The organism is Pantoea osteomyelitidis, from assembly GCF_044342975.1.
Classification (GTDB): domain Bacteria; phylum Pseudomonadota; class Gammaproteobacteria; order Enterobacterales; family Enterobacteriaceae; genus Pantoea; species Pantoea osteomyelitidis.
Map to the genome: position 1 here is coordinate 1 of NZ_JBGFSN010000001.1, position 57,671 is coordinate 57,671.

A 57,671-nucleotide genomic window follows, 5' to 3' on the forward strand; every position below is an offset into this window, starting at 1 on the left:
CTGACCCCCAGAGGGTCCTGAAGGGACGTTGAAGACGACGACGTTGATAGGCCGGATGTGTAAGTGCAGCGATGCATTGAGCTGACCGGTACTAATGACCCGTGAGGCTTAACCTTACAACGCCAGAGGCGTTTTTGAGAGAGTTTCAGCTTGTTCACCGGATAAGTCCGGCGTGGCCTGAAGGGGCGGCGCGGGAAAACAGAATTTGCCTGGCGGCTGTAGCGCGGTGGTCCCACCTGACCCCATGCCGAACTCAGAAGTGAAACGCCGTAGCGCCGATGGTAGTGTGGGGTCTCCCCATGCGAGAGTAGGGAACTGCCAGGCATCAAATCGCGACGAAGCCCCGTACTGACGTACGGGGCTTTTTCGTATCTGCTGTATCTTAAACAAAATCAACGTTTGCCAGATCAACAACCGCTACTTTTTTAGCCAGTTGCTGATAAAAGCCGCAATAATTTCAGGCTGATTAATATCCAGTAGAGGTAATGAGACGTTAAGCGCGCAATTGCTGGCTACCGCAATAACATTCCCGTCGAGCAATTCCTCAACACCACCTTTTGCTCCTGCACGCCATAGAACGATCTTCGGCACCGCTTCACCCTTAAATCCCTCTACCAGCACAATATCCAGCGTCGTTGCATCCATACGACTCGCCAGATAGTGCAGATCTACCGCATCGCATTCAGGCGTCTCGCTCATCAATGCCCAGCGCTGCTGACTGGCCACTAATACCTGATCGGCACCTGCTTTGCGTAATTCGTAACTGTCTTTCCCCGGCGTATCGACATCCATCTGATGATGGGTATGTTTAATCAGCCCCGGGCGTATTCCATACGCCTTCAGCAAGGGAATCAGCTGTTTTAACAGCGTCGTTTTACCGGTTCCGCTCCAGGCGACAAAGGCCAGCAAAGGTACTGTCATGATCGATCTCCCAGCCGCGCCAGATCGTCCGGCGTATTGATATTGCTGAATGCCAACTCATCATCCGTAAAATCCACAGCATATCCTCCTTCCTGCTGAAGAAAATGCATTAGCCGACGTTCGCCGCGCTGCAAATACGCTTCAAGCGCATCAGCCAGGCGACGATGCACCAGCGCCAGCGCCGGATGATCGCGCTGTGAAGAACGCACCCAGACGGCCGGAGCCTGCGCTTTGTGCTGCCACAGCCGCGCAACGTAATCTTCAGGAATAAAAGGCGTATCACAGGCGCAAAACGCAGCCCAGTCAGTCTCTGTGGCGCGTAGCGCGCTGAGCATACCCGCCAGCGGGCCGGGAAAATCGGGCAGCGTGTCGCCAATTACAGCGACGCCGCTCAGCTGGTACTGGCTAAGGTTACGATTGGCGCTGATCAGCAGATGATCTACCTGCGGCTTCAGACGCTGCAATACATGCTGATAAAGCGGTTGTCCGTGGAACTGTAGTAATCCCTTATCCTCTCCGCCCATTCTGCGGCTCTGTCCGCCAGCCAGAATCACGCCGGTAATTGCTGACATGAAAACAACTCCTCGCTTTTCATTGAAAAATAACCCTGCTAACGTAGCGGATAATTGCGATTAAAGGAGATGACAATGAAATGCCAACGCCTGAACGAACTCATTGAGTTGCTGCAACCCGCATGGCAAAAAGAGCCAGACCTCAATTTAGTGCAATTCTTGCAGAAACTGGCGCAGGAATCTGGTTTCAGTGGCCCGTTAAGTGAATTAACCGATGATGTATTGATTTATCATCTTAAAATGCGTGACGCGGATAAGCAGGCAGAAATTCCCGGATTGCAGAAAGATTATGAGGCGGATTTCAAAACCGCCCTGCTGCGGGCGCGCGGGGTAATTAAGGAGTAAGGCCAGGGTAACGAGTAATGCTATCCTTACCGCTCACAGTAAAAGCAACACACAGGCAAAATGATGAGCGAAGCAGCCTTTAACTTCCACACGCTAAATCCTGATGTCATTCTCGATGCGTTATGGGAATCAGGGCTACGCGTCGAATCAGGTTTAACCGCGCTGAACAGCTATGAGAATCGCGTATATCAGTTCAGCGACGAAGATAAACGTCGCTACGTAGTGAAGTTTTATCGTCCCCAGCGCTGGAGCGCCGACCAGATTGAAGAAGAGCATCAGTACGCGCTCGACTTGCTGGCAGATGAGGTTCCGGTCGCCGCGCCGCTCAGGCTTCAGGATAAGACGCTGAACGAACATGCCGGATTCTGGTTCGCTGTATTCCCCAGCTTAGGCGGCCGCCAGTATGAGACAGATAATGAAGAGCAGATGGAGTGGGTAGGACGCTTCCTCGGGCGTATTCATCAAACCGGCCGTAAAAGCCTGTTCCGACATCGTCCTGATATGGGCCTGGATGAATATGTTCATCAACCGCGTCAGCAACTTGAGCAAAGTTCGTTGGTGCCGTCAGCGCTGAAAGATCCCTTACTCAACGTACTGGATAAGCTGATTGCGACTTTGCAGCAGCGCTGGCACAACAACTGGCTGCCCTTACGTCTTCATGGCGATTGCCATCCGGGTAATATTCTCTGGCGCGAAGGCCCGTTTTTCGTCGATCTGGACGATGCGCGTAACGGACCGGCCGTGCAGGATCTTTGGATGTTAATTAATGGCGATCGTCAGGAGCGGCTTATCCAGTGGGATATTTTGCTCGAAGCCTACGGTGAATTCGGCGATTTCGATATTAATGAATTGTCACTGATTGAGCCTTTACGGGCGATGCGCATGGTTTATTATTTGGCCTGGGTTGTGCGTCGTTGGCAGGATCCCGCTTTTCCCCGCGCCTTTCCCTGGATGACCGACGAGGATTTCTGGCGCAGGCAGATTTCCCTTTTTACCGAGCAGGAGAAGTTGTTACAGGAACCTCCTTTACAGCTGACCCCGCAATTTTAATGAAGAAGTCAGGAGAATTTTTCCCAATGAAAAAGATTTGGTTTGCGCTGGTTGGTCTGATGCTGGCTTTCAGCGCCTCCGCTGCACAATTCACCGATGGCAAACAGTATGTAAGCCTGCCGAAACCTGTTGCAGGTGAACCTCAGGTCATGGAGTTCTTCTCTTTTTTCTGTCCGCACTGCTATCAGTTTGAACGTATTTATCATGTCAGCGACGCGGTCAGAAAAAATCTGCCGGACAACGTGAAGGTGACTAAATATCACGTTGATTTCCTCGGCGGCGATTTCGGTCCGGTTGTTACCCAGGCGTGGGCCGTGGCGATGGCGCTGGGCGTAGAAGATAAGGTCACTGCGCCTATTTTTGATGGTATTCAAAAAACGCAGACCATCACCGATGCAGCCAGTCTGAAAGAGACTTTTATTAAGGCAGCGGGTATTTCCTCCGGCGATTACGATGCCGCCTGGAATAGTTTTGCGGTCAAAGCGCTGGTCGCTCAACAGCAAAAAGCCGCCTCGGATGTTGACCTGCGCGGCGTACCGGCAATATTCGTGAATGGCAAATATATGGTAAACAACGGCGGCCTTGATACCAGTTCAATGGATAACTTTGTTGCTGATTATGCCAACGTAGTGAAGTTCCTTGTTGATCAAAAATAATCGCAGCGCATCGTTTTTTTCACGCCGGCAATGCCGGCGTTTTTTATTTTACTTACCAAATACAGGCGTATTCTTAGAGCAGGAAATAATGCCGGCCAGCCATAGACTTTTTAAGCATTAATTTAATATCCACATTGGACTTTATGTCATTAAAAAGCCATTTCACTTCACGGAAAATTCATAACCCTTTGTTTATAAAATATTTTTATGTGTAAATTAAAGAATAATAACGTAAATAACAAGACGTTATGATTTTTACGCACAAAGTTATCCACAGGTTGATCCTTGCGATCCGCGCCGTATAACCGCGAAAATTTCCCCTGAAAGCCAGCGCAAATTCAACATTCTCGCTAAGCTGTGGCATCCTTATAGTTCTGACTATGGCTAACGAAGAAAACAGAGACCTATGGCGCAAATTGCAGACAATCCCCTGATTCTGGTTGATGGCTCATCCTATCTTTACCGCGCATATCACGCTTTTCCGCCGCTGACGAATAGTGCAGGCGAGCCAACCGGCGCCATGTATGGTGTACTCAACATGCTGAAAAGCCTGCTGATGCAGTACAAACCGAGCCATGTTGCTGTGGTCTTCGATGCTAAAGGAAAAACTTTCAGGGATGCGTTATTTGAGAACTATAAATCCCACCGTCCCCCTATGCCGGATGATTTACGCGCCCAGACTGGCCCGCTGCATGAAATGGTGAAAGCGATGGGACTGCCGTTGCTGGCAGTCAGCGGCGTGGAAGCCGATGATGTAATCGGAACGCTGGCGCTCGAAGCAGAAAAAAAAGGCCGTTCAGTACTGATCAGCACCGGTGATAAAGATATGGCGCAGCTGGTCTCGCCAAATATCACCCTGATCAACACCATGAGCAATACGATCCTCGGCCCGGAAGAGGTTGAGCAGAAATATGGTGTTCCACCCGCGCTGATTATCGATTATCTGGCGCTGATGGGCGACTCCTCAGATAACATTCCCGGCGTGCCGGGCGTGGGGGAAAAGACGGCGCAGGCGCTGTTGCAGGGCCTGGGCGGCATGACATCGATCTATGACAATCTGAATAAAGTTGCCGATCTCAGCTTCCGTGGCGCAAAAACCATGGCAACCAAGCTGGAGCAGAATAAAGAAGTCGCTTTTCTCTCTTATCAGCTGGCCACAATTAAAACCGATGTGGCGCTGGAACAAACCTGCGAGCAGCTGACGGTAAACGAGCCGGATGTCGAAGCCTTACAGGTTTTGTTCAGCCGCTACGAGTTCCGCCGCTGGCTGACAGATTTGCAGGAAGGAAAATGGTTGCAGGGTAAAAAGAGCAATCCGCAGGCGCAAAAAGTCCTGGCGGAAGAGGAGGCTGAGCAGCCGGAAGCAACCAGCATTCTCTCTGCTGATGGCTATGTCACTATCCTTGATGACAAGACGCTCGATGCGTGGCTTGAAAAGATTAAACAGAGCGATGTTTTCGCCTTCGATCTGGAAACAGATTCACTGGATACCCTGAGCGCCAATATTGTCGGGATTGCCCTTGCGGTTGCGCCTGGCGAAGCGGCTTATCTGCCGGTTGCCCATGACTATCTGGATGCGCCGCCGCAGCTGGATCGCGATGCGGTATTGCAGCGCCTTAAACCGCTGCTGGAGGACAAGAGCCTGCTCAAAGTAGGGCAGAACCTCAAATACGATCGCGGCGTGCTGAAGAATTACGACATTGAGCTGGACGGTATTAAGTTCGATACCATGCTGGAGTCCTACATGCTTAACAGCGTGGTGGGCAAACACGACATGGATAGCCTCTCTATGCGCTGGTTGAAACATAAAACCGTTACCTTTGAAGACGTTGCCGGGAAAGGTAAAAACCAGCTGACGTTCAACCAGATCGATGTGGTTCAGGCTGCCCACTACGCGGCGGAAGATGCCGACGTCACGCTACAGCTTCACTTGAAAATGTGGCCGGAACTGGAAAAGGCCAACGGACCGAGGAGGGTCTTTGAAGAGATTGAAATGCCGCTGCTGACGGTAATTTCCCGTATAGAGCGCAACGGCGTCTTGATCGATCAGGCTATCCTCGCCAAACATTCTCAGGAACTGACCACGCGGCTGGCCGAGCTGGAAAAGAAAGCTCATGAGCTGGCGGGTGAGCCGTTTAATCTCTCCTCAACGAAACAGCTTCAAACCATTTTGTTTGAAAAGCAGGGAATCAAGCCGACGAAAAAAACGCCGGGCGGCGCGCCTTCCACCAGTGAAGAGGTGCTTGCCGAGCTGGCGTTGGATTATCCACTGCCGAAAGTGATTCTGGAGCATCGCGGTCTTTCAAAGCTAAAGTCGACTTACACCGATAAGCTACCGCAGATGATCAATCCGCTCACCGGTCGCGTACATACCTCTTATCATCAGGCTGTGACCGCAACGGGCCGTCTCTCCTCAACCGATCCGAACCTGCAAAATATCCCGGTGCGTAACGACGAAGGTCGACGTATTCGTCAGGCTTTTGTCGCGGCGAAAGGAAACCGCATCGTGGCGGCGGATTACTCGCAAATCGAATTGCGCATCATGGCGCATCTTTCTCAGGACAAAGGACTGCTGGAGGCGTTTGCTCAGGGTGAAGATATCCACCGCGCCACGGCGGCGGAAGTCTTCGGCATGGCGCTGAGTAAGGTGACCAGTGAACAGCGCCGTAGCGCCAAAGCGATTAATTTTGGTCTGATTTACGGTATGAGCGCCTTTGGCCTTTCCCGTCAGCTGAATATCGGAGCCGGAGAAGCGAAGAAATATATGGACCTTTATTTCGAGCGTTATCCCGGCGTTTTACGTTACATGGAAAACACGCGCCAGCTGGCGGCGGAAAAAGGCTACGTTGAGACGCTGGATGGCCGCCGTCTCTGGCTGCCTGATATCAAATCCAGCAACGCTATGCGCCGTAAAGCCGCAGAGCGCGCCGCGATCAACGCCCCGATGCAGGGCACCGCGGCGGATATCATCAAGCGCGCCATGATCGATGTGGATGCCTGGCTGCAGCAGCAGAAATCTGATGCGGTAAGGATGATCATGCAGGTGCACGATGAACTGGTTTTTGAAATCAACGCGGATGCGGTTGAAGAGGCCAGCAAACAGATTCGCCATCTGATGGAAAACAGCATGAAGCTGGACGTTCCGCTGCAGGTTGAAGTCGGTGTTGGCGACAACTGGGATCAGGCGCACTGAGTCGCTGGTACTGATTTTCAGGACGCGTTCTGAAAAACGTACCTGAGATCAGCTATAAGAAAACCGTTTGGTTAATCGGTTCAGCGTTTTCTGAAAAGGACCTTTTCAGAAGCGGTTTTCTAACTGGTTCACTGCTAAGCATTTTTTTCATCATTAGACTACAAGCGAAGAGTGTTTTTGTGACGGACCTGGTAAAAAAAACCTTATTCCATGAAAATTAACTACAAAAAATTCTTTGTGGCCCTGAGAAAATCAGGTAAAGTTTAACGCGTAGGGTACAGAGGTAAGATGTTCTATCTTTCAGACCTTTTACTTCACGTAATCGGATTTGGCTGAATATTAGCCGCCCCAGTCATCATATGACTGGGGCGTTTTTTATTGGTTTTTTCTGGAAAAAGGCCTTTGCAGAAGGTTACGCTTGCGGCTCTGCCTCTTCTTCGGCGGGGGCTATATCATTAAACCAGGCGTCGAGCTTGTTACGCAGCTTGTCTACGCCCATCTTCTTCAGCGAAGAGAAGATTTCCACCTGAACATCACCCATAAAGGCCAGCGAGGCCTCGCGCACCATAGTTAACTGAGCTTTACGCGCGCCTGATGCCAGCTTATCCGCTTTGGTCAGCAGCACTAACACCGGAATTTGGCTCTCCACGGCCCACAGAATCATCTGCTGATCGAGATCCTTCAGCGGATGGCGAATATCCATCAGCACCACTAAGCCCTTTAACGCGTTGCGCATCTGCAAATATTCGGCCAGCGCACGCTGCCATTTGCGTTTCATCTCTTCCGGCACTTCGGCATAGCCGTAGCCGGGTAGATCGACCAGTCGTTTTCCTTCCGTGACTTCAAACAGGTTGATGAGCTGAGTGCGGCCAGGGGTTTTACTGGTACGCGCCAGACTTTTCTGGTTGGTTAAGGTGTTCAGCGCACTGGATTTACCTGCATTGGAGCGCCCGGCAAAAGCCACTTCGATGCCGGTATCCGCAGGCAGATGACGGATATCAGGTGCGCTGGTGACAAAATGGGTAACGTGATAATTCAGAGAAGACAAGGTAAGACTCCGGAAGCTTTATTCAGGGCAATGGCGCTGATTATACCTGTTATGGTGCGAAAGTGCCCGAAGGCTTCATTCGAGAAATTTTTGTCAGAAATGTGCGATATGTGCTGCCAGCGATCTGCGCCATCCGGGGCTGCGTTTAATATTTAATAGTTATTTTTCAATGAATTATAAAAAAATTGCTGTGGTATTATCCTGATTTTTGAAAAAGTGCGACTTGTGCGTTTTGCCGGTTGGTCTACAGTTGTTGTCAGTGCACGGCAGCACCCATCAGGAGGATGCGCTCAGGAGCGTCAGGAAGATAAGGAGCGAAGGAGCAGGAACGGGTCAACGGAACGGCCAACAGGGACAGGGATACTCTCAGGACAAGAGCAGGCGCAGGATAAACCGGGACGTTGCGAGCCAGAATGGACTCAACGAGCGTTTCCTTCGTATGAAGGTGCGAAAAAAGGCGACAGCATGAGCTGTCGCCTTTTTTCTTGGTCGGCTTTCTGCTAGATTTCGCCGCAATTCTATACTGAATGAAAACCGCCGAGACTGGACACCATGAAGCAACCTGCACGAGCCGCGCGCGGCAAGCCCGCCGCTAAACGCAAATCGCGTGAAGATCTGAATATTGAGGCACGCGACCGCAAGCGCGAGAAAAAACATCGCGGTCATGCTTCTGGCAGCCGTGCTCATCCGGAAGCGCAAAGCCAGAACAAGCAGGGCGGCGCAAAAGCGAAAGATCCCCGTATCGGCAGTAAAAAACCGATTCCGCTGCTGGCGGAAGGGCAAACTGTGAAAAAACCAGCCGCTGAGCCTGTGGCAAAACCGAAAAAAGCGCGTATGACACCGGCAGAAGAGCTGGAAAAGCTGGAAAACGATCAGCGTCTGGATGCCTTATTGGATCGTCTGGAAAATGGCGAGACGCTGCCTGCGGAAGAGCAGGCCTGGCTGGATGAAACGCTGGATCGCATTGATGTGCTGATGGAAGAGTTGGGCATCGAACTGGACGACGATGCTGACGATGAGCAGGCTGAAGAGGACATGCTGCGTCTGCTGAAAGGAAACTGAGTCTGAATTGATCGGCATGCGCTGCGGTGCATGCCGTGCTAAACAGGTATTCACCTATGCTTTGGCCTGGATCAATTTTCGCGCTTCTGCTGACATGTTATCTGCTTTGGTTATTGATTAAACTACGTCGGCTGTCGCGTCTGAAGTCGCGTTTGCGGCGGGCTCAATTCCGTCGACCTGTTTCCTCTTCTGCTGCGCGGCCTTCTCTCAGAAGACGTCACCGCAAGGAGTAAACATGTCATCGCAGCAGATCGAGTGGGACCAGGCGCTAATCGAAAAATATAATTACGCCGGGCCTCGCTATACCTCCTATCCCACCGCACTGGAATTCAGCGAAAGCTTCAGCAATAACGACTTGCTGCACGCCATTGCGCGCTATCCTGAACGACCGTTATCGCTCTACATTCATATTCCTTTTTGTCACCGGCTCTGTTACTTCTGCGGCTGCAATAAAATCGTGACGCGGCAAAGCCAGAAAGCGGATCGCTATCTGGATGTGCTGGAGCAGGAGATTCGTCAGCGCGCGCCGCTATTCCGCCAGCGTCACGTCAAACAGCTGCACTGGGGCGGCGGCACGCCGACTTTCCTTAATAAAACGCAAATCACTCGGCTGGTGACTCTGCTGAAACAGCAGTTTCATGTTGAACCTGACGCTGAGATCTCCATTGAGATTGATCCACGTGAGATCGAACTGGATGTACTGGATCATTTACGCGCGTTGGGTTTCAACCGGCTCAGCATGGGCGTCCAGGATTTCGATAAAGAGGTGCAGCTGCGGGTTAACCGGGTACAGGACGAACAGTTTATCTTTGCGCTTATCCAGCACGCCCGTGAATTGGGTTTTGCTTCCACCAATATTGACCTTATCTACGGCCTGCCAAAGCAGACGGCGGATAGCTTTGCCTTTACGCTAAAGAAAGTGATTGAGCTGAATCCCGATCGTCTCAGTGTTTTCAACTATGCGCATCTTCCCGCCCTGTTCGCCGCGCAGCGTAAAATCAAAGAAGCGGATTTACCCGACGCGCAACAGAAGCTCTTGATTCTGCAGCAGACCATCGAGACGCTGACGCAGCAGGGTTATCAGTTTATCGGCATGGATCATTTTGCCCGACCGCAGGATGAACTGGCGGTGGCGCAGCGTAACGGTGAGCTGCACCGGAATTTCCAGGGCTATACCACGCAGGGCGACAGCGACCTGCTCGGTATGGGCGTATCGGCAATCAGCATGATCGGCGATTGCTATGCCCAGAACCAGAAAGAACTGAAAGCCTGGTATGCCAACACAGAAGAGCAGGGGCACGGGTTATGGCGCGGGCTGGCGCTGACGCCTGATGACTGCCTGAGACGTGAGGTGATCAAGGCGCTGATTTGTAACTTCGCGCTCGATTACCATTGCATAGAGAAGCAGTGGTCGATTCGTTTCGAAGAGTATTTTGCTGAGGATTTGGCGTTGCTGGCGCCGCTGGTGGCAGACGGGCTGGTGGAGCGCAGCGAGAAAGGCTTGCAGGTCACTGGCCGTGGAAGATTGCTGATCCGCAATATCTGCATGTGCTTTGATGTTTACCTGCGGCAAAAAGCGCGTATGCAGCAATTTTCGCGCGTGATATAAAGCAGGCAGCGGAGCAACAGCTGTTGCTCCGGCCGGCATTGTTGTGGTTACTCCATTCCTAACTCTTTCAGCTTACGGGTCAGGGTATTGCGTCCCCAGCCCAGTAACCTGGCGGCTTCCTGCTTGTGTCCCTGAGTGTGACGCAGCGCGGTGGTGAGCAAGGTGCGCTCCATTTCCGGTTGCGCTTCAGAGAGCAGGTTTTGATGACCGGAACGCAGCGCGCGGTCCGCCCATTGCGCCAGCAGAGTTGCCCAGCTATCCGGCAACGACTGAACCGGACTTTCCGGCGTGCCGGATTCAAACAGCTCTGTCGGAAGATCCTGAATCAGCACTTCCTGACCGGCCGCCATTACCGTCAGCCAGCGGCAGGTGTTTTCCAGCTGGCGCACGTTGCCGGACCAATGCAGTCGCGTCAGCGCCGCTTCGGTTTCGGGATGAAGAATCTTCGCTTCTACGCCCAGCTCGCGCGCAGCAACCTGTAAGAAGTAGCGCGCCAGACGCGGAATATCCTCACGACGTTCACGTAAGGGCGGCAGATGGACGCGGATAACGTTCAGACGATGGAACAGATCCTCACGAAACTTGCCTTCCTGTACGCGCATTTCCAGGTTCTGGTGCGTAGCGGCGATAATGCGCACATCTACTTTTACCGGCGCATAGCCACCAACGCGGTAGAACTGACCGTCAGCCAGCACGCGGAGCAGACGCGTCTGCACATCCAGCGGCATATCGCCGATCTCGTCAAGAAACAGCGTGCCGCCATCGGCCTGTTCAAAACGGCCCTGACGAATCTGATTGGCGCCGGTAAAGGCGCCTTTTTCATGACCGAACAGCTCAGACTCGATCAAATCCTTAGGAATGGCCGCCATATTCAGGGCGATAAAAGGCGCTTTCGCGCGCGGGCTGTGGCGATGCAAAGCATGCGCAACCAGCTCCTTCCCGGTCCCGGACTCACCGTTAATCAGCACGCTGATAGAGGATCGCGACAGACGACCAATGATGCGGAACACATCCTGCATCGCCGGCGCCTCGCCGATGATATCGGTGGTCGGACCGCTTACCGGCTGATTACGCGGCGGCTGCTGCTCCTGATAGTGGCTGATGGCGCGTTCTACCAGCGCTACCGCTTCATCGATATCAAACGGCTTCGGCAGATAATCAAACGCCCCTTGCTGGTAGGCGCTGACCGCCGCATCCAGATCGGAGTGCGCCGTCATGATGATCACCGGCAGCATAGGATGACGCTGTTTAATCTGCTTCAGCAGGGCCAGACCGTCCATGCCCGGCATACGAATATCCGACAATAATACGTCCGGGGTTTTAGTGGCGAGCGCGTCCAGCACTTCGTTACCGCTGTCAAAGGTTGCACAGCTCAAACCGGCTCCAGTGAGCGCACGTTCAAGCACCCAGCGGATGGAGCTATCGTCGTCGACGATCCAGACTATCCCTCGTTGCATAGAAACCTCACTGGCGAATGGGCAGGTAAACCGAGAATTCGGTATGACCGGGCCAACTGTTAAATTCTATTTTTCCTGAGTGCTGATCGATCAGGCTACGGGCAATCGACAGACCAAGACCGGTGCCGCCTTCGCGTCCGCTCACCATCGGATAGAACAGCGTATCCTGTAGCTGAGCCGGAATGCCGGGGCCATCATCTTCGATATCGATACGGGCCACCAGACGATAGCGTGTTCCGTGCAGCGTTAACTGAAACGCGGTGCGGGTGCGCAAAATTATGGTGCCGCCTTCTTCGCCCAGCGCCTGTAGCGCGTTACGCACGATGTTAAGCAACACCTGTTCAATCTGATCGGGATCGTGCGGCAGTTCCGGCAGGCTGGGATCGTAATCACGTACCAGCGACACGTTTTCCGGTAACTCCATCGACACCAGATTTACCACGCGCTCGGCCACCTGATGGATGCTCTGGGTCACATGCATACCCGGCTGCTGCGGTCCCAGTAGCCGGTCCACCAGATTTCGTAACCGGTCCGCCTGCTCAATAATGACTTTGGTATATTCGTTCAGCGACGGATCGGGCAACGCTCTGGAGAGCAATTGCGCCGCGCCGCGTAAACCGCCCAGCGGGTTCTTTATTTCATGCGCCAGACCGCGTACCAAATCGCGGGCCGCTACCTGCTGCGCGTGTTGAATTTGTTCCTGACTGAGGCGGCGCTGGTTATCCATCGGCGCCATTTCCAGCAGGAGTAAACCCTCGGGCAGGCGTTGCGCCGTCAGCGACATAATATGCGCGCGGCCATCCACCACTAAGGTCACCTCGCTGTCGGTAAAACCCTGGCCGGCTGCAAGACTCTCGCGCATCACATCGATATTCAGCGAAAAGTAGCCGATTAAATCAGGAAGCGGTGTGCCGAACAGTTTACGTGAGCTCTGTGCCAGTAGTTGCTGCGCAGCCGGATTGGCGTAGCGGATAACCAGGTCGTTATCAACCAGCAAAATACTGTTAATCAGGGAGTTGAGAATCTGCCCAGCATCGGGCAGCGTGCCAGTTGCCATACAGCGTTCCTCTGCACCAGTTTGGTGCATTATAGTCATTAAGCCAGCGGCTCGTTATATGAACGATGAATTCGTGGAGAAAAAAGCCCATCCGAAGATGGGCTGAAAGTTTCCACGGCAACAAAAAGCGTCAAACCAGATTAAACGCTGTAGTAAAGTTCGAACTCTACCGGGTGCGGCGTCATGCGAACGCGGTCGTTTTCAGACTTACGCAGTTCGATGTAGGCATCGATGGCGTCGTCAGTGAATACGCCGCCACGAGTCAGGAACTCACGGTCTTCGCCCAGCGCGATCAGCGCTTCTTCCAGAGAACCAGCCACTTTTGGAATCTCAGCTTCTTCTTCCGGCGGCAGGTCATACAGGTTTTTGTCCATGGCATCGCCAGGATGGATCTTGTTGATGATGCCGTCGAGGCCAGCCATCAGCAGCGCAGTGAACGCCAGGTACGGGTTAGCAGCCGGATCCGGGAAGCGAGCTTCGATACGACGCGCTTTCGGGCTGGCTACAACCGGAATACGGATTGATGCAGAACGGTTACGGGCAGAGTAAGCCAGCATAACCGGTGCTTCGTAACCCGGAACCAGACGCTTGTAGGAGTTGGTGGTCGGGTTCGCCAGGGCGTTGATCGCTTTAGCGTGCTTGATGATGCCGCCGATGTAGAACAGCGCGGTTTCAGACAGGCCGCCATATTTGTCGCCAGCGAACAGGTTAGTGCCACCTTTTGACAGTGACATGTGGCAGTGCATACCAGAACCGTTATCGCCAAACATCGGCTTCGGCATGAAGGTCGCGGTTTTGCCGTACGCGTGGGCAACGTTGTGCACCACATATTTGTAGATCTGAATTTCGTCCGCTTTTTTGGTCATGGTGTTGAAGCGGGTAGCCACTTCGTTCTGACCAGCGGTAGCCACTTCGTGGTGATGCGCTTCAACCACCAGGCCCATCTGCTCCATGGTCAGACACATGGCGGAACGGATGTCCTGAGCGGAGTCGACCGGCGGAACCGGGAAGTAACCGCCTTTGATGCCCGGACGGTGGCCTTTGTTGCCGCCTTCGTATTCTTTGCCGGTGTTCCAGGCCGCTTCAACGTCGTCGATAGCAACGTGCGAGCCGGAAGTGGAAGAACCGAAACGGATGTCGTCGAACAGGAAGAATTCCGGCTCAGGTCCAAACAGGACGGTATCAGCGATGCCAGATGAACGCAGGAAATCTTCCGCACGTTTGGCGATGGAACGCGGGTCGCGATCGTAGCCCTGCATGGTGCCCGGCTCAAGAATGTCGCAGCGGATGATCAGCGTCGGGTCTTCGAAGAACGGATCCATTACCGCAGTGGTTGCGTCCGGCATCAGCACCATGTCTGATTCGTTAATGCCTTTCCAACCGCCGATGGAGGAGCCATCGAACATTTTGCCTTCTTCGAAGAAGTCAGCGTTAACCTGGTGCGCAGGAATAGTAACGTGCTGTTCTTTACCTTTGGTATCGGTAAAACGCAGGTCAACAAACTTTACTTCGTGCTCGTTCATCATCGAGAGAACGTGTTCAGCGGACATACTCAACTCTCCTGGAAATGGTCATTGTTGTCGTGGTAAGAGAACCTCAGTTTCTGGAATGCGTCACGTGGCGCGTACATCCCTGAACCAAGATCTCGACAAGCTGTTTCAACCGTCGTGCAACTGTGGTTTTCGCTTAAGAGTAATAAAGCGAATTCTGTGCCAACTTTTTTATATCAGCTAAAATGGCGCTTTTATGCACCTTCAGATGACAGGTGAGCTGCACCACGATGGATAATACGCACTAATTTGGTGCTGGTGGTGAACAGTTGAGCACTAATTTGGTGCATTATCCGGCTTCAGTGCAATTCTTGCACTGAATTTGATGCTAAAACCCGCCACTACGATAAACTTTAAGAGGAAACTGTGATCGTGTTCAGTATTCCGCTTAATCCGTGTACAATAGCGCGCTATTTCTAATGCCTGAGGCAAAGCTGTGATCGAAAATTTGCGTAACATCGCCATTATCGCGCACGTTGACCATGGTAAGACCACCCTGGTTGACAAACTGCTGCAACAATCTGGTACCTTCGATGCCCGCACCGAAGCGACCGAGCGCGTAATGGACTCCAACGATTTGGAGAAAGAGCGTGGGATTACCATCCTCGCGAAAAACACCGCCATCAAATGGAATGACTACCGTATCAACATCGTTGATACCCCGGGACACGCCGACTTCGGCGGCGAAGTAGAACGCGTCATGTCCATGGTGGATTCGGTGCTGCTGGTTGTCGATGCGATGGACGGCCCGATGCCGCAAACGCGTTTCGTGACCAAAAAAGCTTTCGCCCATGGCCTGAAGCCAATTGTGGTGATCAACAAGGTTGACCGTCCGGGCGCGCGTCCTGACTGGGTTGTGGATCAGGTATTCGACCTGTTCGTTAACCTCGACGCGACCGATGAGCAGCTCGACTTCCCGATTATCTTTGCTTCTGCGCTGCAGGGCATTGCCGGTCTGGATCACGCCGATATGGGCAGCGACATGACCGCGCTCTATCAGGCGATCGTCGACCACGTCGCTCCTCCGCAGGTGGAAGCGGACGCGCCGCTGCAGATGCAGATCTCTCAGCTGGACTACAACAACTACCTGGGCGTGATCGGCATTGGCCGCATCAAGCGCGGTAAAGTTAAGCCGAACCAGCAGGTTACCGTTATCGACAGCGAAGGTAAAACCCGCAACGGTAAAGTCGGTAAAGTGCTGGGCCACCTGGGCCTGGAGCGTATCGATACTGACCTGGCGGAAGCGGGCGATATCGTTGCGATCACCGGTCTGGGCGAGCTGAACATCTCCGACACCATTTGCGATCCGCAAAATGTCGAAGCGCTGCCTGCGCTGAGCGTGGATGAGCCGACCGTTACCATGTTCTTCAACGTCAACACCTCGCCGTTCTGCGGTAAAGAAGGTAAGTACGTGACCTCTCGTCAGATCCTTGAGCGTCTGAACAAAGAGCTGGTACACAACGTTGCGCTGCGTGTGGAAGAGACCGAAGATTCTGATGCGTTCCGCGTGTCAGGTCGTGGTGAGCTGCACCTCTCCGTACTGATCGAAAACATGCGTCGTGAAGGCTTTGAGCTGGCGGTTTCCCGTCCGAAAGTTATCTTCCGCGAAATCGATGGCCGCAAACAAGAGCCGTTCGAGAACGTGACGCTGGATATCGAAGAGCAGCATCAGGGCGCGGTCATGCAGGCGATGGGCGAGCGTAAAGGCGACATGAAAAACATGGACCCGGATGGCAAAGGCCGCGTACGTCTCGACTACGTGATCCCAAGCCGTGGTCTGATCGGCTTCCGTAACGAATTCATGACTATGACCTCCGGTACGGGTCTGCTGTACTCCACCTTCAGCCACTACGACGACGTGCGTCCGGGCGAAGTGGGTCAGCGTCAGAACGGCGTACTGATCTCCAACGGTCAGGGCAAAGCCGTAGCGTTTGCGCTCTACAGCCTGCAGGATCGCGGTAAGCTGTTTCTCGGTCACGGTGCGGAAGTTTATGAAGGCCAGATTATCGGTATTCACAGCCGCTCCAACGACCTGACGGTTAACTGTCTGACCGGTAAGAAGCTGACCAACATGCGTGCTTCCGGTACTGATGAAGCGACCACGCTGGTTCCGCCGATCAAAATGACCCTTGAACAGGCGATTGAGTTCATTGATGATGACGAACTGGTTGAAGTTACCCCGACTTCCGTTCGTATCCGTAAGCGTCATCTGACCGAGAACGATCGTAAGCGTGCATCACGCGGCAGCAAAGACGTGTAATTACCGTCTTTACTCTGCGCAGAAGCCCCGCCTCCGGCGGGGCTTTTTTTTTATCCAGGCTAAACTATATCGTTGGCGACAGCAGCCAGGCTGCTCTCTCACCACACAATATGCGGCAGATTCCAGATTCCATCTTTCTCTCCGGCCCTGTCTGTTCAGCGTCATGTTTTGCCGCTAGAGTGAATGATCCAGGGAATTAAAGGAGAGCGTCATGCTGTATATCTTCGATTTAGGCAATGTGATTATCGATATCGATTTCAATCGCGCACTGGGCGTCTGGAGCGACCTGGGACGCGTGCCGCTGGCTTTGTTGCAAAGCAGTTTCCAGATGGGTGAAAACTTTGAACAGCACGAGCGTGGCGAAATCAGCGATGAAGAATTTGCGGCGTCGCTCTGCGAACAGCTTGATGTCGCACTGAGCTACGAACAGTTCACCGCCGGCTGGCAGGCGATCTTTGTGGGCGCTCGCCACGACACGCTCTCGTTGATGAAACAGCTGCGTGCGCAGGGCGATCGTGTGGTAATCCTGTCAAACACCAACCGCCTGCACAGCGAGTTCTGGCCAACGCAATATCCTGAAGTTCAGCTGGCAGCGGATAAGCTTTACCTCTCCCAGGAGCTGGGTATGCGTAAGCCGGAGGCGCAAATCTATCAGCATGTGCTGAATGAGGAAGGCTTCACTGCCGATCAGGCGCTGTTCTTTGATGATAATCAACAGAATATCGATGCAGCGCGCGCGCTGGGTATCGAAAGCGTGCTGGTTACCGACAACAAAACGGTACCGGGCTGGTTTGCCGGCCGCCTCTGATTTATGTCATTGCGACATTTACGCCATTCGACACACGTTTTTTTTGGCTGGCTGAAACTGTTGTGGCATCGCATTGACGACGACGGCATGACGACGCAGGCGGGTAATCTCGCCTTTGTCTCGCTGTTGGCGCTGGTGCCCTTTGTCGCGGTGGTCTTTTCTCTGTTTGCCGCATTTCCGGTGTTTGCCGATGTCAGTCAGCAGTTAAAGCACTTTATTTTCACCAATTTTGTGCCGGCAGCGGGCAATATCCTCCAACGCTATCTTGAACAGTTCGTTGCCAATGTGAACAGGATGACGGCAGTAGGCGCGGTGGGCTTAATCATTACCGCCCTGCTGCTGATGCATACCATCGATACTGCGTTGAATGAAATCTGGCGCAGCCATAAAAAGCGGCCGCTGGTTTACTCCTTTGCCGTTTACTGGATGATTTTAACCTTAGGCCCGCTGTTAGCCGGGGCGAGCCTGGCGATCAGTTCTTATCTGCTCTCGCTGCGCTGGGTGAGCGTATCGGGCGTGACCAGCCTGATCGATCATATCCTGCGCGTCTTTCCGCTGTTGCTTTCCTGGCTGGCGTTTTGGCTGCTCTACAGCATTGTGCCGACACGTCGCGTGCCGCCGCGCGATGCGTTGATTGGTGCGCTGGTGGCCGGGGTGCTGTTTGAGTCAGGGAAAAAAGCCTTTGCCCTCTATGTTACGATGTTTCCCTCATTCCAGATGATTTATGGCGTGCTGGCGGTGATCCCGATTCTGTTTCTGTGGGTTTACTGGACCTGGTGTATCGTGTTGCTGGGAGCCGAAATCACCGCTACCCTGGATGATTACCGTCAGCTAAAACGGCAGGAACAAGAAAAAGAACGAGAGGAAACATGATTGCTTTGATTCAACGCGTGTTGAACGCCAGCGTCACCGTCGACAACGTGGTGACCGGGGAGATTGGTCAGGGGTTACTGATTTTGTTGGGCGTGGAAAAAGGCGATGACGAGAAGCGCGCCGAACGCCTGGCAGAACGCGTACTGGGATATCGAATCTTCAGCGACGAAAACGGCAAGATGAACCTTAACGTACAACAGGCAGGCGGCAGCGTGCTGGTGGTTTCGCAATTCACGCTGGCGGCCGATACGCAAAAAGGGATGCGTCCCTCTTTTTCAGGCGGCGCGGAACCTGCCGAAGCCGAGCGGCTTTATCACTATTTTAGCGACTGCTGTCGTCAGCAGGGCATCACGACGGCCAATGGCCGTTTCGCCGCCGATATGCAAGTGGCGCTGGTCAACGATGGTCCGGTCACCTTTTGGTTGCAGGTGTGAGGTTATCAGCCGAGCGGCAAGGGAACAGCCACGCAAGCTCCGAACGAGAGAAACACTTTATGTATCACCTTCGCGTACCGCAAACGGCAGAGGAGCTGGATATCTATTACCAGTTCCGCTGGGAGATGTTACGAAAGCCGCTGCGCCAGCCGCAGGGCTCTGAGCGCGACGCCTGGGACGCGCTGGCGCACCACCAGATGGTGGTTGACGAGCAGGGGGATCCGGTCGCCGCAGGACGGCTTTATATCAACGCCGACAACGAAGCCTCTATTCGCTTTCTCGCCGTGCATCCCTCGGTGCAGGGAAAAGGGTTAGGCACGCTGGTGGCGATGACGCTGGAGTCCGTGGCCCGTCAGGAAGGGGTGAAGCGCGTAACCTGTAGCGCGCGTGAGGATGCCGTAGAGTTCTTCGCCAAGCTGGGGTATATCAACCAGGGCGAAATTACCGCGCCGCAATCCACGCCGCTGCGCCACTTTCTGATGATCAAACCGGTAGTGACGCTGGATGATATTCTGCATCGCGCCGACTGGTGCGGACAGCTCCAGCAGGCGTGGTATGAGCATATCCCGCTGAGCGAAAAAATGGGCGTGCGCATCCTGCAATATACCGGGCATAAATTTATCACCACCATGCCGGAAGCGGGCAATCAGAATCCCCATCACACCCTGTTTGCTGGCAGCCTGTTTTCGCTGGCGACGCTTACCGGCTGGGGGCTGATCTGGCTGCTGCTGCGCGAACGTCATCTGGGCGGCACCATTATTCTTGCTGACGCCCATATTCGTTACAGCAGGCCGATTACCGGCAGGCCGGGGGCAATCGCCGATCTCGGCTCGCTGAGCGGCGACCTGGATCGTCTGGCGCGCGGGCGTAAAGCGCGCGTGCAGCTGGAGGTGGAGCTGTACGGAAATGACGAATGCGGCGCGGTGTTTGAAGGGGTCTATATCGTACTGCCCGCCGATCCTGACGAGCCGCTGGAAGAGGGCGGTTCGGGCGCTAAACTCGACCCGCTGTAAAGCAGAAGAGGCTGACCGTCAGCCTCTTTTCATTTCAATGTACCTGTCCGGCCCGCATCGTTTGCTGTAACGATTGCGCATCGGTGGTGACGTTCAGCGAGCCGTTAACCGTCGGGCGCAGCGGCGCATCGGCAGGCAGCGCCCCCTTCAGCTCCAGCTGCAAATTGCTGCTGCCGTTCAGCGGTAACGTCGGCCAGCCCCAGTTATGCAGAATATTGACCGGCACCGCCTGGCCTTTCAGATTCAGCTGTAGCGGACGCGCAGGCTCTTGGCCCAGGATGGCGGTACCTTCCAGCAGGCCGTTGCCGCTAAAAGCGCTCATTTCCGTGACCTGGATCTTTTGATCGTCGGCGCTCAGCGCCAGCGACGGATGACGCAGATCGGTGCGGTTAAAGGTGGCCTGGGCGGCATTAAAGCTCGCTTTGCCTGCCCAGATGCCCCACTGATGCTGACGTGCTAATAGCAGGCTATCGGCGCTGCCGTCCAGCGCTGTCATCTGGAAGGGAAAGTCGGGGTTGATGTCGATAATCAGGTTGCGATTGGAGGTCAGCTTTTTCACCAGCACGCTATCCAGCCAGGCGGGCAAGGTCTCCTGCCAGCGATCGCGCCAGCTTTGCGGCAGCGTATACTCCAGCCCGGCCACCGCCAGCTCATCCAGCGTCAGGCGTTTATCGTCGCGCGTCCAATTGCCTGAGGCGCGGATCACGCCGTTAGCCCAGCGTGAGCTGAACTGCGTCAGGTCAATGCCTTGCGGCGTAAAGTCGAGGTTGATGATCGGATCGTTCAGCTCAAAGCGGCCATTGATAAAGTTGCTGGCATTCAGCGCCAGCGTACCGCCATCGCTCTGCCAGTCATCGCCGCGCCAGGTAATGTTTTTCAGCGTCAGATCGAGGTCGGTCACCGCCCAGTCCGGTCCCTGCAAACGCGCATCGGTCATATCCAGACGGGTTATCTGAATCGACGGCAGCTCGCGCAACGGCTGTAAAAAGCCGTTCAGGCTTTGCTCGCTTTGCAAACGGAGGTCGTTCAGATGCAGATTGCTGATTTTCCAGTTGCCCTGAGCATCGCGTTCCGCGCTGCCTGTCAGCGAGCCGCGCGCCAGATCGGCGCCGACGTTAGAGAGCAGCAGGCGGTCATGATCCACGCTGCCCTGCAGCAGCACGTTTTCACCCGCTACGCCATTCAGCGTCAGGCTGTTGGCGCTCATCTGGAAATGGGTATCTGCGCCCAGCATGTCATTCGCGCGCGGCTGCCATGGCACAAGGCCGCCATTGACCTGCTCTGCCTGTAAAGGCAGCGCGCTGTTCGGGCTGCCGATGTGCATATTACTGAGCTGCAGACGGTTCGCCTGTAGCGGCAAGGCGTTGTGCGGCGTCAGGTTGGCAAGATTCACCTCGCCATCTCGCAGTTCAATACTGCCGAAATGAAGCGGATTGCTGAACTGGATCAATGCCATGCCGAGATCGACGCGCTTTGCCACCACCACGGCGGGCTGACCGTCATGACCAAAGCTGAAGTTGTTAAGAATAACGTGCGAGGGCGATGAGAAATTGTGCTCAATCTTGGTGACGGAGAGATGGTATTCGGTTTTGTCGCTCACCCAACGGCTGAACCAGCCCGCGCCCCATTGCGTCTGCAACAGAACATAAATAACCACCAGACAAAGCAGTATCAGCAGCAGTAAGGTGAGGAAAAACTTTCCAATAAATTTCATCGCATCCATCCCGATTAAAGCCGGTCAGAGGTTGTTATGCCTGAATTACCGTTACAGCTCAACAGCCTGGATGTAAAGTCGGACAAATAGCGAGCAGAAAAGCGAGGCAGGCCGTGGCCTGCCTGCTAAATCACTTTTCCTGCGGGAAAACCAGGTTCAGCACGATGGCGGTGATGCCGCCAGCGGCAATCCCGGAAGAGAGCAGCGTTTTCAGCCAGTCCGGCGCGAATTGCAGGATCAGCGGCTGCTGGGAAACGCCAAGCCCGACCGCCAGCGACAGGGCGATAATCATGATGGCGCGGCGGTTCAGCGGCTCACGCGACACGATGCGTACGCCCGATGCGGCAATGGTGCCGAACATCACGATAGTCGCGCCGCCCAGAACCGGCTCCGGGATATGCTGCACAAAACCGCTCACCGCCGGGAACAGGCCCAGCAGAATCAGCATCAGCGCAACGACAAATCCCACATAGCGACTGGCGACGCCGGTGAGCTGAATCACGCCGTTATTTTGCCCGAAGCAGGAGTTAGGGAAGGTGTTGAACAGCGCCGAGACAAAGGAGTTCAGCCCGTTCGCCAACACGCCGCCCTTCAGACGTTTCATATAGAGCGGGCCGCTGACCGGCTGCTCAGAAACATCAGAGGTGGCAGTGATATCGCCAATGGTTTCCAGCGAGGTCACCATAAACACCAGCATCAGCGGGATCAGCAGATTCCAGTCAAAGCCGAGACCGTAGTAAAGCGGCGTGGGTACCGCAATCACCGGCTGCGTGGTCGATGCGGCGATCTCCGGCAGCATGCCGAGCGCCCAGGCGAGCAGATAGCCGATCGCCATCGCGATAACCAGCGAAGCGACGCGCAGGTAAGCATTGCGCTGGCGGTTCAGCAGAATAATCACCGCCAGCACGGCGCCTGCCAGCAGCAGGTTTTTCGGCGCGCCGAAGCTGTGATCGTTCATCGCGGCAAAGCCGCCGCCAATCGAGGTCAGACCAACCTGAATCAGCGACAGACCAATTATCATCACCACAATGCCGGAGACCAGCGGCGTGATCACGCGGCGCGCCAGATGCAGCACGCGCGACAGCACCATTTCGGTACAGGAGGCGACCATCAGCGTGCCGAACAGCGCGGCCATCATCGTCGGCACGTCCGCGCCGCCGTTTTTCAGCGCCATGCCGCCCATAATCAGCGGTGTAACAAAGTTAAAGCTGGTGCCCTGAATCGACAGCAGCCCGGAACCCACCGGTCCCCAGGTTTTGATTTGCAGAATCGAGGCAACGCCAGAGGCGAACAGCGACATGCTGATAATGTGCTGCGTATCCTGCGCGGGCAGACCCAGCGCCTGACAAATTAGCAGTGCAGGCGTGATCACCGCCACGAACATCGCCAGCAGATGCTGACAGGCGGCAAACAGCGTTTGCGGCAGCGGCGGACGGTCGTCGAGGCGATAAATCAGTTCGCTTTTGGTTTGGGCGGAGCGGCCGGAAGAGGTGATTTCCTGAGGATTGGCGGACATTTCTCTGTTCCCGAAAAACAAAGTGGCGATTGTAATCATCTGTCGGACAAAAGCAAACGTTTGCCTGTCTGGCTATAAAAGAGCGGCTTATACGTTGGTGTAGCGCTCGGTTTCTGGCAGCCAGCGCTCAATCAACGCTCCGGCCTGTTCCGGGTAGTGCTGATGAATATGGCGCGCCACACGTTGCACTTCGGGGATCATCGCCTGATCGCGCAGCAGATCGGCCACCTTAAACTCGGCGTTGCCGGTCTGGCGCGTGCCCAGCAGCTCGCCGGGTCCACGAATTTCCAAATCGTGCTGGGCAATAACGAAGCCGTCATTACTGTCGCGTAATACCTGAAGGCGTCTTTGCGCGGTTTTGCTTAACGGCGCTTTATAGAGCAGTACGCAATGAGAGGCGACGGCCCCGCGGCCCACACGACCACGCAGCTGGTGCAGCTGCGCCAGCCCGAGCCGTTCCGGGTTTTCGATGATCATCAGACTGGCGTTTGGCACGTCGACGCCCACCTCTATCACGGTGGTGGCGACCAGCAGCTGTAGCTCATTCGCCTTAAACGCCTGCATCACAGCCTGTTTCTCGGCGGGCTTCATGCGGCCATGCACCAGACCGATATTGAGATCGGGCAGCGCCGCTTTCAGTTCTTCCCAGGTGGCTTCCGCCGCCTGCGCTTCCAGCAGCTCCGATTCTTCAATCAGAGTACAAACCCAGTAAGCCTGACGCCCTTCCTGGCAGGCAAGTTGCACGCGGGCGATAATCTCGCTGCGACGGCTGTCAGGAATGGCGACGGTGGTTACCGGCGTGCGCCCTGGCGGCAGCTCATCAATGGTCGAGGTATCCAGATCGGCGTAGGCGGTCATCGCCAGGGTGCGCGGAATCGGCGTGGCGGTCATGATCAGCTGATGGGGATGAAAGCCCTGCTCCTCGCCTTTTTCCCACAGCGCCAGCCGCTGATGCACGCCAAAACGATGCTGCTCATCGATAATCACCAGCGCCAGCCCGTTAAACTGCACCTGCTCCTGGAACAGCGCGTGGGTGCCGACCACCATCGCGACCTGGCCGCTGGCGATCGCCCCCTGCTGCGCCTGACGCGCTTTGCCTTTCTGCTTGCCCGCCAGCCAGCCGACTTCAAGACCCAGCGGGGCAAACCACTGGCGGAAGTTAGTGGCATGCTGTTCCGCCAGCAGCTCGGTGGGGGCCATCAGGGCGACCTGTTTGCCATAAGCGATCACATCCAGCGCGGCAAGCGCCGCAACCAGCGTTTTGCCAGAACCCACGTCGCCCTGCACCAGGCGCATCATGGGAAAATCATTTGCCAGGTCGCGTTCGATTTCCGCCACCACGCGTCGCTGCGCGCCGGTAGGAGAAAAGGGAAGCGCGGCCAGCAGCTTATCGCTCAGCGTATGGCGTGGCGGCATCGGCAGGGCGTGATAACGCTGCGCCCCCGCACGCACTTCCAGCATGCTGAGGTTATGCGCCAGCAGCTCTTCCAGAATCAGACGACGCTGGGCCGGATGTCGGCCGCTTTCCAGCTCGCTCAACTTCAGATCTGGCGGCGGGCGGTGAAGGGTGCGCAGCGCCTCCGGCAGGCTGATCAGTCCGCCGCTCAGCTCGGGCGGCAGCAGTTCGGCGATGGGGCAGCTGTCGAGCAGAGTTAATGCCTGATCGGTAAGGTTGCGCAGCGTAGCCTGACGCACGCCTTCGGTGGTGGGATAAACCGGCGTTAACGTTTCCTGCAACTCCACGCCGCCATGCTCGCCCTGCACGCGATATTCGGGATGGATCATCTCCGCGCCGCGCTGGCCGCGTTTTATCTCACCGTATGCGGTAACACGGCGGCCAGGCGACAGGCTGTTTTTCATGCCGGCATTGAAGTTAAAGAAGCGCATCGTCAGCACGCCGCTGCTGTCGCCGATCTGGCACACCAGCATACGGCGGCGGCCAAAGGTGACGTCGGTATGCAGCACTTCTCCTTCCACCGTGGCCCAGATCCCCGGCAGCAGGTCGTTAATAGCGTAGAGTTGGGTACGGTCTTCGTAGCGCAGCGGCAGATGCAGCAGAAGATCCTGAATGGTATGCAGGCCAAGTTTGGCCAGTTTGGCTGCCTGGCTGGCGCCGACGCCGGTCAGGGTGCTGAGCGGGATGGCATCCAACAGGCGGCCTTTCATTTTTTACCCGCCGCCTGCATCGTGGCCCACCATTCAGCATCCGCTTCAGGCTCGCCCTGCGCATTGATCCAGGGGTACGGCAGACCCTTTTGTTTTGCCACGCGCGCCAGCACCGGATAACCGCCTTCGAACAGCAGGCGCTGCTGTTCAGCCTCATCCAGCAGGCTGTACTCGCGCTGGTACATCCCGGCATTCTGCCGCTGGCGCTGCGCTTCATAAAGGATTAGCGCTGAGGCCACGGAAACATTCAGCGACTGCACCATGCCGACCATAGGAATAATGATGTCCTGATCGGCCAGCGCCAACGCTTCCGGGGTAATGCCGGTTTTTTCCTGACCCATCAGGATACAGGTCGGGCGCGTGTAATCGATCTCGCGAAAGTCGACCGCCTTATCGGACAGATGCGTAGCCAGCACCTGCATTTTTTGTGCTTTAAGGTGGCTGACGGCGTCGGCGATGGTGCGGTGGGTGGTGACTTTCACCCAGCTGTTGCTGCCCGCGGATGAAGAGACCACGGTGCGCATGCGCTGGCTGGGCCAGACCGCATGCACCTCATGAATGCCCACGGCATCGGCGGTGCGAATCACCGCAGAAACATTGTGCGGCTTATGCACCTGTTCCATGCACACGGTGAGATCGTGCTGGCGCAGGGCCAGCATCTCGCGTATACGGGCAAAACGTTGAGCGTTCATGGACTAATTACGATTTCGGTGAACTTTAATCACATCCGGCATCACGCGAATTTTTCGCATAATGTTAGCCAGATGGACGCGATCGTGCGCGGTTAAACGGATAAAGGCGCTGTAAACACGGCCATCACGCTCTTCCGTATTCAGGCTCTGAATATTGGAACCGGCGGTGTTGATAGCGGCAGTCAGGTTTGCCAGCGCGCCCTGATGGTTAAACATATCCACCTTAATTTCGGCGACAAATTCCTGATCGGTCACTTTATCCCATTCAACCGGCATAAACTTCTCCGGCTCTTTCTGGTAACCGCGAATATTACGACAGGATTCGTGATGCACCACCAGGCCTTTGCCCGGACTGACGTGAGCGACAATGGGATCGCCGGGAATCGGTCGACAGCACTTGGCGAAGGTAATCAACACGCCGTCAGCGCCTTTAATCGGCAGCTTGCTGCGTTTGTTGCTGGTGAGCTTCGCGGTGCCGGACTGCAACAGATTCTTCGCAATCACCACGCTCATTGCATTGCCGAGGCCGATTTCCGCCAGCAGATCGTCAAGACCGGCCAGCTTCATACGGTCCAGCTCATGCTGAATATTTTCCGGCGGGATTTCCGCCAGCTTGCGGCTGCCGCCCAGCGCATGGCTGAGCAGACGCCGTCCCAGGTTAACCGAGTCTTCGCGCTTGAGGTTTTTCAGCAGCTGACGGATTTTGGCGCGCGCTTTTGAGCTGACGACAAAATTGAGCCAGGCGGCATTCGGACGCGCGCCTGGCGCGGTGATAATTTCCACGGTCTGACCGCTGGCCAGCGGCTGTGACAGCGGATAAGGCTGACGATCCACTCGAGCGCCAACGCAGGCATGACCAATATCGGTATGCACGGCGTAGGCGAAATCGACCGGCGTGGCGCCGGCCGGCAGTTCGACAATACGGCCTTCCGGGGTGAAAACGTAAATCTCATCCGGGAAAAGATCGGATTTTACGCTCTCGATAAATTCAAAGGAGCTGCCTGCGCTCTGCTGCAGTTCCAGCAGGCTCTGCAACCAGCGCTGCGCGCGGATCTGCGCGGTGGTGCCGCTTTCGCCCGCCTGCTTGTAGGCCCAGTGCGCCGCCACGCCCATCTCCGCCATCTGGTCCATATCTTCGGTACGGATCTGCACCTCTACCGGCACGCCGTGCGGGCCGATCATCGAGGTATGCAGCGACTGATAGCCGTTGGCCTTGGGGATGGCAATGTAATCTTTCATGCGGCCGGGACGCGGCTTATACAGGCTGTGCATCTGGCCGAGCACGCGATAACAGGTATCCACATCCTTCACGATGACGCGAAAGGCGTAAATATCCATGATTGAGTGAAATCGCTGCTCTTTCAGCGTCATTTTGCGGTAAATCGAGTAGAGATGCTTTTCGCGACCGCTGACGCGGCAGGGGATGCCCGCTTCCTGCAGGCGGCCATCAATTTCAGAAAGAATCTTCTGAATCATCTCTTTACGATTGCCGCGCGCCGCCTTTACCACTTCTTTGATGACGCGATAACGGTTGGGATAGAGCGCCTCGAAACCCAGCTCTTCCAGCTCGGTTTTCAGGTGATGAATACCCAGACGGTGGGCCAGCGGGCTGTAAATCTCCAGCGTTTCCAGCGCAATACGGCGACGTTTGTCCGGCCTTAGCGAGCCGAGCGTACGCATATTGTGGGTGCGGTCAGCCAGTTTAATCAGAATGACGCGGATATCCTGCACCATCGCCATGATCATTTTGCGGAAGTTTTCGGCCTGCGCCTCTTTCTTGTCGCGGAATTTCAGCTTATCGAGCTTGGAAACGCCCTCCACCAGTTCGGCAACGCTTTTGCCGAACAGTTGTTCCATATCCTGATAGGTGGCGGACGTGTCTTCGATAACGTCATGCAGCAGCGCGGCCATGAGGGTTTCATGATCCAACTTCATCTCCGCCAGTATGCAGGCGACCGCAACCGGATGGGTGATGTAAGGCTCGCCGCTGGAGCGTGTCTGTCCCTCGTGAGCATCACGCGAGACAAGGTAGGCTTGCTTGAGGCGCTTAATCTGGTCCTCAGGCAAGTATTTTTCAATCAGCTGATTGAGGCTCTCGAACAGATACAAGGTTTACCTGCAAGGTACGATTAACGACGACCTTCAGCGATAGCGGTAACGGCTTGTAATTCAGCGGCTTCCTGCTCTTGCTGCTCTTGACGATCACGCACATCCAGAATCTGGTTGGTGATCAAGCCCTCTTCGATTTCGCGCAGGGCGATAACGGTGGACTTATCGTTCTCTTCCGGCACCAGCGGATCTTTGCCGCCTACCTGCATCTGACGTGCACGACGTGCAGCGACCAACACCAGGTCAAAACGGTTACCAATTTTTTCTACTGCGTCCTGAACGGTTACGCGTGCCATAGGTGTGCTACTCCACAGATGAAGAAATGACTGGGCATCATACTGAAACTGAATTCAGACTGCCAATAGTTTGCTGATTAAAGCATCATGTCGGGCTTTTTGGCGGCTCATACGCAGACGTTCCGCACGAATAATGGTTTTCAGATCGGACAGCGCCAGATCGAAATCATCATTCACAATCAAATAATCGTACTCGGCGTAATGGCTCATTTCCGCCACCGCCTGCGCCATGCGTTTGGCAATGACCTCTTCGCTGTCCTGACCGCGGCCACGCAGACGACGATCCAGCTCATCTTTCGATGGCGGCAGAACGAAGATGCTACGGGCGCCGGGCATTTTTGCGCGAATCTGCTGCGCGCCCTGCCAGTCGATATCGAGGAAAACGTCCACGCCGGTGGCCAGCACCTGCTCAATCGCTTTGCGTGACGTACCGTAATAATTGCCAAACACTTCAGCGTGTTCAAGGAAAGCGTCTTCAGCGATCATCGCCTCGAACTCTGCTTTCGACACGAAATAGTAGTGCTCGCCATGTGCTTCACCGGGACGCACGCCGCGGGTGGTATGGGAAACAGACACCTGCGTATCGTACAGCGGCTGCGTTTTTAACAGAGCCTGAATCAGGCTGGATTTACCCGCGCCGCTGGGGGCGGAAACAATATAAAGCGTGCCTTGAGCCATGGTTATCTTGAATTGAGTAAAGAGCGGAGTCGATTTCCTGCCCATTATACACGGCTTGCGCACGCCACGCAGCGTTTGCGCACGCCGCTGCGTCAATTCTTTTTGCGCGCGGTCGCGCAGCACAAAAGAGACGCTGCTTTATTGCCGCCTTTTTCTGCGTAACGCGTTCCATTTTACTTTTCTCGTTCTGGTGGTTCTCCACGCCCTGTTTTTCAATGCGGAGAATACAGACGGGAGGCAGCAGAATGAAAGGATGCCGATGTGTCGTCGTGGCGCTGTTAATGTTTTTCACCGGAGGAGCGGGGGCGGTTTGTCCCGCCTGGACGCCAGCGCGCGCAGAAAAGGAGATCACCTTGCTGCAACAACAGCTGCGGCATTGGGATGAGGCTTACTACCGACAGGGCAAGAGCCTGATTACCGACGCCGATTACGACAGCCTGCAACAGCGGCTGCGCGAATGGCAGCACTGCTTTTCTCCGGCGTCTCCCGCCTATACCGCTCAACTGCCTGACAAGGGCGAGCGGCTGCATCCGGTCGCCCACACCGGGGTGAAAAAACTCGCGGACAAGCTCGCCGTGGCTTACTGGATGCAGGGCAAGGAGTCGCTCTGGGTACAGCCGAAAGTTGACGGTCTGGCGGTCACGTTGGTTTACCGTCAGGGCGAATTGGTTTCGCTTATCAGTCGCGGCGATGGCGTACGGGGCGAGGAGTGGTTTGATAAAGCCCATGATATTCCCGCGATTCCGCAGCGCATTCACACCGAGCTGCCGGAGATCATTCTGCAGGGCGAACTCTTCCTGCAGATGACCGATCATCAGCAGGCGAGGCAGGGTGGAAAAAATGCCCGTGCGCAGGTGGCTGGCACGATGATGAGCAAAATAGCCAGCCCGCTGCTCCCGGCTTTGGGGATTTTTATCTGGGCCTGGCCCGACGGGCCACAATCAATGCCTGCCCGGCTTGAACAGCTTGCGCAGTGGGGTTTTCCCCTGGCGAAGCAGTGGAGTCGCGAGGTCCGGGATGAAGAAGAGGTCGCTGAATGGCGCGATCACTGGTTCAACGCCGCTTTGCCTTTCGCTACCGATGGCGTGGTTATCCATCAGGCGCAGCGTCCTGCCGGAAAAAACTGGCTGCCCGGACAGGGTGACTGGGCCGTCGCCTGGAAATATCAGCCGCCGGTGGTCAGCAGCGAAGTGGTTTCCATGGATTTCACCGTGGGCCGCACCGGAAAAGTGTCGGTGGTGCTTAACCTGCTGCCGGTTCAGCTGGATGACAAAACGGTTAAGCGCGTGAATCTGGGATCGGTTCGGCGCTGGCGGGAACAGGATATTTTACCCGGCGATCAGGTAGCGTTAAGTCTGGCGGGACAGGGGATCCCCCGGCTCGAAAGAGTCGTCTGGCGCGTTGCCGATCGTGACTATCCTCAGCCGCCGGATGAGAACGCCCGGCACATGCTGAGCTGTTTTTACGCATCCGCTGAGTGTCGTGAGCAGTTTCTGGCGCGTCTGAGCTGGCTGAGCCGGAAAGCCGTACTGGATATTCCGGGTGTGCAACGCAGCACCTGGCAACGGCTGCTCTCGACCGATGAAATCACTCACCTTTTCTCCTGGCTGACGCTGCGTCCGGAACAGATCGCCTCTGCGTCAGGCATCAGCCTGGCTCGCGCAAAACAGATCTGGCACAGATTCAACCTGACGCGACAACAGCCGCTGCGCCGCTGGATCAGCGCGCTGGGCATTCCCTTGCCGCGAGCGGCGCTTAACGCGCTGGAAGATACCTGCTGGGAAGCGTTGCTGTCGCGCCAGACTGCCGACTGGCAGCGGCTGCCCGGCGTGGGAGCCGTGATGGCTGAAAAAGTTGTCACTCATTTGCGTGACGCGCAAACACAGCAGCTGATCGCTTTTCTGCAGCAGCAGGGCATTCCTGCCCTGCCATCAATGCTCGGGATGGGGATAGTTGAAAATCGGCAGACCCAGGCGGAAGCGCAGCGCAATCAAACGCGCGATGAAGCCGAACAGCAGCGTGATGATAATCACCGCCTCATGGGCCAGTGAAGTTTTCAGCAGCAGGATATAAATCCAGCCTGAGGCAAAAGCGATACCGGCATACAGCTCTTTCTGGAATACCAGTGGGATGCGATTACAGAACATATCGCGCAGCACACCACCAAATACGCCGGTAATCACGGCGCTGATCGCGGCGATAATAGCGGCATGACCGGTATCCAGCGCCACCTGAGCGCCGATAATGGAAAAAACCACCAGACCCAGCGCATCCAGCACCAGAAACACTTTGCGCAGATGGTTCATCAACGGTGCCAGAAACGTGGTCACAACCGCTGCTGCCGCCACAATCATGATGTATTCAGGATGTTTGACCCAGCCGAGCGGATAGTGGCCAAGCAGGATATCGCGGACTGAACCGCCGCCAATGGCAGTGACGGAGGCAATAATAATCACGCCAAACAGATCCATTTTACGACGGCCAGCCGCCAGCGCGCCGGTCATTGCTTCTGCGGTGATGCCAATAATGTAGAGAACGGTTAATAGCATAAGGAACTCCGTAATGTTGGCAGCAAAGCTAAAGTTTAAAGCCGATCCAGACCACTGAGTTTTTCTAAAATGAGCACTTCGGATTAGTTTAACTAAATCGAAGCAAGCATGATGCCTTGTAAATGACAGTGATGAGGTGTTTTTCGTTTTTCTTTCAGATAGATTATTTCGATGCGAAGCAAAGGCTACAGGTTTTCGAGCCGTTGTTTCAACACGCCGAGGCGATGAGGGATTTTCAGAAGATAACGCGAGGCCGGATAATAAAAAGAAAAAAGCGTGCTGGTTTGCAGCACGCGAATGCACCTTTTCAGATGCCCAGAGCCCACCATACAGACTTATTATATTTATCCGTTTCTGACATGAATTTGGGTCAGACCTTTAATGCTGAATCGATATTCTGGTTGAAACCAGGGGCGGCCATAATAGCAGTAGATTAGCATTCTGACGGAAACCATCGCCAGATAACCCCAGATAGCGCATAAAACCGAAGGCGTCAGCCAGACGGTAAACAGCGTTACGCTCAGGCCAGCCAATACCGATGCCGTTTCGGTAAAAGCGATTTTGGTATATTCTTTTTCGCGCTGTAATATTGCGCGGTAATGTTGGCCTTGCGGAATAACAATAAATATGACGGAAAGCATCTCCAGCATAATTGCTAATTCCGGTTGGTTCATTATCTGACTAAAAATATCACTGCCGATAAAAAGAACAGCGAAGATGGCCAGGCCGATTAAAACGTTCCCCCAATAGAGAATAGATAATTCTCTGACGGAAAGCGTTTGGTTACGAATAATGCCATTGGCAAATCCGCGATCGGACAGCGTATCAATAACCAGTAACATCACCACTGCAATTGCCAGTAAATCGAGCTCTTTTGCTTCAAGTATTTGTGCCAGAAGGGAGAGTTGTAAAACACCAATTCCAACAATTTTAATGGATGATAATAATGACCATTTTGCGGCGGTTAAACTTCTTCCTCGTATCGCCATATTATGCTCGTTATGGTACATGTACCAGTGCAAAGAGAAGGGGTACATGAAGGCAAGCAATCACTCGCAATCATGCAGGACTTAATTAATGCAACGTTTCTCTGAAATCATCCTGAAATGCGTAATCAGGATTGCCTTGTTATTATAGGTTCAATCAAATAATGCTCAGCGGTAAAAAATATCCCTGGCTTGGCGGCTGGCTTTTCCTCATCAGAATTACCTGCTGTCAGGCAAAATTCCGTGAGTTGATGAATAAACCCTGTTGTAGTTGCATATTCTCCTGCCAGAGTCCGGCTGGCCTGCTCAACAGATTTCTTTTTATAAAAGCAATGGATCGGTTGAGCGTTCCATTTAATTTTCCCTGCTGCTGTTTTTATAGGTGTTGCTGTGTGTGAAATGAGTTATACCGCGTTTTCTTTCAATTAACACCATGAGAAAAATCTGATAAGTTTTTTAAGGGAATAAATGGATTCAGACTTTGCATGAGTATTAATAAGCGAGCATTTACTGCTTTATTAATCAACGCGGGAAACAAAACCAGAATATAAGCAGGCTTTATACCTGCAAATGGAAAAAGTGATGAAAAATCAGCGTTTGCACCTTCCGCTCAGCTGCTACCGAGCCAGGAATTTCCTGAGGCAAATGCTTTAGCTGGCCTGGTGTGTTTAACATTTTACACGGGATAGTAAAAAAAACAGATTAACAGCGCTACGTAAAAAAATATCGCTTCATCCTGAAGCGACCGGGGGTGAATAAACTTTATTTTCCATAACAGCTTGGTTTTATTGAGTTAACAACCGGTACAGGCTGTCGAGATCGCGTTTAACCCACGCAATATCCTGCTCAAATTTCTCATCGGACATCAGCGGCTGGCGGTAAACCGTGATGATGACTTCGGCGCCCTGTTCATTAGCGATAATGCGCATCGGCATATAAATCTCTTTGCCAAAGCCCGTATCGATCCAGTGATCCATCACGCCGTAAGGATTGTGCGCGGTAAAACGGATTTTTACCGTGCCTTCAGGACCTTTGGTTTTCCAGTGATTGCCTTCCGGCTCCAGCGTTCCACTGCTTAATCCGGCAGCCCATTTCGGGAAATAGTCCGGTTTCCAGATGGTTTCATACAAATCTAACCAGTTACGGGGAATCGTCAGGCTCAGGGTACGTGATGGCAGCATGTTACCTCCAGAAAGCGGCAGAAAAGGTGATTAAACCATGCGTAGTCTGGTCTGCAAACTCCCCGGAGAGGGAAGTGTGTAACAGATGTCATTTAACCACGCGACAGGAACGAGCCAGACATGTCCGGCTCGCGCATTGGTTGTCAGAGAAACTGGCCGCGCCCTTCAACGTCATGGGTTTCGCCGCTGCCATCTTCCTGGCGCAGCACAAACGTGTCGGATTGCGCCATCACCGCACAGCTATGATTGGGGAAAACACGTAGCAGCGCGCCAGGCTGCGGCGCCTCCTGATAAGTAACAAAGCCATGCTCCTCAGAGAGCTTGATGACCTCGTAACAGGTTCCTTGTTCATCTACCGCGATGCCGAAGCCGCTGGCGTTAGTGCCGTGCGGACCTTTATCCGAGCTGAGCATTTTGGAACCGGCATCAATAATTGCATAATGCGCATTCACCGCGACAACGCGGGTAACAACGGAAAGCGCCAGATTATCCGCTGCGCTCAGGCCGAGCCGACAGGCTGTCAAATCTAACAGCGCATAATTACCCGGTCGGATTTCCGCGATGCCGCTGGCCACAGGCGCGGCCAGGGCCGTTGGCGTTGCGCCGACAGAGAGCGGACAGGGCGCGAATCCCGCAGCGATCAGTCGCGCCTGAAGCGCCTTCATCAAGCGCGCCTCTTCTGCCGCGATGGCGATAATGGCATCAACGTTGCCCGCGCCGTAAGCATGACCGGCATGGGCAAGCAAACCGGCAAAACACAGCCCATTTGCAGCGATTGTCTGCGCCAGCTGCAGCGCGGCATCAGAATGGGGATCGACACCAATACGATGCAGCCCGACATCCACTTTGATAGCAACGGCGATGGTCGCATCCGGCTGCGCTGCTGCGGCATCCGCAATGGCCTGCACGCCAGCCAGCGCGTCGACGATCAGCGTAATGCGCGCCTGATGCGCGGCGGCGGTCTGTAATAAATCAAACAGGGTTTCTGCTTTGATAACCGGATAGGCCAGCAGCAGATCGCGCTCGCCGCCCAGAATAAAGGCAACGGCTTCGCTGGGCTTGGATACGGTAATTCCCTGCGCGCCAAGAGCATGCTGCTGCCGGGCAATCAGTACGCTTTTGTGGGTTTTCACATGTGGACGCAGCGTCACGTTAGCCGCCTGCGCTTTTTGCTGCATCTGCTGAAGATTGCGCGTCAGGCGCGCCGCATCGATTTCAATATAAGGCGTTAAGCGATCGTCATAAAACACACGCCGTAAGCCAGCTTCAAAGCTCTGTTCCATCTTGTTTACTCTTTGTCGACGGGATGAAAACGCGTGCGCTCATCTTAATCGAAACGTTAACAGACGTCGGGAGAGTTTTGCGGCGGCGGTTAAACGCCAGATAAAAAAGCAGGCTTCAAAGCCTGCTCAGCGATTCAGACGTAAAGTGAGGCTTCACCCGGCGGGCGGGTTTTGAAGCGGCGATGCAGCCAGAGATACTGCTCTGGGGCACGCAGGATCTCCGTCTCAATCACCTTATTCATATAGGCGGCAGCGGCTGACTCATCATCATAGGGATAGCCTTCCAGCTCCGGTTCAATGATTAGCTGGTAGCCATCTTTGCTGCGGTTACGAATCAGCACAATGGTTAACATGGCCGGTTTAGCCAGCTTCGACAGCACATAGGTGCCGTTAGTGGTGGCTGCCTTATCGACGGCAAAAAGCGGAGCGAAGATGCTGCCTTTCGGGCCGTAATCCTGATCCGGCGCAAACCACACGGCTTCGCCCTGCTTCAGGGCCTGCACCATGCCGCGCAAATCTTTACGGTCGATCATCGCTTTATTGGAACGCATACGCCCTTTGGTTTGCGCCCACTCCATTGCCCGATTGTTATGCGGGCGGTACATCGCCATCATTGGCTGGCAGAGACCGGTAATGCGTCCCCCCAGTTCGAGCGACATAAAATGCACGCCAATCACCATCACGCCACGCTTATGGTTTTGCGCCAGCTCCAGATTTGCGATGCCTTTTACCTGAAACAGCCGCTTCACGCGCTGATCGGACCAAAACCAGGCGATGCCGGTTTCTGCCAGCGCCATGCCCAGCGAGGCGAAGTTTTCCGCCACGATGCGCTCTTTTTCTGGCTCGCTGAGATGGGGAAAGCAGAGATCCATATTACGGCGGGTAATTTTTTCACGGCGCTTGAGGAAATGGCGGGAAAACTTACCGGCCAGCGCGCCAAGACGGATTAAAGCGGGATAGGGAAGCTGCACCAGCAGCCAGAGCACTCCCAGTCCGAACCAGGTAAACCAGTAGCGCGGATGGAGCAGGGAGGAACAGAACTGTCCTGTCTTTTTCATATATGCCTTTATGTGATAAATCGATGTATCGCATAAAGAACATTCCTTTTATTTCCTCAGGCGCTACGAGTCTTTAACTCTGACCGGCACGGTAGCAGAAAGTGCCATTAAAGAAAGGTAAAGGTTGCAATCTCCAGGATTGAGGCTTTTTGTGGTACTGGTATTAAATGAAAAATAGTGCTTATCGGACAGATGGTTATAAATTCCACGCCGACAAAAAAATAGAGGAAAAAAAAGAAAAGTAATTTTTAACGGCTTAGCGGCAGGCTGAAGCGCCAAATTGATCCAGATCAAGTTAAGTAGCATTTGCATACAAATTCTGTGATTGGGTTATTTTCTGAGCAGCGGTCTGTGATACACTCACCGCGCAAAAAAACAGCCAGTAGCTTTACCTTTTTATTAGTGAAAACAGCATATTGGTATGCATTATTTAGTTATTAATTAAAGCGTATCGTTCCATATCAAATTAATTGCTGGCGTTATTATCGCCGTTACGGCTGTAAGATTTTTGTATTATTTAAAGGAAAATTGTTAATTAAAGTTTTGGTTTGCTTCAACAGCGTGTCTTTTTTGCGGATGTCGCCAGACGTATCATGTTTTTTTCTCCCTTTTCAGTCTTATCCAGGTATTTCATTCATCATGTTTGAAGCTCTGATTGTCGATGATCATCCCGTGGTTCTGTTAGCGGTAAAAATGCTCCTGCAACGTTGTGATATTGTTGTCAGCGCAGAAACCGGCTGCGGCTATGATGCGTTAAAAAAAGCGCGGCTGATTAAGCCCGAGCTGGTTATTCTGGATATCGGTTTGCCGGGAATGGATGGCCTGGAACTGCTTTCGCGATTAAAAAACCTCAATAGTCAAAGTCGCATTCTGGTGCTCTCATCAAAGCCAGCTGAAAGCTGGGCATTGCGCTGCGCCAGAGCCGGCGCGTCTGGCTTCGTGGCGAAAGATGAAGGGCTGGGCGAGCTGGAAGATGCGATTAAAGCCGTACGCAAAGGAAAATTGTGGTTTCCCGCCTCTCTGGGTCCTTCGCTGCTGGGCGCGGCATCCGCTACAGATAAAAAGTCGGGGACACAGGATTTGTCGCCGCGCGAGCTGGCGGTATTGCAGTACCTTGCTGTCGGCTGGGCGAATAAACGCATTGCTGACGAACTTAACCTGAGCTGTAAAACCATCAGCACGTATAAAACGCGTTTGTTGAAGAAGCTGAGCGCCAACTCCCTGATTGAACTTATCGATATTGCAAAGCAGCAGGCATTAGTCAGCTAATTCAGGTAATGCCCTCATGTTAAGCGTCATTATTCGGATAGGTGTCGCCCTGTGGGCGCTGCTCTCTTTTCACGTCTGGTCAGCGGCCCCCTGCGCCAACTTTAACCCGCTGGCGCCGCTGCCTGACAGCTCCCGCCATTACAGCCAGGATAAATTTATCCTCTCGCCGGAGGAGAAAGCCTGGATCCAGGCCCACCCGGTGGTACGCGTGGTGATTACCGATTCTTACGCGCCCTATGCCTTTGTTGATAATCACGAAAATTTCAACGGCATCAGTTCGGACCTGTTTACCATTATTCGCATTTTTACCGGCCTGAGTTTTACCGTCAGCACCACGCAAAGCGCGAACGAAATGGTAAATAAAATTAAAACCGGGCAGGCGGAAATGATTGGTGCCATCACGCCGGATAATCAATATCGTGATGTGGTGGCTTATTCAAAGTACTGGCAGCGCAATGATTACGTCTTGCTGGCAGCCAGCCAGCCTGATGCGCCACAACAGATCGCTGATGTTAAGGGAAAAAAGCTTTCCGTGCGGGAAGGAAGCCCGGCAGCGGCCTGCATCCGGGAGCGCTTTCGTGACGTCCAGGTAGTTGAGGCGGATAATGCGTCACAGGCGGTAGACTTGCTGTTGGATGGCAAAGTCAGCGGTGCCATCACAACCCTAAAGAACGCGCAATATCAGGTGAAAAATTATGGCGAAGCGCGGCTGAAATATACGCCGGTTCTGCCTGACATGCAGGCTTACCTCGCCTTCGGCATCGCTAAAAACGATCCCGAGCTTTTGAGCATCGTCAATAAAGTGCTGGACGTCGTTTCCAACAACGGCATTGAAAACCTTAATAAAAGCTGGGATGCGGATAAGCTGGTGGAAGGCGGCGGCATCTGGCGGACGTGGCATCAAAATTTCCTGAAGATAACGCTGGGATCCTTTACCTTTATTCTGTTCTCGTTGCTCTGGGGCATCTACCTGCGCAAGCAATACCTTGCCTGTAAATATGCCAAACAGGGCATCAGCGAAAACCTGCGCTTTATGAATGTCATCATGAATGGCGTGCCAACACCGATTTACGTGCGTGACAGAAACGGCGCTCTGATTTCCTGCAACAACAGTTATCTGGAGGCGCTGGGGCTGAAGGGCGATGCGGTGATTGGGCGCGATATTCAGGCGGTGCCGTTACAGTGGCCGATAGCGAAGGTACTTCATGCGGATTATCTTCAGGTGATGTCGGAAGGTAAACCGCTGATGGGCGACAGAACGCTCTCCTTCCAGGATCCCGCTTTCGACAGAACCGTGTTTCACTGGATCATGCCTTATTATGACGGGCAGGGAGAGATCTCCGGCGTCTACTGCGGATGGCATGATATTACCGAACGACAGAAGCTGATGGACGAGCTGGAAGATGCGCGTGCCCGCGCAGAAGAGGCGAACAAAGCGAAATCAACGTTTCTTTCCACCATGAGCCACGAGCTGCGCACTCCCCTGAACGCCATCATTGGCATTCTTGAGCTGACGCTAAAAAACAAACGACAGGAAAAAAGCGATGCCGAGCTGCTTGGCGTTGCGTATGAAGCCGCATCCGGCATGGTTGAGCTGGTTGGCGATATACTCGATATCTCCCGTATTGAATCGGGTCATCTTGCCCTGGAGAGGGAGGCTGCAGATATCAGCGCGCTGACCCAGTCGGTGATGCGTATTTTCCAGGGACCTGCTACGCAAAAACAGCTGCGTCTGTCATTGCGCTGCGACGGTGAAAATAATGCACAACTGCTGATCGATCCGCTGCGCTATAAACAAATCCTTTCTAATCTGATCAGCAATGCGCTGAAGTTTACTTCTGAAGGCGAAGTCAGGGTCAGTTTGTCTGTGCAGGCGGAAAACAGGCACGAGAGCGAGGTGACGGTCACGGTGACCGATACCGGCCCCGGTATCAGCCAGAGAGATCAGAAAAAACTTTTTGCGCCGTTCAGTCAGCTTGCCTCCTCGTGCGCGAACGCGCGTCAGGGCGCAGGACTGGGTCTGGTTATCAGCCGCGCCCTGTGCGAAAAAATGGGCGGTCAGCTGCAACTCGAAAGCGTTCCCGGCCTGGGGACGCGGGTGAGCTTTACCCTGACCCTGCCGGTGGCGCAGGAGGAGATTAACAAAACAGAGCAAACCCTTACGGGCGTTGAGGAGAATAAACCTGGACTGCGCCTGTTGATTGTAGAGGATTACAAGCCTAACCGTATGCTGCTGAAACAGCAGTTGCAGTTCCTTGGACATCAGGTCGATGAAGCCACGAACGGTAACGAAGGGTATTCGCAATGGGCGAACGGCGAGGGTTATGACGCGGTGATCATTGATTATAATCTGCCTGAACTGAACGGCTGCGAGCTGAGTCGTAAAATTCGTCAGCAAGAGAGGGCGCAGCATTTGAGCGCGACGGTGCTGATTGGCTTTACCGCCAACGCACGCGCAGAAGCGATGGAAAAATGCCTGGAGGCGGGCATGGATGACTGCCTGTTTAAACCCGCCTCGCTTGAGCAGATCATGCACATCCTGGAAAAACAGTGTCAGCAACCTTCTGTGGCGATACCTGTTCCCGACAGCAAGACGCAGAATATCCGTAAAAGCGTCGAAACAATGGTGGGCGGCGATATGCAGGTGGCGCTCTCTTTCCTGCAAGAAGTCAGGCAGCAGCTGCAACAGGACAACCAGGCGCTGGCAGAGATCGCGTTGCGTCAGGAACGGAACGAGCTGGCTGACCTGGCGCATAAAGTGAAAGGGCTCGCCAGGATACTCAGCCATCAGGCGGTGGCGGCCTGTTGCGATGAAATTGAACAGCTGAACGAGACGCAGAGTGAGCGCGACGGCTTTCCTCTGCATGCGCTTCACCAGCTTGAAGACGCCATTGCGGCGTTTGCCGCTGAAGTGGAACAGATCCGTGCGGAAATGGCGCAGGCGTTAACTGCGCAAACTCACTGAGCGGAGCGTTCCTTCAGCGCTTTAGCGATGCTTTCATAGAGCCGCTGCCGGTAGGCTGATTGCTCAGCATCCTCCGCGATCTGCAAGGCAAAATCGGGCATCGCTTTGGCTTTCTGAGGTAATTCCTCCACAGCAGAGGCGGAATTGAACGGCAAAACGGCTGTTTTCACCGGCAGCGGGCGGGTGGCATAAACATAGTGAATATCTACCTTCTGCGGCGCATCATTCGCCGTCGCCTGCTGTTGGCTAATCACCTGAAAAAAGCCGTACAGCGTGACGCTGGTAAAGCCCAGCGCAAAAGAGACGACAACCACAGCCAGCCAGAAAAGAGGACGACGTGTGGAGAAGATCGCGGCGTTGGCTGGCGCGGCGCGCACAATGCTGAACGATTTTATCAACGCTCTCATTCTTCCTTCCGATCGATTTTCAATGCGGGCGCGTCACCCGTTTGCTGGTTCAGCGCCATGACGGTGTAGATGCCCGCGCTGCCGTCAGCCTGCAAGCCTGCGCTTTTCTGAAAGCGTTTTACCCGCTCCTTCAGCTCGGCGCTCCATTTCTCCGTTGCCAGCGGATTCAGCAGTAAAACGTGGCTGAGCTTGCTGTCGAGCCAGTGGATGTCCTGCGCTGGCGAGCGGGGCGAGATTTTATCGGCGGAAGAGGGCAGCAGCTTCGAGAACAGCGTCACGCGGGAGGTGGCATGGCGGGAAAACCATGACTCTGTGGCGCGCCAGGTTTTTCCGGCAATCAGCATATCAACATGATTACCCGTCACGCCCGCCACGACGGCGTAATAGCGTTTGTCCCGCAACACAATTTCAGCAATCCATGGATGGCCGTCATCAATAAGCGCCGCCAGATTTTTACTGGCGGTTAAGCAGAACAGATTCGCCCGTACGCTGTTTTCACAGGATGCCTCCTTCAGCGTAACGTCATAACCCCATACCCGAAACAGCTGCTGCATCGCCTGTTCGCGAGAAGCGGAAACCGCCTCCAGGCCGGGAGCGGAAGAGGCAGGGCCAGCGGTGGGAAGCTGGCTTTCCAGCCATGACACATTTTTGTCTTTTGTTGCCCAGGCGGCATAGCCCGACGTCAGGCAAAGCAGTACCGCCAGCAGCAGCGTTTTTTCGCCGCTCAGCCAGCGGCCATAGCAGGCTCTGATCGCCGCCCGGATATGGCCCGTCGTGACGTGCGCCGGGGTTACGCTGCACAAATAGCTGCGCGTGCTGAGCATCAACAAACGGATCTGTTCAGGCGCGCGGCGACCCGCCCTGATAAGCTGCTTTTTATCTCTGCTACTGAAGCCGGTATCCGTAATGCCGCGCTGTTCCAGCTCTCTCTCCAGCCAGGCCAGGCACTCCCGCTCTGTTAAACGCCTGAGTAAAAAACGGGAAATCGTTAGCGGTCTGAGGCCGCAGGTCAGCGCTTTTTTATCTGCGCCACAGGCCAGCAAAATAAGCCCGCTAAAAACCCGATCCGGAGCCAGCGCCAGCGCAGCCAGGCGCGCAAAGCAAGCTGGGGTAAATTTTTCCACACCGGTGATGATCACCGGTTGAGAAATCTCGCTTGCGCGCGCGTGTTGCAGGTAGCGCGGCCAGTCAGGCCGGGCGCCATCAAGCGTAATAGCCGCCGGAAACACGTCACGCAGCGCCTGGCAGAATGCCTGGATAGTTAAATCGCTCTTGCTCTCAACCAGGCAGTGAATATTCTGCTCAGCCAGATAATAAACGGCCTGAAACAGGTTTTGATAATATTCGGTTTGTTTAATTAGTACGTCACTGTCTTTACAGGAAATTCTAAGGTCAGGCGAATTCATAGCGTTGTATTTAATAAGGAAAGGTGGTGGCGTGGCGCAATATTACTGGAGTATTATCCCTGCTGATAAAATAACCATCCTGATAGCTTTGTGATGCAGACCTTTATATTTGTCGCTGCATCAAAATAAATTATAAAATGCTCATTATTTCAGCATAGAAATAGCTTACCCTGTTTTTGCTGGGTAAGGAGATAGCCAGAAAAAATGGGTAAGTTGCAAACATATCGCGCTGTGTTGACAGCTTTAGCGTCACTGGGAATAGCCGCGGGGGCAACGTTTGCCGCTTATCAAAATATCCTGCTGCTAAGCCGCTACAGCCCGGATTCTCCTCAGCCGGTACCTTCCGCCGCGTCCGAAGCCGCCTCTTATACTGCTATCGCCTCTTTGTTCAACGAAGCCCGGCGCTCGCAGGCGGAAGTGAAAGCCGCAGTGACGCCTTTCGACCACAGACTGCTCGGGATTAGCTACAGCGATAATCCCTTGTTATCGATGGTGACGTTACGCAAAGGGAACCGACAGCAGAGTTATCACGCCGGGGAAAAAATTGACGGCCACCCTGATGCGCGCATTATTCATATCGCCAGAGAGCAGGTGGATATTGCAAGCTACGGCAAAATTATTCATCTCGCTTTTAAAAAGCGTCCTGAGAGTACGCCTCGTTTATTGCCTGATGCGACGGTAAAACCGCGCGTTTTACAGGATGGGGGAAAACTTATTCCTCTTTACCGGGAAAATGAAATCGTATCCTGGCGCTTTTTACCTGCCTCTCTGAATTTCAGCCATGAACGGTGGCGTTTAGGTAAGGATGACATCGTTCTGGCGGTTAACGATCTCGACATAATGATATCGCAAAACAGCGAGCAGATTGAACGTCTGTGGGAAACGGCCACGCATGCAAAAGTAGATATTTTGCGTGACGGAAAAAGGATTACCCTGGAAATTGATGCCAATAAATAGTGCCTTTATATGAAAACGCTTTTATTACATGCCTGCCTGCTCTCCTCTTTGCTGACTGCGCCGCTTGTGACATCTGCCGCTAATTTTAGCGCCAGCTTTCAGGACACGGATATTCATGATTTTATCGATATCGTCAGTCAGAACCTGAATAAACCCATTCTGGTGGATCCCTCGATTCAGGGAAAAATTTCGGTCAGAAGCTATGACATGTTCACCGAGGAGGAGTATTACCAGTTTTTCCTCAGCGTGCTGGATCTCTACGGTTACAGCATCGTGCCGATGGACAACGGTTTTCTGAAAGTCATTCGTTCCAGCAAGGTAAAAACGGCCGGAACGCCCATCGCCGATCAGGTTAATCCGGGCAAGGGCGATGAAGTGATTACGCGCATGGTACAAATGCATAACGTTCCCGCGCGCGATTTAGCCCCGCTCCTGCGCCAGCTGAATGACGCCAATGGCACAGGCAACGTGGTGCATTATGAACCCGCTAACGTGGTTATCCTGACCGGTAAAGCAATGATCGTGAATCGTCTGGTTGAGGTGATTGAGCGCGTTGACCGCGCCGGCATTCAGCAGCGTGAAACCGTGGCGGTGAGAAACGGCTCGGCGAAAGAGCTGGCGGAACTGCTCAATCAGCTCAGTAATGAGGAGCTGAAAGGACAGAACGCGAGCGCGCTGATGGCAAAAGTGGTGGCGGATCAACGCACTAATACCCTGGTTATCAGCGGCTCTCCGCAGGCGCGCAGTAAAACGCGTGAGATTATCCATCGGCTGGATAAAGAGGGCGGCTTTCAGGACAACACCCGCGTGTTTTATTTGCGCTATGCCAACGCCACGCAGATTGCCGATGTGCTGACCGGCATTGGCGAAAAGTTTGCCGCTGCCCAGAACGGGAAAAGCGCGAAAACAGCGGCGCTGAGCAGCAATGAGATCAGCGTTGCGGCAGATACGCAAACCAATTCGCTGATCGTTACCGCGCCCCAGGGCGTGATCTCCTCGCTGGAGAAAGTGATTCAACAGCTGGATATCCGACGTTCTCAGGTGCTGGTGGAAGCGATCATTGCGGAAGTGCAGGATGGCAGCGGCCTGAATCTGGGGATTCAGTGGAATTCCCGCTACGGCGGCGCGCAGTTTACCGATACCGGTCTGCCGATAGCTAATTTGAAAAAAGACAACATCCTCAACGGGGCGGTAAACGGCCTCGCCACCGGTTTTTTCCGCGGCGACTTCAGCGCCTTGCTGACGGCGCTGGCGCAGGATGCCAAAAGCGAAATTCTCTCTACGCCCAGCGTGGTGACGCTGGATAATAAAGAGGCCTCCTTTAATGCCGGTCAGGATGTCCCGGTATTATCGGGATCGCGCACCACCACCAGCGATAACAACGTGTTTAATACTGTAGAGCGTAAAACGGTCGGCACCAGGCTGAAGGTCACGCCGCAAATCAACGACGGCAACACCGTACAGTTAAAAATCGAGCAGGAGGTTTCCAGCGTGGATAAAACTTCCAGCGAAGCGGGCAATCTGGGCCCGACGTTTAATACGCGAACCATCAGCAATGAGGTGATTGTCAACAACGGGCAAACGGTGGTGCTGGGGGGCTTAATCGAGGACGTTAACAAGCAGAACGTCTCTAAAGTCCCGCTGCTGGGCGATCTCCCGCTGGTCGGCCAGTTTTTCCGCTACACCTCCAGCGAAAAAAGCAAACGTAACCTGATGGTGTTTATTAAAACCACCATCATTCCCGACGATGAAGTTTACGGTCACGTTTCCGGCAAAAAGTATCGCCATATACGCGCCGATTTTGAGCAGCGTAGCGAAAAGCCTGTCTCCGGCATTTTACCTCCGCCTGACGACGTAATGTTGCCGCCGCTGACGCCGCCCGCTGGCAGTAAAGCCGAACGCGGACGCAATCCTTTTCGGCAGTAACGCGGGGCGATCTGATGGAAAAAAAACACGCCGAAAACGCGCTGAGCTTTTTTAAGCAGCATGGCGTGCTGATTGGTGAAAACGAGGTGATTGCGCGTCGTGATGTCTCGCCAGCCGCCCTGCTTGAAATCCAGCGGGAATATCAAGGCAGCATTCAGCCGCGCTTTGTCTCTGATAAGGAGTTTGAGGAACGGCTGACGGATATCAAACAGTATCACGCTTCGGCATCCCGGCAGATCGCGGACAACATGGACGCCTCTATCGATCTGATGGCGCTAACGGAGGAGATCCCGGATAACGAAGATGTGCTGGACACGGCAGAGCATTCGCCCGTGATTCGTCTGATTAACGCTATCCTGGCCGAGGCGGTCAAGGAAAAGGCGTCGGATATTCATATCGAGACCTTCGGGAAAACGCTGGTTATTCGTTTTCGCGTTGATGGCGTGCTGATTCCGGTGCTGCAACCCGCCCGCAAGCTCTCCGCCATGCTGATTTCACGTATCAAGGTGATGGCCCGGCTGGATATCGCCGAAAAGCGCCTGCCCCAGGATGGACGCATTTCATTGCGCCTCGGCAGCCGGGCGATTGACGTTCGCGTCTCCACCCTTCCTGCCCGGCATGGCGAACGCATCGTGATGCGTTTGCTGGATAAAACCAATCTGTCGTTCGGGCTGGCTGAGCTTGGCATGGCGAGCGACGAGCTGACCCGGCTGAAACAGCAGATCCATCAGCCTCACGGCATCATTCTGGTGACCGGGCCGACCGGCTCCGGCAAGAGCACCACGCTTTACGCCATGCTCTCCGCGCTCAACAGCGATGAGCGCAATATTCTCACCGTGGAAGATCCGGTTGAGTATGAGCTTGAGGGAATCGGCCAGACGCAGGTAAACAGCGCGGTGGATATGACCTTTGCCCGCGGGCTGCGCGCCATTCTGCGCCAGGATCCGGATGTGGTGATGATCGGCGAAATCCGTGACAGCGAGACGGCGAAAATCGCCGTTCAGGCTTCGCTTACCGGCCACCTGGTGCTGTCGACGCTCCATACCAACAGCGCCTGCGGCGCCGTCACGCGTCTCCAGGATATGGGCGTCGAGCCTTACCTGATCGCCAGCTCGCTGACGGGCGTGCTGGCCCAGCGTCTGGTGCGCCGCCTCTGTCCTGCCTGTCGGGTCGCACGGCCCGTAACAGCGTATGAAAAAGCGCTGCTGCCTGCCGCACAATCTGCGCCATCGCAGCTCTGGCATCCGCAGGGGTGTGAGCGCTGCCGTCACAGCGGCTATCTGGGGCGTATCGCCATCCATGAAGTGATTACCATCGACCAGGCGCTGCGGCGGGCGATTGGCGAAAGCCAGGGCGAGGGCGTGATGGAAACCCTGCTGCGTCAGCAGGCGCGCAGCCTGCGGCAGAACGGTCTGCTGCGCGTGATGCAGGGGGATACCAGCCTGGAGGAGGTTTTGCGGGTGACCGCCGAACAGGCATTCAGCGGAGAGCAGGCATGACAGATCGTTACCGCTGGCAGGGGATGGATAGCCAGGGAAACCGGCATCGCGGCGTGGTTTCTGCAGCTTCAGCGGCGCAGGCGCGCAGAGAGCTGCGCGAGCAGGGCTACATCATTCTCTCCATGCAGCAGAGCGAGGAGCGGCGCGCCTTCGGACCGCGTTTTTCCCGTCGTGTTCCGGCAGCGGCGATTACCCTGTTTACCCGACAGCTGGCGACGCTGGTTAACGCCGCGATTCCCCTTGCACAGGCGTTAAAAATCATCGCCGCGCAGAATGAAAATGCATTGCTGGCGAAACAGCTCGCCACCATCCGGGAGCGGGTGCTGGAGGGGTATGCGCTGCATGAAGCGTTGCAGGCCTGTCCGAAGTCGTTCGATAAGTTATTCCGTACGCTGGTCGTGGCGGGCGAGAAAACCGGGCGGCTGGGTGAGGTGCTGGAGAAGCTGGCCGACCACAATGAGCAGCAGCAAATGCTGCGCAACAAACTGACCCAGGCGATGATCTACCCCACAGCGCTGACGCTGGTGGCGCTGGGCGTGATCGGCATTCTGCTGGCGGTAGTGGTGCCGCAGGTCACGGAACAGTTTGTGAATATGAAACAGGCGCTGCCGCTCTCTACGCGACTGCTGCTGATGTTGAGCCACGCGGTGCAACAGTATGGCCTGCCCTGTCTCGGCCTGTTGGCTGCCGCCGGGCTGCTCTTCCGGATCTGGCTAAAAAAGCCCAATAATCTCCTCAGGTTTCAGCGCGGAATGGTGCGCTATCCTCCGTGCGGAAAACTGGTCAGGACGCTGAATGCCGCGCGCTATCTGCGCACCCTGACCATTCTGCAGCACAGCCATGTGCCGTTACTGGAGGCGATGGAGATCGCCAGAACGGTCAACGCCAATGAATATGTGAATACGCTGATGCAGGAGGCCGCCGGGAAAGTGCGTCAGGGCGTGCCGTTAAGCCGCTCGCTTGAGCAGACCGCGCTGTTTCCGGCGATGATGATTTATATGATCGCATCGGGTGAGCAGAGCGGCCAATTAAGCGTACTGATGGCGCGCGCGACCGAATACCAGGAAAAGCAATTGCAGCATCGTATCACGCTGATGCTGGCGGTATTTGAACCGCTTCTGGTGATCACCATGGCCAGCATCGTCTTGTTTATCGTTTTGTCGATATTACAGCCCATATTACAACTGAATAATCTGGTGAGTTAACCGCTATGTTTGTTACTCCAAACCGCGCGCTGCGTCATATCTCATCGCAGTCTGGCTTTACCCTGATGGAACTGATGGTGGTGATCGTCATTCTTGGCGTGCTGGCCAGCATGGTGATCCCGAATCTGATGGGAAACAAAGAGCGGGCGGATAAGCAAAAGGCCGTCAGCGATATCGTTGCGCTGGAAAGCGCGCTGGATATGTACAAACTCGATAACCATCGCTATCCCACCACCGATCAGGGCATCCAGGCGCTGGTCACGCAACCCGAACTGGCGCCGGTGCCGAAAAACTATCGTGAAGAAGGCTATATCCGCCGCCTGCCGCGCGATCCCTGGGGAAATGATTACATTATCGTCAGTCCTGGCGAGCATGGAAAAATCGATCTTTTTTCGATGGGGCCTGATGGCGAAGCGCATACCGAAGACGATATCGGTAACTGGAAGCTGGATGAGCAGTAGGCCGATCACCAGGCAGCAGGGTTTTACGCTGATTGAGGTGATGCTGGTGATGGTGATTGCTGCCGTCGCCGCCATGGCGGTTATCACCTTTTTACCGGAAAGAGCCAGCCAGCAACGGTTTGGCGAACGGTTCCGCGCCTTGCTTGAATATGCCGCCGACCGGGCGGTGTATACGCATCAGCCCGTCGGGATCGCCCTGAGCGAAGGGCATTATCAGCTGCTGCAGCTCGCTTCTCCGGGCGAACGCAGCAAGCGCCTTATCTGGATGCCGCTGGAAAGCGGACGTTATCCCGGCAGTGGTCTGTTTCCCGATGAGCTGGAGGTGGCGCTGAACGGTCAGCCGCTTCCTCCCGTGATTTCGCTGGTTCCGCAGGTTCTCTTCCTGCCTGATGGCGAAGCATCTGTTTTTACCTTGTCGTTTACCCATCCTGTGACCGGCAAAGGTTACATCCTTTCTTCTTCAGGAGGGACGCCGTTTGAGCTGCAAACAGCGCCGCAGCGTCAATAATCAGGCTGGCATGACGCTGCTGGAAGTCATGGTTGCCCTGGCGATTTTTTCCGTTGCCGCGCTGGCGTTGATGAAGAGCCTGATGCTGGGGGGGCGGGAGAGCGCAAGGCTCGCTGAGATGCTGACCGCAAGCTGGATTGTGGAAAACGCGCTGTTAGAAAACGATCGCGTCGCTTTAACGCAGCAGCATTCTGTGGGCGGCTGGCTCTGGCAGGAAAGCGCAGCGGATGGCGAAGATGACGCGGCGCGGATCATCACCGTCGTCAGACAGGACGATCCCCGGACCGTGATTTATCAGTTAGCACTGAGTGATGAGGATGAACAGGCGCCATAAAAACCAGCAGGGATTCACTTTACTGGAAGTGCTTATTGCCACGCTAATCTTTTCCATCATGAGCGTGATGGGCTGGCAGCTATTACGCGGTGCGAATGAAATCAGCGGGCAGATGCAGCATAAAACGGCCTCGGCCAGCGAGCTGCAACGCCTCTGGCTGATATTGCGGCGCGATCTTTACCAGGTCGTGGCTGCTGAGCCGCTCATCACCGTGAGCGAGCAGAGCTTCTCCTGGACAACCAAAAATCCGTTTTCTGAACTGAATGACGCAGAGCATCGGCAGATCAGAAAGGTCATCTGGCAGCTAAAAGAGCATCAGCTTGTGCGCACTATCCAGGTTGAAGGCGGGATTCGGAGCGAGCACGTTTTTCTGCAAGATGTCGTCTCTGTGAAATGGTCCTTTTATGACGGTGGCTGGAAAACCCAATGGCGCGCTGACGCTCGTCCCGATCGGGTGGCGGCGGAATTCAGCCTCGCAGACGGCAGATCGTGGCGCTGGGTTTTTCATACCGATGCGGGAAACCTGATGCGTGTTATTGAGCTTGATAACAGGACAACCGAGCGGGCTGCTGAATGAAACGCAAAGCAACAAAGCCTGCATCCCCATCGCAGCGGGGCGTAGCGATACTTATCGTGCTGATTCTGGTTACGTTGATGTCGCTGCTGGCGGTGAAGATGAACGGGCTATTTGTCAGTAATTTCCAGCGGGTAGAGGCGATTAAAGCGTTGCAAACGCAACAGTGGCTCATCAATAGCGAAGAGAAACGGCTGCTGAAAAAAATGGCGCAGCCCGATCGGAGCATGTTGTCTGCTCAGAGATGGCACAGAGAGCTGAATCTGGCCGGCACCACCTGGCGCATTGCGGGAAAGCTGGAAAGCGCGCAGCGTTGTTTCAATCTCAACACCCTGGCGAAGCTGCCTTTTTCTGTGGAAAGAGCAGATTCAGAACCACATCAGCGTTACCTGACTATGCTGGCCGGCCTGCTGGCGCCTGCGCAGGATCGTGACATCGCGGAAGCGCTTTTACAGCGTTTTTCCGCTTTGCAAACACCGGCCAGCGAAGTCGTAAGGCGCAAAACGCTGTTGTATCAGGAAAATGAATTACCGGCGGCAGCGCGGGCCTTCATCAGAGACGATCGGTCGTCGCCGCTTTGCCTGCTGCCTTCGCGTCAGGCACGAGTGGATATCAATCAACTGACCAGAGAGCAGGCACCCTTGCTGACCGCGCTGTTCACGCCTTATCTCAGTCTGGAGAAAGCTCAGGCGTTGATTGCGGCGCGACCGGAGGGCGGCTGGAAAACGCTTAAGGCGGTGCACCAGGCCTGGATGAAAATCAGCTACGAGACATCGATTCCGCTGTCGCTGTTTGAAGAGCTGCTCAGCGTGCGGAGTCATTTCTGGCGAAGCCAGATAACCGTTACGGATGAAGAACATGCGCTCACCGTTAGCAGCGAAATCTATTTTTCTCAGGAAGAGAATAGCGCTTTCATCTGGAATCATCGCTATGTCTATTAATCAACGTCGGTGGTGATCAATGCACGCCTTTCTGTTCGTTCGGCCCGACTCCTTTCTGAGTTCACGCCTCTGGTGGTTTACCTCACAGGATATGACGCCACGCGTGCTGGAGCATCCGCAGCAGTTAAATACGTTAAGTGGTCACCCGCTGGCGCAGCGGGTTTGTCTGCTGCTGCCTGCCTGTGAAATTCTGTGTCGGCGCTTTACCCTGCCGGATAAAAAGCTGCGGGATCTGTCGTCAACCCTGACGTGGATGGCCGAGGAGAGCGTGCCGGAGGCGCAGGATCTGCACTGGCACGTCATGCAACGCAACGGGAAGAGGCTTGACGCCTTTGCCGTGCCGCAGGCTGTTCTGCAACGCTGGCTTGATCTCTGTAGCCAGGCCGGGCTGCAGGTTGTCAGGGCCGTGCCGGATGCGCTATTGCTCGATTATCACAACAATAGGATCACCCTGGCGAAGCTGGATGAAAACTGGCTGGTACGGTATGGCGAAACGGAATTTGCCGAAGTGTCACCCTCGTTATTGCCTGCATTTATTCAGCAGCTGCCTGCGGCGGAAATCATCAGCAGCGATGTTATTCCTGATGATATAGAGATGAAATACCATGTTTCATGCCGCTCCGTCTGGCGCATGATGGCTTCAGCGCCGCCTCGCAGCCATGACAATATATTGACCAGCTTTACGGCGAATAACAATAACGAGAAAAAGGTTAACGCATTTCTTATTATGGCTATAGCCTATAGTTTCATCATTTTTTTCGCTTCACAGTTGTTTAGTCTGTATAAGCTGAATGAAATTGCTACGCGTACAGAAAATCAGGCGCAAACGCTTTATCAACGTTACTTTCCGCAGAGCCGTCTGCCTCACAATCTTAAATATGATTTTGAGCGTAAGGCTAAACAGCAAGATCCTGGTTTTGCGCAATTGATTCAAGCTATTGACCGCATAAAACAAACCTCTTCGGGCATGAGCGTTACAAAGCTGGAATATTATTCCACGCCGCTGAGTCTGCGCTTGCATATCAAAGGTGACGCTTCGGCGGAAGCATTTATTACCGCACTGAAGAAAGAGACCGGACTTGAAATAAAACAGAATCAGGATGGCACTGCCGATGTTATTGAACTTTACCGCAGGGCGCGCTAACGCTTTTTGCCAGAAAATCACTGAAGCTTATGACGTGAAATTGAAGTGTATTCTGTTGGCAGGGGTGCTCCTGGTTAGCGCAGGAGCGCTGGTCACGCTGAATAATATGATGCAGGCGCGGCGGCTGCGCATTGAACATAATGAAAAAACCGTGCAGGCGATATTGTCGCTGGCAAAAAAGCATGCGCTAACGGTAAAAGCGCTGCAGGTCAGCGAGCCTGTACAGGCGGTGAAAGAGCGCGCCGCAAAAGCGGGGATCAATCTCATTCTGATGGAAAGTGATAAACAACAGGCGCGGCTGCGCATGAGTGAGACGACGCTGCCGCGCTTTATTGCCTGGGTAGACCAGCTTAACGACGCGACGGGCGTACAACTCAGTCAGGTGGTGCTGCTTCCGGCCGAAAACAGCAAACATATTCAGGTTGAGGCGCTGCTGGTCTGGGGGCAACCATCATGACGTTAACCGCCGATCTGTTGAGTCATGGCCCTGATGCCGGGCGCATTCTGGCCATTCTGCTCATGTTTTTCGTCGGTGCGATAATGGGCAGCTTTGCCGGCGTGGTTATTGAGCGTTTACCCCTGACGATTACCGGGACGCAGCCCTATCCCATGTCGCTCGCCTTTCCCTCCTCGCACTGTTTTATCTGCCTGCACAAACTGGCCTGGTGGGAAAATATTCCGCTTATCAGTTGGACCCTGCTACAGGGAAAATGTCGCCATTGCTGCCACGCTATTCCGGTGCGGTTGTGGCTGACCGAGCTGGCCGTTGCAGGTTATTTCGCCCTTTGTACCTTCTTTTTTGCCGATACGCTGTTGCTGTTTGCCTGCTGTTTGCTGGGATATCTGCTGTTTATGCTGACGGTGATTGATATTCGCCATCTGCTGCTGCCCGACTGCCTGACCCTGGGGCTGTTATGGTCAGGATTGTGTTTTCACACAATAATCAACGAAGCTGTGACGGCTTCGGTTTGGGGAGCGATAGCGGGTTATCTGGTTTTCGCCATCCTGCGACAGCTCAGCCTCTGGCTATTAAAAAAAGAGGGATTAGGCGGCGGAGATTGTAAGCTGCTGGCCGCCTTAGGCGCCTGGCTGGGCTGGCAAGCGCTGCCCCTGCTCTGTTTATTTGCTGCATTAATAACTTTGCTTGCCGCGCTGTTTTTTATCATTACCGGAAATAAAAAGGCGGTATTTCCATTCGGTCCGGGTTTAAGCCTCACCGGAATGATTATATTTTTATCTGAAAGTCGTATCGCAAGTTAAGGCGTGGCCTGAATGCCGCGCGCTTTTATTCAGGCTTAACCACTTTTTCTTTCTCCCGCAGATAATACCGCCAGACTTTCGCCGCATAATTCATGCGCTGCTGGTGACGGTTTTTTGCCGTTCCGGCATGATACGCCCCCACTGCTTCCCAGGTGTAGCCATATACCATCATCATGTCAGATAAGATCGCCGCGCCGGTAAGCACGGAAATACAGGGATCGTTTTGCAACATAAATTCGTTAACGCCAGACTTACGCAGGGCGGGCAGGTGGCGGCTGTTGATCTGCATCAGACCGGTATCCCAGCTGCCATCGCTGTTTTTACCCATCGCACGGGGATTCATCGCAGATTCTACCTGGGCAATAGCCATCAGCAACTTGCCATCAATATGGAATGTCTCTTCAGCGAGCTGCCAGCAGGTGGCGTTTGCGGCACAGGAGAACAAAAAAGAAAAAACAAAAAGCAGGAACTTAACCATAGCATTTATACAGGTGAGCCGAGGGATGAAAAGAAAAAAGGCGCGCACTCTGAAATAAAGCCACGCCTTCAATGAAAGCTGGCTGGAAAACGATTATTACCAGCCAGAGATTGTTTACTCCTCTATTTTCTCAAATGGTGACAGCTTTTCCTGCTGCGTTTTCGCTATCAGCGTCCTGAGCGTTTTTTCCAGCGAATGACGTAATTCATTCTGGTTGGGTGAGAGCAGCGTGGCGCCTTCACGAAAAATAACCGCATGATCTTTTGTTCTGACCAGTTCCAGCCTGATGACAGGCGCTTCGCCCTCAGGCGTCACTTCAGTGCCGGAGATATAATAATCCGTTTTCAGCAGCTGAAGGATGTTCAGAATGCTTGCATAATCAGTCCCATGGCGGGTAAATACCGAAGGCAGGATGGTGATTGTGCCATCATTCAGGTTGTGCAACAGATCCTGAATCTGATCGTGTAGCATTAACGTATCACTGTTATTTACCGTGAAGGGAAATACAGCGATGCGAATGTTATTTTCCTGTTGCGCCAGGGCATGAGCGGAGATATCACGCTCAATGATGGGACAAATAAAACGGTAGCCTTTGCCGTATAACGTATTAATGTATTTATTTTTATCGGTTTGCTCCAGCATTTTGCGGATAACGTAAATGCACCTGGTCAGGGATTCATCAGAAACGATACCGCCATTCCAGACTTTTTCAATAATTTGCTCTTTCGTTAAAATTTTATCAGCATTTTCAATTAAAAAGCGCAAGACGCTAACTTCTTTTGGCGGCAAGTTAATCGGCTGATCATTTTTTAACAAAATATTGTCTGAACGAAGCAAGAAATCGTTAAATTTATACTCTTTCATTTTTTTACTCAGTTTTCACGTAAAAAGATTCGGAAACGCGGATACGTCTCCGGTTATAACTTCCACAGCAGAATAATGGGGGCTGTTTTTTACGTAAATTTTAATCAGATTGTCATAAGAATAAAGACAGATAATTCTCTATACCACAGCGAATATTCTTACATATTATGGCTTTTGTCAGTATTTTCCTACAAACGGGCCAGCCATTCGCGTCATGACAGAATAGAAATAAGTCAAGTCAGATTGGATTATTGTTTAAAGATGTATTTATCGTCTTTTGATGCTGGTGAGTTAATGAAGATATTTGCTGAGCTTTGAAAAATAATTTATGGGAAAAATTGGTGTTGTTTTGGAAAAAAATTAATCAAACAGAATTGCGCTGGAATTAAGCATTATAGAGATTTATATTAATAGTTCTGAATACTCGATAAAACCTTTACCATTCAATGGTTAATTATTATATGCGCAACGTAATTATCCGGATTAATAGCTGTTGTAAACAACCCGTTTTAGTTTGAAGCACCTTTTGAAATCACGGTCAAATAAGGTTGGAGCCGGTAATGCTATGGTCTGCAATTATGATTTAATGTCATGCGTTGTAGAGGCGTCCACAAGCAGAGTTTATCTGACCGCATTTTTGAACTATTCCTTAGCCAATACCGGCTCTAAAACATCACAATTATCCCTATAATAACCACGGTTTATCTTATGGAGATCGCAATGGATAGCATTACAGAGGTTAGGGGTTTTTCCAGACGGTGAATTAATGATGAATTTCAGGGCTGGGTGATAATTAATATGATTATATTATTTTCGATAGTTCCATTTTTCATTATTAGAGTGTCAATTAATTGTTACATTGAAAGAAATAAATCTATCCCCGCAACTATTAAACAAATATTCTGGTATTATAGTAAAGTAACGTCCATGCCATTGTTTCTGATGGTTTTATTAAATATTGCTCTGGAAATATAAGCGATGAGGGGCGCAAACCCTCGTTATTATCGTTCGTTCCAGCTCTTTGAATGCTGTACGTTGCCATCACAGTATTTGTGCGTAATTTTTTCGTACATTAACGAGACCGTTTCAGTGTGGTTAGTTCCTGTGAGGCCTGAAATTTTAGTGCTTGGCATACCTGGATTGTATGCCGTTTGATGTCGTATTCGAAAATTCGTCGTGTCCGCAGCATATCAGTAGCGATAAGGTACGCGCGAAGCGTGCGTCTGGTTGCTTCTAATGCTGGCAGATGGATACAACAAAGCCCGCCAGAGTACGGGCTTTTAGGGTTTCTGTTAGCTAATACGTTTTCGTGATTTTTTACTCAATATTCTGAATCTGCTCGCGCATCTGCTCGATCAATACCTTCAGCTCAATCGCTGACGTCGTGATTTCTGCATTGATCGATTTAGAGGCCAGGGTATTCGACTCACGGTTGAATTCCTGCATCATAAAATCGAGACGGCGGCCGACAGCTTCTTTTTTCTTCAGAATGTTGTAGGTTTCTTTTACATGGGCATCGAGACGATCCAGTTCTTCAGCTACATCGATACGCTGCGCCATCATCACCAGTTCTTGCTCGAGACGATTATTTTCCAGCTGAACCTCAGCTTCTTCCAGTTTGGTCACCAGTCGTTCGCGCTGCCATTTCACCACTTCCGGCATCTGCGCGCGCACTTTGCTGACTTCCGCGCTGACGCCTTCCAGACGCTGCTCAATCAAGGTCTTCAGCGCCGCACCTTCGCTTTCGCGGGCGGCGATAAAATCATCCAGCGCGATATCCAGCGCCTTCAGCAGCTCAGCATTGATAGCATCGAGATCCTGCTCCTGCGCCGACATCACGCCAGGCCAGCGTAAGATATCCAGCGGATTGATTGCGCCTTCATCGCTCTGCATTTTTACCCAGTTTGCCGCCTGCACCAGCTGTTTCGCCAGCGACTCGTTGAGCATCAGTTCGCCCTGTGCGCTGGGATCGGCATCGAAACGCAGGTTGCATTCAACTTTGCCGCGCGTCAGGCGATTACGGATACGCTCACGAATCACCGGCTCCAGGCTGCGAAACTGCTCCGGCAAACGAATATAGGTTTCCAGGTAGCGTTGGTTGACGGAGCGCAGCTCCCAGGCGGCGCTGCCCCATTCTCCTTTTGCTTCGCGGCGGGCGTAAGCGGTCATACTGCGGATCATAAGCGGTACTCATTTTCAGAAAGATTGCCTGAATTATAGCGAGGCAGGCTTCGCCATAACAGGAATAAGCACGTTTTAAGGATAATGGCGAAAATCTTCGCCTTTTCGCGACAGGCACTTATCATAGTACTGGCACATTTTTCAGCTCAGTCGGGGGATAATGAAAAGCTTAACGTGGGTTCCTGTCATACTGATCTTATTGCTGTCGGGCTGTAAGGCTCCGCCTCCGCCGCCTCCCGCCATCCGGGTGCAACCAGTCTGCGCCGGAGGAGAGATGATGATGCAAACCACCCTTTGGTTTACGCAGGGAACGGCAATCAGTAGCGTCGACTGGCAAGACTTTATTGATAACGAGGTCACGCCACGCTTTAAACAGGGTATCGCCATTTATGACGCGCAAAGAGTGTGGCCGGACAACAGCGGCAGGTGGGTCAAGGCAAACAGCAAGGCGCTGGTGCTGATACACGGCGTTGAGATTGCTGATAACACCCATATTGAAGAGCTGCGCGACATTTATAAAAAGCGTTTCGCGCAGGCGTCGGTTATGCGTGTCGATGCCCCAGCCTGCGTGGGCTATTAACCGGCGCCGCAAGACAGCATGGACGGAAGCCCGTATAATGCGCAGCCAATCATTAGCAAGCCGGAGAGAAACCATGCGTCCAGCAGGCCGTAGCGCACAGCAGGTGCGTCCCGTCACACTGACTCGTCATTACACCAAACATGCCGAGGGTTCCGTACTGGTTGAATTTGGCGAAACCAAAGTACTTTGCACCGCCACCGTTGAAGAGGGCGTGCCGCGCTTCCTGAAAGGCCAGGGCCAGGGCTGGGTCACCGCCGAATATGGCATGCTGCCGCGTTCAACCCACAGCCGTATGGCGCGTGAAGCGGCGCGAGGCAAGCAGGGTGGCCGCACGTTGGAAATTCAGCGACTGATCGCCCGCTCGCTGCGCGCGGCAGTTGATCTCAAGGCGCTGGGTGAGTTCACCATCACTCTCGACTGCGACGTCATCCAGGCCGATGGCGGTACGCGTACCGCTTCGATTACCGGCGCCTGCGTGGCGCTGGCCGATGCCCTTAACACGCTGGTGGCGAACGGCAAACTCAAAGCCAACCCGCTGAAGGGCATGGTGGCGGCGATTTCCGTGGGGATCGTGGA

The 57,671-nt window shown here is 53.9% G+C and carries 52 protein-coding genes and 2 rRNA genes (1 of these 54 running past the window's edge); 31 read left to right on the top strand and 23 right to left on the bottom strand.

Going from position 1 to position 57,671, the window contains the following annotated elements:
* Positions 1-116: ribosomal RNA gene (locus ABU178_RS00005) — 23S ribosomal RNA — on the top strand; the annotation flags it as partial.
* Positions 117-208: 92 nt separating this feature from the next.
* A 5S ribosomal RNA gene (gene rrf, locus ABU178_RS00010) occupies positions 209-324 on the top strand.
* A 93-nt stretch (positions 325-417) separates the two neighbouring features.
* Here rrf and mobB read toward each other — a convergent pair.
* Both mobB and mobA read right to left on the bottom strand, forming a co-directional pair.
* Positions 418-921 (bottom strand): molybdopterin-guanine dinucleotide biosynthesis protein MobB, encoded by a 504-nt coding sequence (gene mobB / locus ABU178_RS00015; protein ID WP_397210739.1) that lies wholly within the window; start codon positions 919-921, stop codon positions 418-420.
* On the bottom strand, positions 918-1,493 hold the full coding sequence (gene mobA / locus ABU178_RS00020) for a molybdenum cofactor guanylyltransferase MobA (RefSeq protein ID WP_397210741.1): 576 nt from the start codon (positions 1,491-1,493) through the stop codon (positions 918-920). Before mobA ends, mobB begins: the two co-directional genes overlap by 4 nt.
* Positions 1,494-1,568: 75 nt before the next feature.
* Between mobA and ABU178_RS00025 the strand changes: the two genes are divergently transcribed.
* The 5 genes from ABU178_RS00025 to ABU178_RS20340 all read left to right on the top strand — a co-directional run bounded on the left by ABU178_RS00025 (position 1,569) and on the right by ABU178_RS20340 (position 7,073).
* Positions 1,569-1,838: a YihD family protein gene (locus ABU178_RS00025; protein ID WP_397210743.1), complete on the top strand. Its 270-nt coding sequence runs from the start codon at positions 1,569-1,571 to the stop codon at positions 1,836-1,838.
* Between the two features lie 63 nt (positions 1,839-1,901).
* Positions 1,902-2,888 (top strand): serine/threonine protein kinase, encoded by a 987-nt coding sequence (locus ABU178_RS00030; RefSeq protein WP_397210745.1) that lies wholly within the window; start codon positions 1,902-1,904, stop codon positions 2,886-2,888.
* Positions 2,889-2,914: 26 nt separating this feature from the next.
* Positions 2,915-3,544, top strand: coding sequence for a thiol:disulfide interchange protein DsbA (gene dsbA, locus ABU178_RS00035; RefSeq protein WP_397210747.1), 630 nt, complete (start codon positions 2,915-2,917; stop codon positions 3,542-3,544).
* A 406-nt stretch (positions 3,545-3,950) separates the two neighbouring features.
* Positions 3,951-6,737, top strand: a complete 2,787-nt coding sequence (polA, locus tag ABU178_RS00040; protein WP_397210749.1) for a DNA polymerase I — start codon at positions 3,951-3,953, stop codon at positions 6,735-6,737.
* 288 nt (positions 6,738-7,025) lie between these two features.
* Positions 7,026-7,073 (top strand): spot 42 RNA, inhibition of DNA synthesis, encoded by a 48-nt coding sequence (locus ABU178_RS20340; RefSeq protein ID WP_071892919.1) that lies wholly within the window; start codon positions 7,026-7,028, stop codon positions 7,071-7,073.
* A 76-nt stretch (positions 7,074-7,149) separates the two neighbouring features.
* Here the strand turns inward: ABU178_RS20340 and yihA are convergent, their stop codons facing one another.
* Entirely contained in the window at positions 7,150-7,785 is a 636-nt protein-coding gene (gene yihA / locus ABU178_RS00045) for a ribosome biogenesis GTP-binding protein YihA/YsxC (protein ID WP_397210751.1), read from the bottom strand.
* A gap of 552 nt (positions 7,786-8,337) precedes the next feature.
* Between yihA and yihI the strand changes: the two genes are divergently transcribed.
* Both yihI and hemN read left to right on the top strand, forming a co-directional pair.
* A complete protein-coding gene (yihI, locus tag ABU178_RS00050; RefSeq protein WP_397210753.1) occupies positions 8,338-8,847 on the top strand; it encodes a Der GTPase-activating protein YihI in 510 nt (169 codons plus the stop codon).
* 235 nt (positions 8,848-9,082) lie between these two features.
* Positions 9,083-10,456, top strand: coding sequence for an oxygen-independent coproporphyrinogen III oxidase (gene hemN / locus ABU178_RS00055; RefSeq protein ID WP_397210755.1), 1,374 nt, complete (start codon positions 9,083-9,085; stop codon positions 10,454-10,456).
* Between the two features lie 47 nt (positions 10,457-10,503).
* Here hemN and glnG read toward each other — a convergent pair whose 3' ends face one another.
* The 3 genes from glnG to glnA form a co-directional block, all read right to left on the bottom strand.
* A complete protein-coding gene (glnG, locus tag ABU178_RS00060) occupies positions 10,504-11,913 on the bottom strand; it encodes a nitrogen regulation protein NR(I) (RefSeq protein WP_397210757.1) in 1,410 nt (469 codons plus the stop codon).
* Between the two features lie 7 nt (positions 11,914-11,920).
* Positions 11,921-12,970, bottom strand: a complete 1,050-nt coding sequence (glnL, locus tag ABU178_RS00065; RefSeq protein WP_397210759.1) for a nitrogen regulation protein NR(II) — start codon at positions 12,968-12,970, stop codon at positions 11,921-11,923.
* A gap of 140 nt (positions 12,971-13,110) precedes the next feature.
* Complete coding sequence (glnA, locus tag ABU178_RS00070; protein ID WP_397210761.1) at positions 13,111-14,520, bottom strand: glutamate--ammonia ligase; 1,410 nt, start codon at positions 14,518-14,520, stop codon at positions 13,111-13,113.
* A gap of 436 nt (positions 14,521-14,956) precedes the next feature.
* Here glnA and typA point away from each other — a divergent pair, with 436 nt between their 5' ends.
* The 5 genes from typA to fabY all read left to right on the top strand — a co-directional run bounded on the left by typA (position 14,957) and on the right by fabY (position 19,908).
* Positions 14,957-16,780, top strand: coding sequence for a ribosome-dependent GTPase TypA (typA, locus tag ABU178_RS00075; RefSeq protein WP_397210763.1), 1,824 nt, complete (start codon positions 14,957-14,959; stop codon positions 16,778-16,780).
* A 211-nt stretch (positions 16,781-16,991) separates the two neighbouring features.
* A complete protein-coding gene (gene yihX / locus ABU178_RS00080) occupies positions 16,992-17,588 on the top strand; it encodes a glucose-1-phosphatase (RefSeq protein WP_397210764.1) in 597 nt (198 codons plus the stop codon).
* Positions 17,589-17,591: 3 nt separating this feature from the next.
* The gene (locus ABU178_RS00085; RefSeq protein ID WP_397210766.1) at positions 17,592-18,461 is read left to right on the top strand and encodes a virulence factor BrkB family protein; all 870 of its coding nucleotides are present in this window, start codon (positions 17,592-17,594) and stop codon (positions 18,459-18,461) included.
* Complete coding sequence (dtd, locus tag ABU178_RS00090) at positions 18,458-18,895, top strand: D-aminoacyl-tRNA deacylase (RefSeq protein WP_397210768.1); 438 nt, start codon at positions 18,458-18,460, stop codon at positions 18,893-18,895. Before ABU178_RS00085 ends, dtd begins: the two co-directional genes overlap by 4 nt.
* A gap of 59 nt (positions 18,896-18,954) precedes the next feature.
* On the top strand, positions 18,955-19,908 hold the full coding sequence (fabY, locus tag ABU178_RS00095) for a fatty acid biosynthesis protein FabY (protein ID WP_397210770.1): 954 nt from the start codon (positions 18,955-18,957) through the stop codon (positions 19,906-19,908).
* A gap of 34 nt (positions 19,909-19,942) precedes the next feature.
* Here the strand turns inward: fabY and ABU178_RS00100 are convergent, their stop codons facing one another.
* From ABU178_RS00100 to gmk, 7 genes are all read right to left on the bottom strand, one after another.
* Positions 19,943-21,622, bottom strand: coding sequence for an AsmA family protein (locus ABU178_RS00100; protein WP_397210772.1), 1,680 nt, complete (start codon positions 21,620-21,622; stop codon positions 19,943-19,945).
* 130 nt (positions 21,623-21,752) lie between these two features.
* Entirely contained in the window at positions 21,753-23,138 is a 1,386-nt protein-coding gene (locus ABU178_RS00105; protein ID WP_397210773.1) for an NCS2 family protein, read from the bottom strand.
* Positions 23,139-23,225: 87 nt separating this feature from the next.
* Positions 23,226-25,304 carry an ATP-dependent DNA helicase RecG gene (gene recG, locus ABU178_RS00110; RefSeq protein ID WP_397210775.1) on the bottom strand — a complete coding sequence of 693 codons (2,079 nt, stop codon included), beginning with the start codon at positions 25,302-25,304 and terminating at the stop codon, positions 23,226-23,228.
* Positions 25,301-25,996, bottom strand: coding sequence for a tRNA (guanosine(18)-2'-O)-methyltransferase TrmH (gene trmH / locus ABU178_RS00115; protein WP_397210777.1), 696 nt, complete (start codon positions 25,994-25,996; stop codon positions 25,301-25,303). The genes recG and trmH overlap by 4 nt, the downstream gene beginning before the upstream one ends.
* Positions 25,997-25,999: 3 nt before the next feature.
* Complete coding sequence (spoT, locus tag ABU178_RS00120) at positions 26,000-28,105, bottom strand: bifunctional GTP diphosphokinase/guanosine-3',5'-bis pyrophosphate 3'-pyrophosphohydrolase (RefSeq protein ID WP_397210779.1); 2,106 nt, start codon at positions 28,103-28,105, stop codon at positions 26,000-26,002.
* Positions 28,106-28,125: 20 nt separating this feature from the next.
* Complete coding sequence (gene rpoZ / locus ABU178_RS00125) at positions 28,126-28,401, bottom strand: DNA-directed RNA polymerase subunit omega (RefSeq protein ID WP_016191359.1); 276 nt, start codon at positions 28,399-28,401, stop codon at positions 28,126-28,128.
* A gap of 54 nt (positions 28,402-28,455) precedes the next feature.
* Complete coding sequence (gene gmk, locus ABU178_RS00130) at positions 28,456-29,079, bottom strand: guanylate kinase (protein ID WP_397210781.1); 624 nt, start codon at positions 29,077-29,079, stop codon at positions 28,456-28,458.
* 245 nt (positions 29,080-29,324) lie between these two features.
* On the opposite strand from gmk, the gene ligB reads away from it, so the two are divergent.
* On the top strand, positions 29,325-31,130 hold the full coding sequence (gene ligB, locus ABU178_RS00135) for an NAD-dependent DNA ligase LigB (protein WP_397210783.1): 1,806 nt from the start codon (positions 29,325-29,327) through the stop codon (positions 31,128-31,130).
* Here ligB and ABU178_RS00140 read toward each other — a convergent pair.
* The 5 genes from ABU178_RS00140 to lpxP form a co-directional block, all read right to left on the bottom strand.
* The gene (locus ABU178_RS00140; RefSeq protein WP_397210785.1) at positions 31,011-31,628 is read right to left on the bottom strand and encodes a trimeric intracellular cation channel family protein; all 618 of its coding nucleotides are present in this window, start codon (positions 31,626-31,628) and stop codon (positions 31,011-31,013) included. The two genes, ligB and ABU178_RS00140, sit on opposite strands and share 120 nt — an antisense overlap.
* Positions 31,629-31,972: 344 nt before the next feature.
* Positions 31,973-32,617 carry an oligosaccharide flippase family protein gene (locus tag ABU178_RS00145; RefSeq protein ID WP_397210787.1) on the bottom strand — a complete coding sequence of 215 codons (645 nt, stop codon included), beginning with the start codon at positions 32,615-32,617 and terminating at the stop codon, positions 31,973-31,975.
* A 782-nt stretch (positions 32,618-33,399) separates the two neighbouring features.
* On the bottom strand, positions 33,400-33,795 hold the full coding sequence (locus tag ABU178_RS00150) for a polyketide cyclase (RefSeq protein ID WP_397210789.1): 396 nt from the start codon (positions 33,793-33,795) through the stop codon (positions 33,400-33,402).
* 143 nt (positions 33,796-33,938) lie between these two features.
* Positions 33,939-35,078, bottom strand: a complete 1,140-nt coding sequence (locus ABU178_RS00155; RefSeq protein ID WP_397210791.1) for an alanine racemase — start codon at positions 35,076-35,078, stop codon at positions 33,939-33,941.
* 134 nt (positions 35,079-35,212) lie between these two features.
* Positions 35,213-36,136 carry a kdo(2)-lipid IV(A) palmitoleoyltransferase gene (gene lpxP, locus ABU178_RS00160; RefSeq protein ID WP_397210793.1) on the bottom strand — a complete coding sequence of 308 codons (924 nt, stop codon included), beginning with the start codon at positions 36,134-36,136 and terminating at the stop codon, positions 35,213-35,215.
* Between the two features lie 639 nt (positions 36,137-36,775).
* Here lpxP and ABU178_RS00165 point away from each other — a divergent pair.
* The gene (locus ABU178_RS00165; protein WP_397210795.1) at positions 36,776-37,405 is read left to right on the top strand and encodes a response regulator; all 630 of its coding nucleotides are present in this window, start codon (positions 36,776-36,778) and stop codon (positions 37,403-37,405) included.
* 16 nt (positions 37,406-37,421) lie between these two features.
* The gene (locus tag ABU178_RS00170) at positions 37,422-40,370 is read left to right on the top strand and encodes an ATP-binding protein (RefSeq protein ID WP_397210797.1); all 2,949 of its coding nucleotides are present in this window, start codon (positions 37,422-37,424) and stop codon (positions 40,368-40,370) included.
* On the opposite strand, the gene ABU178_RS00175 is transcribed toward ABU178_RS00170, so the two are convergent.
* Together ABU178_RS00175 and ABU178_RS00180 are read right to left on the bottom strand one after the other, a co-directional pair.
* On the bottom strand, positions 40,364-40,777 hold the full coding sequence (locus tag ABU178_RS00175; protein WP_397210799.1) for a hypothetical protein: 414 nt from the start codon (positions 40,775-40,777) through the stop codon (positions 40,364-40,366). The two genes, ABU178_RS00170 and ABU178_RS00175, sit on opposite strands and share 7 nt — an antisense overlap.
* Positions 40,774-42,183, bottom strand: a complete 1,410-nt coding sequence (locus ABU178_RS00180) for a peptidoglycan-binding domain-containing protein (protein ID WP_397210801.1) — start codon at positions 42,181-42,183, stop codon at positions 40,774-40,776. Before ABU178_RS00180 ends, ABU178_RS00175 begins: the two co-directional genes overlap by 4 nt.
* A gap of 204 nt (positions 42,184-42,387) precedes the next feature.
* Between ABU178_RS00180 and ABU178_RS00185 the strand changes: the two genes are divergently transcribed.
* Genes ABU178_RS00185 through ABU178_RS00240 form a run of 12 tightly spaced genes read left to right on the top strand, consistent with a single transcriptional unit; the run spans position 42,388 to position 52,992 of the window.
* Positions 42,388-43,140 (top strand): hypothetical protein, encoded by a 753-nt coding sequence (locus ABU178_RS00185; RefSeq protein WP_397210803.1) that lies wholly within the window; start codon positions 42,388-42,390, stop codon positions 43,138-43,140.
* A 9-nt stretch (positions 43,141-43,149) separates the two neighbouring features.
* Positions 43,150-45,066 carry a type II secretion system secretin GspD gene (gene gspD / locus ABU178_RS00190; protein ID WP_397210805.1) on the top strand — a complete coding sequence of 639 codons (1,917 nt, stop codon included), beginning with the start codon at positions 43,150-43,152 and terminating at the stop codon, positions 45,064-45,066.
* A gap of 14 nt (positions 45,067-45,080) precedes the next feature.
* On the top strand, positions 45,081-46,565 hold the full coding sequence (gspE, locus tag ABU178_RS00195; RefSeq protein WP_397210807.1) for a type II secretion system ATPase GspE: 1,485 nt from the start codon (positions 45,081-45,083) through the stop codon (positions 46,563-46,565).
* A complete protein-coding gene (gspF, locus tag ABU178_RS00200) occupies positions 46,562-47,770 on the top strand; it encodes a type II secretion system inner membrane protein GspF (RefSeq protein WP_397210809.1) in 1,209 nt (402 codons plus the stop codon). Before gspE ends, gspF begins: the two co-directional genes overlap by 4 nt.
* Before the next feature lie 5 nt (positions 47,771-47,775).
* Positions 47,776-48,231: a type II secretion system major pseudopilin GspG gene (gene gspG / locus ABU178_RS00205; protein WP_397210811.1), complete on the top strand. Its 456-nt coding sequence runs from the start codon at positions 47,776-47,778 to the stop codon at positions 48,229-48,231.
* Positions 48,221-48,739, top strand: coding sequence for a type II secretion system minor pseudopilin GspH (gene gspH, locus ABU178_RS00210; RefSeq protein ID WP_397210813.1), 519 nt, complete (start codon positions 48,221-48,223; stop codon positions 48,737-48,739). Before gspG ends, gspH begins: the two co-directional genes overlap by 11 nt.
* Entirely contained in the window at positions 48,708-49,073 is a 366-nt protein-coding gene (locus ABU178_RS00215) for a type II secretion system protein (protein ID WP_397210815.1), read from the top strand. Before gspH ends, ABU178_RS00215 begins: the two co-directional genes overlap by 32 nt.
* Positions 49,057-49,650 carry a prepilin-type N-terminal cleavage/methylation domain-containing protein gene (locus ABU178_RS00220; protein WP_397210817.1) on the top strand — a complete coding sequence of 198 codons (594 nt, stop codon included), beginning with the start codon at positions 49,057-49,059 and terminating at the stop codon, positions 49,648-49,650. Before ABU178_RS00215 ends, ABU178_RS00220 begins: the two co-directional genes overlap by 17 nt.
* Positions 49,647-50,588: a type II secretion system protein GspK gene (locus ABU178_RS00225; RefSeq protein WP_397210819.1), complete on the top strand. Its 942-nt coding sequence runs from the start codon at positions 49,647-49,649 to the stop codon at positions 50,586-50,588. Before ABU178_RS00220 ends, ABU178_RS00225 begins: the two co-directional genes overlap by 4 nt.
* Before the next feature lie 19 nt (positions 50,589-50,607).
* Complete coding sequence (gspL, locus tag ABU178_RS00230; protein ID WP_397210820.1) at positions 50,608-51,732, top strand: type II secretion system protein GspL; 1,125 nt, start codon at positions 50,608-50,610, stop codon at positions 51,730-51,732.
* On the top strand, positions 51,701-52,189 hold the full coding sequence (gene gspM / locus ABU178_RS00235; protein ID WP_397210822.1) for a type II secretion system protein GspM: 489 nt from the start codon (positions 51,701-51,703) through the stop codon (positions 52,187-52,189). Before gspL ends, gspM begins: the two co-directional genes overlap by 32 nt.
* Positions 52,186-52,992 (top strand): prepilin peptidase, encoded by an 807-nt coding sequence (locus tag ABU178_RS00240; protein ID WP_397210823.1) that lies wholly within the window; start codon positions 52,186-52,188, stop codon positions 52,990-52,992. Before gspM ends, ABU178_RS00240 begins: the two co-directional genes overlap by 4 nt.
* Positions 52,993-53,017: 25 nt before the next feature.
* On the opposite strand, the gene ABU178_RS00245 is transcribed toward ABU178_RS00240, so the two are convergent.
* The 3 genes from ABU178_RS00245 to ABU178_RS00255 form a co-directional block, all read right to left on the bottom strand.
* The gene (locus ABU178_RS00245; protein ID WP_397210825.1) at positions 53,018-53,470 is read right to left on the bottom strand and encodes a transglycosylase SLT domain-containing protein; all 453 of its coding nucleotides are present in this window, start codon (positions 53,468-53,470) and stop codon (positions 53,018-53,020) included.
* A 114-nt stretch (positions 53,471-53,584) separates the two neighbouring features.
* Positions 53,585-54,334: a winged helix-turn-helix domain-containing protein gene (locus tag ABU178_RS00250; RefSeq protein WP_397210827.1), complete on the bottom strand. Its 750-nt coding sequence runs from the start codon at positions 54,332-54,334 to the stop codon at positions 53,585-53,587.
* A 1,317-nt stretch (positions 54,335-55,651) separates the two neighbouring features.
* The gene (locus ABU178_RS00255; RefSeq protein WP_397210829.1) at positions 55,652-56,515 is read right to left on the bottom strand and encodes a YicC/YloC family endoribonuclease; all 864 of its coding nucleotides are present in this window, start codon (positions 56,513-56,515) and stop codon (positions 55,652-55,654) included.
* Positions 56,516-56,789: 274 nt separating this feature from the next.
* On the opposite strand from ABU178_RS00255, the gene ABU178_RS00260 reads away from it, so the two are divergent.
* Both ABU178_RS00260 and rph read left to right on the top strand, forming a co-directional pair.
* Positions 56,790-57,095, top strand: a complete 306-nt coding sequence (locus ABU178_RS00260; RefSeq protein WP_397210831.1) for a DUF3574 domain-containing protein — start codon at positions 56,790-56,792, stop codon at positions 57,093-57,095.
* Positions 57,096-57,168: 73 nt separating this feature from the next.
* Positions 57,169-57,671, top strand: the 5' portion of a protein-coding gene (gene rph / locus ABU178_RS00265; protein ID WP_397210833.1) for a ribonuclease PH. The gene runs 214 nt beyond the window's last position; only the first 503 of its 717 coding nucleotides appear in the window; its start codon is at positions 57,169-57,171; the stop codon falls past the right edge of the window.

What these genes read in the sequence shown, in the direction of transcription:
- mobB (WP_397210739.1), bottom strand. Translation starts at nt 921, where the DNA reads ATGACAGTACCTTTGCTGGCCTTTGTCGCCTGGAGCGGAACCGGTAAA.
- mobA (WP_397210741.1), bottom strand. Translation starts at nt 1,493, where the DNA reads ATGTCAGCAATTACCGGCGTGATTCTGGCTGGCGGACAGAGCCGCAGA.
- ABU178_RS00025 (WP_397210743.1), top strand. Translation starts at nt 1,569, where the DNA reads ATGAAATGCCAACGCCTGAACGAACTCATTGAGTTGCTGCAACCCGCA.
- ABU178_RS00030 (WP_397210745.1), top strand. Translation starts at nt 1,902, where the DNA reads ATGAGCGAAGCAGCCTTTAACTTCCACACGCTAAATCCTGATGTCATT.
- dsbA (WP_397210747.1), top strand. Translation starts at nt 2,915, where the DNA reads ATGAAAAAGATTTGGTTTGCGCTGGTTGGTCTGATGCTGGCTTTCAGC.
- polA (WP_397210749.1), top strand. Translation starts at nt 3,951, where the DNA reads ATGGCGCAAATTGCAGACAATCCCCTGATTCTGGTTGATGGCTCATCC.
- yihI (WP_397210753.1), top strand. Translation starts at nt 8,338, where the DNA reads ATGAAGCAACCTGCACGAGCCGCGCGCGGCAAGCCCGCCGCTAAACGC.
- hemN (WP_397210755.1), top strand. Translation starts at nt 9,083, where the DNA reads ATGTCATCGCAGCAGATCGAGTGGGACCAGGCGCTAATCGAAAAATAT.
- glnG (WP_397210757.1), bottom strand. Translation starts at nt 11,913, where the DNA reads ATGCAACGAGGGATAGTCTGGATCGTCGACGACGATAGCTCCATCCGC.
- glnL (WP_397210759.1), bottom strand. Translation starts at nt 12,970, where the DNA reads ATGGCAACTGGCACGCTGCCCGATGCTGGGCAGATTCTCAACTCCCTG.
- glnA (WP_397210761.1), bottom strand. Translation starts at nt 14,520, where the DNA reads ATGTCCGCTGAACACGTTCTCTCGATGATGAACGAGCACGAAGTAAAG.
- yihX (WP_397210764.1), top strand. Translation starts at nt 16,992, where the DNA reads ATGCTGTATATCTTCGATTTAGGCAATGTGATTATCGATATCGATTTC.
- ABU178_RS00085 (WP_397210766.1), top strand. Translation starts at nt 17,592, where the DNA reads ATGTCATTGCGACATTTACGCCATTCGACACACGTTTTTTTTGGCTGG.
- dtd (WP_397210768.1), top strand. Translation starts at nt 18,458, where the DNA reads ATGATTGCTTTGATTCAACGCGTGTTGAACGCCAGCGTCACCGTCGAC.
- fabY (WP_397210770.1), top strand. Translation starts at nt 18,955, where the DNA reads ATGTATCACCTTCGCGTACCGCAAACGGCAGAGGAGCTGGATATCTAT.
- ABU178_RS00100 (WP_397210772.1), bottom strand. Translation starts at nt 21,622, where the DNA reads ATGAAATTTATTGGAAAGTTTTTCCTCACCTTACTGCTGCTGATACTG.
- ABU178_RS00105 (WP_397210773.1), bottom strand. Translation starts at nt 23,138, where the DNA reads ATGTCCGCCAATCCTCAGGAAATCACCTCTTCCGGCCGCTCCGCCCAA.
- recG (WP_397210775.1), bottom strand. Translation starts at nt 25,304, where the DNA reads ATGAAAGGCCGCCTGTTGGATGCCATCCCGCTCAGCACCCTGACCGGC.
- trmH (WP_397210777.1), bottom strand. Translation starts at nt 25,996, where the DNA reads ATGAACGCTCAACGTTTTGCCCGTATACGCGAGATGCTGGCCCTGCGC.
- rpoZ (WP_016191359.1), bottom strand. Translation starts at nt 28,401, where the DNA reads ATGGCACGCGTAACCGTTCAGGACGCAGTAGAAAAAATTGGTAACCGT.
- gmk (WP_397210781.1), bottom strand. Translation starts at nt 29,079, where the DNA reads ATGGCTCAAGGCACGCTTTATATTGTTTCCGCCCCCAGCGGCGCGGGT.
- ligB (WP_397210783.1), top strand. Translation starts at nt 29,325, where the DNA reads ATGAAAGGATGCCGATGTGTCGTCGTGGCGCTGTTAATGTTTTTCACC.
- ABU178_RS00140 (WP_397210785.1), bottom strand. Translation starts at nt 31,628, where the DNA reads ATGCTATTAACCGTTCTCTACATTATTGGCATCACCGCAGAAGCAATG.
- ABU178_RS00145 (WP_397210787.1), bottom strand. Translation starts at nt 32,617, where the DNA reads ATGGCGATACGAGGAAGAAGTTTAACCGCCGCAAAATGGTCATTATTA.
- ABU178_RS00150 (WP_397210789.1), bottom strand. Translation starts at nt 33,795, where the DNA reads ATGCTGCCATCACGTACCCTGAGCCTGACGATTCCCCGTAACTGGTTA.
- ABU178_RS00155 (WP_397210791.1), bottom strand. Translation starts at nt 35,078, where the DNA reads ATGGAACAGAGCTTTGAAGCTGGCTTACGGCGTGTGTTTTATGACGAT.
- lpxP (WP_397210793.1), bottom strand. Translation starts at nt 36,136, where the DNA reads ATGAAAAAGACAGGACAGTTCTGTTCCTCCCTGCTCCATCCGCGCTAC.
- ABU178_RS00165 (WP_397210795.1), top strand. Translation starts at nt 36,776, where the DNA reads ATGTTTGAAGCTCTGATTGTCGATGATCATCCCGTGGTTCTGTTAGCG.
- ABU178_RS00170 (WP_397210797.1), top strand. Translation starts at nt 37,422, where the DNA reads ATGTTAAGCGTCATTATTCGGATAGGTGTCGCCCTGTGGGCGCTGCTC.
- ABU178_RS00175 (WP_397210799.1), bottom strand. Translation starts at nt 40,777, where the DNA reads ATGAGAGCGTTGATAAAATCGTTCAGCATTGTGCGCGCCGCGCCAGCC.
- ABU178_RS00180 (WP_397210801.1), bottom strand. Translation starts at nt 42,183, where the DNA reads ATGAATTCGCCTGACCTTAGAATTTCCTGTAAAGACAGTGACGTACTA.
- ABU178_RS00185 (WP_397210803.1), top strand. Translation starts at nt 42,388, where the DNA reads ATGGGTAAGTTGCAAACATATCGCGCTGTGTTGACAGCTTTAGCGTCA.
- gspD (WP_397210805.1), top strand. Translation starts at nt 43,150, where the DNA reads ATGAAAACGCTTTTATTACATGCCTGCCTGCTCTCCTCTTTGCTGACT.
- gspE (WP_397210807.1), top strand. Translation starts at nt 45,081, where the DNA reads ATGGAAAAAAAACACGCCGAAAACGCGCTGAGCTTTTTTAAGCAGCAT.
- gspF (WP_397210809.1), top strand. Translation starts at nt 46,562, where the DNA reads ATGACAGATCGTTACCGCTGGCAGGGGATGGATAGCCAGGGAAACCGG.
- gspG (WP_397210811.1), top strand. Translation starts at nt 47,776, where the DNA reads ATGTTTGTTACTCCAAACCGCGCGCTGCGTCATATCTCATCGCAGTCT.
- gspH (WP_397210813.1), top strand. Translation starts at nt 48,221, where the DNA reads ATGAGCAGTAGGCCGATCACCAGGCAGCAGGGTTTTACGCTGATTGAG.
- ABU178_RS00220 (WP_397210817.1), top strand. Translation starts at nt 49,057, where the DNA reads ATGAACAGGCGCCATAAAAACCAGCAGGGATTCACTTTACTGGAAGTG.
- ABU178_RS00225 (WP_397210819.1), top strand. Translation starts at nt 49,647, where the DNA reads ATGAAACGCAAAGCAACAAAGCCTGCATCCCCATCGCAGCGGGGCGTA.
- gspL (WP_397210820.1), top strand. Translation starts at nt 50,608, where the DNA reads ATGCACGCCTTTCTGTTCGTTCGGCCCGACTCCTTTCTGAGTTCACGC.
- gspM (WP_397210822.1), top strand. Translation starts at nt 51,701, where the DNA reads ATGTTATTGAACTTTACCGCAGGGCGCGCTAACGCTTTTTGCCAGAAA.
- ABU178_RS00240 (WP_397210823.1), top strand. Translation starts at nt 52,186, where the DNA reads ATGACGTTAACCGCCGATCTGTTGAGTCATGGCCCTGATGCCGGGCGC.
- ABU178_RS00245 (WP_397210825.1), bottom strand. Translation starts at nt 53,470, where the DNA reads ATGGTTAAGTTCCTGCTTTTTGTTTTTTCTTTTTTGTTCTCCTGTGCC.
- ABU178_RS00250 (WP_397210827.1), bottom strand. Translation starts at nt 54,334, where the DNA reads ATGAAAGAGTATAAATTTAACGATTTCTTGCTTCGTTCAGACAATATT.
- ABU178_RS00255 (WP_397210829.1), bottom strand. Translation starts at nt 56,515, where the DNA reads ATGATCCGCAGTATGACCGCTTACGCCCGCCGCGAAGCAAAAGGAGAA.
- ABU178_RS00260 (WP_397210831.1), top strand. Translation starts at nt 56,790, where the DNA reads ATGATGATGCAAACCACCCTTTGGTTTACGCAGGGAACGGCAATCAGT.